Annotated in this window: 54 protein-coding genes (1 of these 54 cut by a window edge); 27 read left to right on the forward strand and 27 right to left on the reverse strand. The window is 68.6% G+C overall.

Annotation, left to right across the window (positions count from 1 at the left end):
• From GA0116996_RS18155 to xth, 4 genes are all read left to right on the forward strand, one after another.
• Positions 1-806, forward strand: partial view of a hypothetical protein gene (locus tag GA0116996_RS18155; protein ID WP_092314408.1) — the 3' portion only. It extends 577 nt beyond the left edge of the window; the window shows 806 of its 1,383 coding nt (coding positions 578-1,383); its start codon lies off the left edge, out of view; it ends in the stop codon at positions 804-806.
• Positions 807-1,025: 219 nt separating this feature from the next.
• Positions 1,026-1,538 carry an OB-fold putative lipoprotein gene (locus tag GA0116996_RS18160; RefSeq protein WP_244159911.1) on the forward strand — a complete coding sequence of 171 codons (513 nt, stop codon included), beginning with the start codon at positions 1,026-1,028 and terminating at the stop codon, positions 1,536-1,538.
• 295 nt (positions 1,539-1,833) lie between these two features.
• Positions 1,834-2,913: a BON domain-containing protein gene (locus GA0116996_RS18165; protein ID WP_092314412.1), complete on the forward strand. Its 1,080-nt coding sequence runs from the start codon at positions 1,834-1,836 to the stop codon at positions 2,911-2,913.
• Between the two features lie 81 nt (positions 2,914-2,994).
• Positions 2,995-3,807 carry an exodeoxyribonuclease III gene (gene xth, locus GA0116996_RS18170; protein WP_092314414.1) on the forward strand — a complete coding sequence of 271 codons (813 nt, stop codon included), beginning with the start codon at positions 2,995-2,997 and terminating at the stop codon, positions 3,805-3,807.
• On the opposite strand, the gene GA0116996_RS18175 is transcribed toward xth, so the two are convergent.
• Complete coding sequence (locus GA0116996_RS18175) at positions 3,804-4,721, reverse strand: LysR family transcriptional regulator (protein WP_092314416.1); 918 nt, start codon at positions 4,719-4,721, stop codon at positions 3,804-3,806. The two genes, xth and GA0116996_RS18175, sit on opposite strands and share 4 nt — an antisense overlap.
• Positions 4,722-4,838: 117 nt before the next feature.
• Here GA0116996_RS18175 and GA0116996_RS18180 point away from each other — a divergent pair, with 117 nt between their 5' ends.
• Both GA0116996_RS18180 and GA0116996_RS18185 read left to right on the forward strand, forming a co-directional pair.
• Positions 4,839-6,329 carry an amidase gene (locus tag GA0116996_RS18180; RefSeq protein WP_208601255.1) on the forward strand — a complete coding sequence of 497 codons (1,491 nt, stop codon included), beginning with the start codon at positions 4,839-4,841 and terminating at the stop codon, positions 6,327-6,329.
• A gap of 61 nt (positions 6,330-6,390) precedes the next feature.
• A complete protein-coding gene (locus GA0116996_RS18185) occupies positions 6,391-7,377 on the forward strand; it encodes a Bug family tripartite tricarboxylate transporter substrate binding protein (protein ID WP_092314418.1) in 987 nt (328 codons plus the stop codon).
• Positions 7,378-7,393: 16 nt separating this feature from the next.
• Here the strand turns inward: GA0116996_RS18185 and GA0116996_RS18190 are convergent, their stop codons facing one another.
• On the reverse strand, positions 7,394-8,182 hold the full coding sequence (locus GA0116996_RS18190; RefSeq protein ID WP_092314420.1) for an NAD(P)H-dependent oxidoreductase: 789 nt from the start codon (positions 8,180-8,182) through the stop codon (positions 7,394-7,396).
• A gap of 88 nt (positions 8,183-8,270) precedes the next feature.
• Between GA0116996_RS18190 and GA0116996_RS18195 the strand changes: the two genes are divergently transcribed.
• Entirely contained in the window at positions 8,271-9,176 is a 906-nt protein-coding gene (locus GA0116996_RS18195) for a LysR family transcriptional regulator (RefSeq protein ID WP_092314422.1), read from the forward strand.
• A 102-nt stretch (positions 9,177-9,278) separates the two neighbouring features.
• The gene (locus GA0116996_RS18200; protein WP_012356871.1) at positions 9,279-9,665 is read left to right on the forward strand and encodes a nuclear transport factor 2 family protein; all 387 of its coding nucleotides are present in this window, start codon (positions 9,279-9,281) and stop codon (positions 9,663-9,665) included.
• A 31-nt stretch (positions 9,666-9,696) separates the two neighbouring features.
• Here the strand turns inward: GA0116996_RS18200 and GA0116996_RS18205 are convergent, their stop codons facing one another.
• Positions 9,697-10,149: a RidA family protein gene (locus GA0116996_RS18205; protein WP_181487034.1), complete on the reverse strand. Its 453-nt coding sequence runs from the start codon at positions 10,147-10,149 to the stop codon at positions 9,697-9,699.
• Positions 10,150-10,319: 170 nt separating this feature from the next.
• Between GA0116996_RS18205 and soxR the strand changes: the two genes are divergently transcribed.
• A complete protein-coding gene (soxR, locus tag GA0116996_RS18210) occupies positions 10,320-10,802 on the forward strand; it encodes a redox-sensitive transcriptional activator SoxR (RefSeq protein WP_092314648.1) in 483 nt (160 codons plus the stop codon).
• 26 nt (positions 10,803-10,828) lie between these two features.
• On the opposite strand, the gene GA0116996_RS18215 is transcribed toward soxR, so the two are convergent.
• Entirely contained in the window at positions 10,829-11,206 is a 378-nt protein-coding gene (locus GA0116996_RS18215; RefSeq protein ID WP_092314426.1) for a c-type cytochrome, read from the reverse strand.
• A gap of 185 nt (positions 11,207-11,391) precedes the next feature.
• Here GA0116996_RS18215 and GA0116996_RS18220 point away from each other — a divergent pair, with 185 nt between their 5' ends.
• Both GA0116996_RS18220 and GA0116996_RS18225 read left to right on the forward strand, forming a co-directional pair.
• Positions 11,392-11,829 carry a hypothetical protein gene (locus tag GA0116996_RS18220; protein WP_244159912.1) on the forward strand — a complete coding sequence of 146 codons (438 nt, stop codon included), beginning with the start codon at positions 11,392-11,394 and terminating at the stop codon, positions 11,827-11,829.
• Between the two features lie 143 nt (positions 11,830-11,972).
• Positions 11,973-12,629, forward strand: coding sequence for a DsbA family oxidoreductase (locus GA0116996_RS18225; RefSeq protein ID WP_092314430.1), 657 nt, complete (start codon positions 11,973-11,975; stop codon positions 12,627-12,629).
• Between the two features lie 77 nt (positions 12,630-12,706).
• On the opposite strand, the gene GA0116996_RS18230 is transcribed toward GA0116996_RS18225, so the two are convergent.
• A complete protein-coding gene (locus tag GA0116996_RS18230) occupies positions 12,707-14,995 on the reverse strand; it encodes a nitric-oxide reductase large subunit (RefSeq protein ID WP_092314432.1) in 2,289 nt (762 codons plus the stop codon).
• Positions 14,996-15,029: 34 nt separating this feature from the next.
• The gene (gene ytfE, locus GA0116996_RS18235) at positions 15,030-15,764 is read right to left on the reverse strand and encodes an iron-sulfur cluster repair protein YtfE (RefSeq protein WP_092314434.1); all 735 of its coding nucleotides are present in this window, start codon (positions 15,762-15,764) and stop codon (positions 15,030-15,032) included.
• A gap of 152 nt (positions 15,765-15,916) precedes the next feature.
• Here ytfE and norR point away from each other — a divergent pair, with 152 nt between their 5' ends.
• The 3 genes from norR to GA0116996_RS18250 all read left to right on the forward strand — a co-directional run bounded on the left by norR (position 15,917) and on the right by GA0116996_RS18250 (position 19,834).
• Positions 15,917-17,479, forward strand: a complete 1,563-nt coding sequence (norR, locus tag GA0116996_RS18240) for a nitric oxide reductase transcriptional regulator NorR (RefSeq protein ID WP_244159913.1) — start codon at positions 15,917-15,919, stop codon at positions 17,477-17,479.
• Between the two features lie 149 nt (positions 17,480-17,628).
• Complete coding sequence (locus GA0116996_RS18245; protein WP_092314438.1) at positions 17,629-18,057, forward strand: polyhydroxyalkanoate granule-associated phasin; 429 nt, start codon at positions 17,629-17,631, stop codon at positions 18,055-18,057.
• 199 nt (positions 18,058-18,256) lie between these two features.
• Positions 18,257-19,834 (forward strand): histidine kinase N-terminal 7TM domain-containing protein, encoded by a 1,578-nt coding sequence (locus tag GA0116996_RS18250; protein ID WP_092314440.1) that lies wholly within the window; start codon positions 18,257-18,259, stop codon positions 19,832-19,834.
• 7 nt (positions 19,835-19,841) lie between these two features.
• Here the strand turns inward: GA0116996_RS18250 and ubiT are convergent, their stop codons facing one another.
• From ubiT to ubiU, 3 genes are all read right to left on the reverse strand, one after another.
• Positions 19,842-20,306: a ubiquinone anaerobic biosynthesis accessory factor UbiT gene (ubiT, locus tag GA0116996_RS18255; protein WP_092314442.1), complete on the reverse strand. Its 465-nt coding sequence runs from the start codon at positions 20,304-20,306 to the stop codon at positions 19,842-19,844.
• Positions 20,303-21,232, reverse strand: coding sequence for a U32 family peptidase (locus GA0116996_RS18260; RefSeq protein ID WP_244159915.1), 930 nt, complete (start codon positions 21,230-21,232; stop codon positions 20,303-20,305). The genes ubiT and GA0116996_RS18260 overlap by 4 nt, the downstream gene beginning before the upstream one ends.
• Positions 21,233-21,296: 64 nt before the next feature.
• A complete protein-coding gene (gene ubiU, locus GA0116996_RS18265; RefSeq protein WP_243419700.1) occupies positions 21,297-22,355 on the reverse strand; it encodes a ubiquinone anaerobic biosynthesis protein UbiU in 1,059 nt (352 codons plus the stop codon).
• A gap of 272 nt (positions 22,356-22,627) precedes the next feature.
• On the opposite strand from ubiU, the gene GA0116996_RS18270 reads away from it, so the two are divergent.
• On the forward strand, positions 22,628-23,815 hold the full coding sequence (locus GA0116996_RS18270) for an NAD(P)H-dependent flavin oxidoreductase (RefSeq protein WP_092314444.1): 1,188 nt from the start codon (positions 22,628-22,630) through the stop codon (positions 23,813-23,815).
• A 78-nt stretch (positions 23,816-23,893) separates the two neighbouring features.
• On the opposite strand, the gene GA0116996_RS18275 is transcribed toward GA0116996_RS18270, so the two are convergent.
• The 6 genes from GA0116996_RS18275 to GA0116996_RS18300 all read right to left on the reverse strand — a co-directional run bounded on the left by GA0116996_RS18275 (position 23,894) and on the right by GA0116996_RS18300 (position 31,214).
• On the reverse strand, positions 23,894-25,123 hold the full coding sequence (locus GA0116996_RS18275) for an adenylate/guanylate cyclase domain-containing protein (RefSeq protein ID WP_092314446.1): 1,230 nt from the start codon (positions 25,121-25,123) through the stop codon (positions 23,894-23,896).
• 334 nt (positions 25,124-25,457) lie between these two features.
• Positions 25,458-26,429: a PDR/VanB family oxidoreductase gene (locus GA0116996_RS18280; RefSeq protein WP_092314654.1), complete on the reverse strand. Its 972-nt coding sequence runs from the start codon at positions 26,427-26,429 to the stop codon at positions 25,458-25,460.
• Between the two features lie 132 nt (positions 26,430-26,561).
• Positions 26,562-27,866, reverse strand: a complete 1,305-nt coding sequence (locus GA0116996_RS18285; protein ID WP_092314448.1) for a cytochrome P450 — start codon at positions 27,864-27,866, stop codon at positions 26,562-26,564.
• Between the two features lie 129 nt (positions 27,867-27,995).
• Positions 27,996-29,633, reverse strand: coding sequence for an FAD-dependent monooxygenase (locus GA0116996_RS18290; RefSeq protein ID WP_208601256.1), 1,638 nt, complete (start codon positions 29,631-29,633; stop codon positions 27,996-27,998).
• 23 nt (positions 29,634-29,656) lie between these two features.
• Complete coding sequence (locus tag GA0116996_RS18295) at positions 29,657-30,232, reverse strand: VOC family protein (RefSeq protein WP_208601257.1); 576 nt, start codon at positions 30,230-30,232, stop codon at positions 29,657-29,659.
• Between the two features lie 280 nt (positions 30,233-30,512).
• Positions 30,513-31,214: a TetR/AcrR family transcriptional regulator gene (locus GA0116996_RS18300; protein WP_167355523.1), complete on the reverse strand. Its 702-nt coding sequence runs from the start codon at positions 31,212-31,214 to the stop codon at positions 30,513-30,515.
• Between the two features lie 195 nt (positions 31,215-31,409).
• On the opposite strand from GA0116996_RS18300, the gene GA0116996_RS18305 reads away from it, so the two are divergent.
• Positions 31,410-32,342 (forward strand): helix-turn-helix transcriptional regulator, encoded by a 933-nt coding sequence (locus GA0116996_RS18305; RefSeq protein WP_092314454.1) that lies wholly within the window; start codon positions 31,410-31,412, stop codon positions 32,340-32,342.
• 106 nt (positions 32,343-32,448) lie between these two features.
• On the opposite strand, the gene GA0116996_RS18310 is transcribed toward GA0116996_RS18305, so the two are convergent.
• Positions 32,449-32,880, reverse strand: coding sequence for a nuclear transport factor 2 family protein (locus tag GA0116996_RS18310; protein ID WP_167355524.1), 432 nt, complete (start codon positions 32,878-32,880; stop codon positions 32,449-32,451).
• Between the two features lie 350 nt (positions 32,881-33,230).
• Between GA0116996_RS18310 and mdeB the strand changes: the two genes are divergently transcribed.
• The 3 genes from mdeB to GA0116996_RS18325 all read left to right on the forward strand — a co-directional run bounded on the left by mdeB (position 33,231) and on the right by GA0116996_RS18325 (position 38,206).
• On the forward strand, positions 33,231-35,945 hold the full coding sequence (gene mdeB / locus GA0116996_RS18315; protein WP_092314458.1) for an alpha-ketoglutarate dehydrogenase: 2,715 nt from the start codon (positions 33,231-33,233) through the stop codon (positions 35,943-35,945).
• Positions 35,946-36,003: 58 nt separating this feature from the next.
• Entirely contained in the window at positions 36,004-36,888 is an 885-nt protein-coding gene (locus GA0116996_RS18320; RefSeq protein WP_092314460.1) for a fumarylacetoacetate hydrolase family protein, read from the forward strand.
• 142 nt (positions 36,889-37,030) lie between these two features.
• Positions 37,031-38,206 (forward strand): OmpP1/FadL family transporter, encoded by a 1,176-nt coding sequence (locus GA0116996_RS18325; protein WP_244159917.1) that lies wholly within the window; start codon positions 37,031-37,033, stop codon positions 38,204-38,206.
• 31 nt (positions 38,207-38,237) lie between these two features.
• Here the strand turns inward: GA0116996_RS18325 and GA0116996_RS18330 are convergent, their stop codons facing one another.
• The gene (locus GA0116996_RS18330) at positions 38,238-39,572 is read right to left on the reverse strand and encodes a hypothetical protein (protein WP_092314462.1); all 1,335 of its coding nucleotides are present in this window, start codon (positions 39,570-39,572) and stop codon (positions 38,238-38,240) included.
• Positions 39,573-39,963: 391 nt separating this feature from the next.
• Between GA0116996_RS18330 and GA0116996_RS18335 the strand changes: the two genes are divergently transcribed.
• The 4 genes from GA0116996_RS18335 to GA0116996_RS18350 all read left to right on the forward strand — a co-directional run bounded on the left by GA0116996_RS18335 (position 39,964) and on the right by GA0116996_RS18350 (position 43,396).
• The gene (locus GA0116996_RS18335; protein ID WP_092314464.1) at positions 39,964-41,976 is read left to right on the forward strand and encodes a type IV pili methyl-accepting chemotaxis transducer N-terminal domain-containing protein; all 2,013 of its coding nucleotides are present in this window, start codon (positions 39,964-39,966) and stop codon (positions 41,974-41,976) included.
• The gene (locus GA0116996_RS18340; RefSeq protein WP_092314466.1) at positions 41,973-42,626 is read left to right on the forward strand and encodes a response regulator; all 654 of its coding nucleotides are present in this window, start codon (positions 41,973-41,975) and stop codon (positions 42,624-42,626) included. The genes GA0116996_RS18335 and GA0116996_RS18340 overlap by 4 nt, the downstream gene beginning before the upstream one ends.
• Before the next feature lie 262 nt (positions 42,627-42,888).
• Positions 42,889-43,047: a DUF3309 family protein gene (locus tag GA0116996_RS18345; RefSeq protein WP_012356889.1), complete on the forward strand. Its 159-nt coding sequence runs from the start codon at positions 42,889-42,891 to the stop codon at positions 43,045-43,047.
• Positions 43,048-43,207: 160 nt separating this feature from the next.
• Positions 43,208-43,396 carry a DUF3008 family protein gene (locus GA0116996_RS18350; protein ID WP_012356890.1) on the forward strand — a complete coding sequence of 63 codons (189 nt, stop codon included), beginning with the start codon at positions 43,208-43,210 and terminating at the stop codon, positions 43,394-43,396.
• A 90-nt stretch (positions 43,397-43,486) separates the two neighbouring features.
• Here GA0116996_RS18350 and GA0116996_RS18355 read toward each other — a convergent pair whose 3' ends face one another.
• From GA0116996_RS18355 to GA0116996_RS18365, 3 genes are all read right to left on the reverse strand, one after another.
• Entirely contained in the window at positions 43,487-44,260 is a 774-nt protein-coding gene (locus tag GA0116996_RS18355) for a ParB-like protein (protein ID WP_092314468.1), read from the reverse strand.
• Positions 44,244-44,693: a hypothetical protein gene (locus GA0116996_RS18360; RefSeq protein WP_092314470.1), complete on the reverse strand. Its 450-nt coding sequence runs from the start codon at positions 44,691-44,693 to the stop codon at positions 44,244-44,246. The genes GA0116996_RS18355 and GA0116996_RS18360 overlap by 17 nt, the downstream gene beginning before the upstream one ends.
• Before the next feature lie 166 nt (positions 44,694-44,859).
• On the reverse strand, positions 44,860-45,717 hold the full coding sequence (locus tag GA0116996_RS18365) for an SDR family oxidoreductase (protein WP_092314471.1): 858 nt from the start codon (positions 45,715-45,717) through the stop codon (positions 44,860-44,862).
• A 347-nt stretch (positions 45,718-46,064) separates the two neighbouring features.
• On the opposite strand from GA0116996_RS18365, the gene GA0116996_RS18370 reads away from it, so the two are divergent.
• Both GA0116996_RS18370 and GA0116996_RS18375 read left to right on the forward strand, forming a co-directional pair.
• The gene (locus tag GA0116996_RS18370) at positions 46,065-47,282 is read left to right on the forward strand and encodes a BON domain-containing protein (RefSeq protein ID WP_092314473.1); all 1,218 of its coding nucleotides are present in this window, start codon (positions 46,065-46,067) and stop codon (positions 47,280-47,282) included.
• A 3-nt stretch (positions 47,283-47,285) separates the two neighbouring features.
• Entirely contained in the window at positions 47,286-47,960 is a 675-nt protein-coding gene (locus tag GA0116996_RS18375; RefSeq protein WP_092314475.1) for a ParB-like protein, read from the forward strand.
• Between the two features lie 18 nt (positions 47,961-47,978).
• On the opposite strand, the gene GA0116996_RS18380 is transcribed toward GA0116996_RS18375, so the two are convergent.
• From GA0116996_RS18380 to GA0116996_RS18395, 4 genes are all read right to left on the reverse strand, one after another.
• Positions 47,979-49,061 (reverse strand): DNA topoisomerase IB, encoded by a 1,083-nt coding sequence (locus GA0116996_RS18380; protein ID WP_092314477.1) that lies wholly within the window; start codon positions 49,059-49,061, stop codon positions 47,979-47,981.
• A gap of 11 nt (positions 49,062-49,072) precedes the next feature.
• A complete protein-coding gene (locus GA0116996_RS18385; RefSeq protein WP_092314479.1) occupies positions 49,073-49,939 on the reverse strand; it encodes an alpha/beta hydrolase family protein in 867 nt (288 codons plus the stop codon).
• Entirely contained in the window at positions 49,926-51,131 is a 1,206-nt protein-coding gene (locus GA0116996_RS18390; RefSeq protein ID WP_092314481.1) for a DUF3182 family protein, read from the reverse strand. The genes GA0116996_RS18385 and GA0116996_RS18390 overlap by 14 nt, the downstream gene beginning before the upstream one ends.
• Before the next feature lie 62 nt (positions 51,132-51,193).
• Positions 51,194-51,772, reverse strand: a complete 579-nt coding sequence (locus GA0116996_RS18395; protein WP_092314483.1) for a low affinity iron permease family protein — start codon at positions 51,770-51,772, stop codon at positions 51,194-51,196.
• 352 nt (positions 51,773-52,124) lie between these two features.
• Here GA0116996_RS18395 and GA0116996_RS18400 point away from each other — a divergent pair, with 352 nt between their 5' ends.
• Together GA0116996_RS18400 and GA0116996_RS18405 are read left to right on the forward strand one after the other, a co-directional pair.
• On the forward strand, positions 52,125-52,592 hold the full coding sequence (locus GA0116996_RS18400) for a CBS domain-containing protein (RefSeq protein ID WP_092314485.1): 468 nt from the start codon (positions 52,125-52,127) through the stop codon (positions 52,590-52,592).
• A gap of 23 nt (positions 52,593-52,615) precedes the next feature.
• Entirely contained in the window at positions 52,616-52,951 is a 336-nt protein-coding gene (locus GA0116996_RS18405) for a BON domain-containing protein (RefSeq protein ID WP_092314487.1), read from the forward strand.
• A gap of 83 nt (positions 52,952-53,034) precedes the next feature.
• Here GA0116996_RS18405 and GA0116996_RS18410 read toward each other — a convergent pair whose 3' ends face one another.
• The 3 genes from GA0116996_RS18410 to GA0116996_RS18420 all read right to left on the reverse strand — a co-directional run bounded on the left by GA0116996_RS18410 (position 53,035) and on the right by GA0116996_RS18420 (position 54,994).
• On the reverse strand, positions 53,035-53,496 hold the full coding sequence (locus GA0116996_RS18410; RefSeq protein WP_018005539.1) for a PRC-barrel domain-containing protein: 462 nt from the start codon (positions 53,494-53,496) through the stop codon (positions 53,035-53,037).
• A 59-nt stretch (positions 53,497-53,555) separates the two neighbouring features.
• Positions 53,556-54,146 (reverse strand): DUF6861 domain-containing protein, encoded by a 591-nt coding sequence (locus tag GA0116996_RS18415; RefSeq protein WP_092314489.1) that lies wholly within the window; start codon positions 54,144-54,146, stop codon positions 53,556-53,558.
• Between the two features lie 107 nt (positions 54,147-54,253).
• Positions 54,254-54,994, reverse strand: coding sequence for a hypothetical protein (locus tag GA0116996_RS18420; protein WP_092314491.1), 741 nt, complete (start codon positions 54,992-54,994; stop codon positions 54,254-54,256).
• Positions 54,995-55,096 lie beyond the last annotated feature (102 nt).

The following is a 55,096-nucleotide window of genomic DNA, read 5'->3' on the forward strand; positions in this document are numbered from 1 at the left end:
CCGGCGATTCCGCGCGCGCGGCCGAGCTGGCGGCCCGTGCGGCCGGCGCGGCCGAGCCGTTCTACGCGCAAACCCGGGGCGTGCTGCCGCGGCACCTGAGCCTGTTCGAGGCCGGCCTCGGGCCGGAGAAGGTCACGCTGGGCGATACCAGAAGCCTGCTCGGCTTCCTGCCGCAAGGCCCGGCCGCGGGCGCGCCACGGATCGGCTACGCCGCGCAGGTAAAGCCGCTGGCCGCGGGCGCCGCCGCCGACCTGGACCGGGTCGCGCTGACCCGTGGCGGACGGCCGATCCAGGGCATCCTGGACGGCAAGGCGGTGTTCAAGGAAAACACCGCCACGCTGGCGGACACCGCCGGGGCGCTGTCGTCAGGGCTTGCGCAGGCGGCGCTGTCGGGAGTGGGGGGCGGTAACGCGGGCCTGGCCCAGGGCCTGGGTGCCGCCGGCGCGGCCGGCTCGCTGCTCAGCCTCGCCGCCGGGGCGCTCTCCAGCGCCGCCAATGCCGAGGCCGATACCCGCTACTGGGCGTCCCTGCCCAAAATCATCTACATCGAGGCGCTGGCCGCCCCGCTGGCCCAGCCGGCGGTGCAATTCAGCCCCGCCGCCGCCGGCAAGCCGCGCGCCGCGCTGCTGCAAGGTCGCCAGGGCGACTGCTCGCTGGCCTGGGGCCGCGAGCATTCCGCCTTCGATGGCGAGCACGGCGGCGTGGCCAATCCGTCGCCCTGGCCGGCCGAACCGGTCGAATCCGGGCGCGAACGCGCCAACGCGGTCCTGCGCAGCGAGCTGCTGGCGCTGCCGTTCGGACCCTAGCCGCCAAGCCCCGTTCGGGGGATAACCGCCCGCTCTTTTCGACCGTTGCAGCGCTTTTGGCAGTTCTGTTGGATTTTGCAAGATGTACGCATACAATGCCCCGGCGTCAGCCGATAGAGCTGGCGGACCTGGAGAAGAAGCAAAATGCAGACGGGAAAACTGATGGCAGGGCTGGTCCTGGCCGGGTTGCTGGCCGGTTGTGAATCCATGGATGGCGCAATGTCTTCCATCAGCGGCGTGCTCGACGGCACCGGCGACGTGCTCAGCGGCGACTTCCGCATGCTGGCCGACCCCAAGCCGGCTTCGCTGGGCGACATCTGGGCCGACTGGAAGAAGAACGAAATCACGGCGAAGAAGAAGTGGGACGCGCAGGCCATCCTGGTGTCGGGCACGGTCTCGCGCATCACCAAGGTCGACGGCCTGAGCATCACGGACGACACCATCGCGGTCTACTTCAAGGATTCGGTCAATCCGCAGTGCACCGGCAAGGCGCTGATGCGCGATGCGATGCTGGTCAACCAGAAGAAGATCAGCAACCTGCAGACCGGGGACAAGATCAACGTGACCGGCGTGCTGGCGACCAGCGATTCCGAGTCGTACAACAGCAGCAACAAGGAATGCTATTTCGCCTTCGCCAAGTCGAAGATCGAAGCGGCGCCGCCAAGCGCGGCAGCGCCGTCGAAAGCCGCCACCAGCACCAAGTCGAAATCGACCAAGACCAGCAAGAAGTAAGCAGGCCCGCGCGTAATGCGCGCCGGCGGCCGGCATAAGCCGGCCGCAGCCACTGCCCCTGTGCCTGCTACGCCGCGTGCGGGCCACGCCACACGCGGCCGCCAAGGCTGCATCCCTTACACGCTCTGAAACCGTTGCACGGACGCCCAGCCGCCCGGCTCCCGTCTGCCGGGGCCCTGGGGGCCATCCGCCGCACGGTACGAATCTTGCCCCTGGGCTGTTATCCGCCCGCGGTGCCGGCCGCGACTTTGCGCCGGTTTCCGCACATGGCGTTTTACCTAGTCAGGAAATCAGCATGGGCTACTACTACGATGAGCGTGAAGCGCGCGACCAGCGCCAACGCCGCCAGGCATGGGACGACGATGACTGGCAGCCGGAATCGGAACGCGACCGCTGGCAGGCACAACGCAGACGCCAGCAAATGACCCCTGGCCAGACCAGCTACGGCGGCCCTGCCCGCCCGGCCCGGGAATTCAATGAGCAGTATGGCGCCGGACGCTACCCCGACTATCCGCGCGAAGGGCGCTATGGCAGCGACCTGCGCTATGGTCTGAACGGCGGCTACGGCTGGGAGCGCGCCAGCGAATGGCGTGATCCGCAGGCGTGGGAACGCGACGATGAATACGCGGAACGGCAGTGGCGCCAGAGTACCGAGCGCGCGCGCGAACCGCGCGAGCGGTATGAAGGGCGCGAGCGCTATGAAACCCGCGGCTCGTCGCGCGATGAAGGCCGCGAGCGCTACTTCAGCGACCTGCGCAGCGACACCCGCTACTGGACCGAAGCGGACGACGACGAAGACGAAGCGCGCCGCTACGCGGCACAGCACAGTCCTGGTTACCGCCAATACGCTGAGCGGCGCGGCTGGGAGACTGACCAGGCGCGCGATGACGAGCGCGACGACGACCGCGACCACGGCGTGCTTTATAACCTTGGCCGCCGCATCGGCGAGGTGGTGGGCGACTGGTTCGGTACGCCCGACGAGCGCGAACAGCGCTCTGGCCCGCGCGGCTACCAGCGCAGCGACGAGCGCATCCGCGACCAGATCTGCGAGCGGCTCAGCTACGCGCGCGGCGTCGACGTGAGCGATGTCAGCGTCGATGTCAGCGACGGCGTGGTGTCGCTGACCGGCACCGTGCGCGACCGCGGCCAGAAGTACTACATCGAAGACATGGCCGACGGCACCTACGGCGTCAAGGAAGTCAACAACGACATCCGCGTGCGCCGCGACAGCGACCGCCCTGGCGAGTCGTCCAGCAGCGCGCGCAGTGCGGGCAGCGCAAGCAGCTCGGCAAGCACGGGCAGCGCGGGCAGCGCGAGCGCCACCACGGGCGGCAGTGCCGCCGGCACCACGACGGGCAGCACCTGGCGCGCATAACACTCAGTAGCCGGCGGAAGCTTCCGCCGGCTTTTTTGTCGATCCCGCCACCGCCCACACCGCCCACACCGCCCGCCTCGCATGCCCGCGTCCAGGCTGAAGATTGCAACCTTCAACATCAACGGCATTCGCAGCCGCGTGGGCGCGCTGTGCCACTGGCTCGCGCGCGAAGCGCCGGACATCGTCTGCCTGCAGGAACTGAAGACCGCCGACGAGAGCTTTCCGGCGCGGGAGATCCGCGACGCCGGCTATGGCGCGATCTGGCACGGCCAGAAGTCCTGGAACGGCGTGGCCATCCTGGCGCGCGGGGCGGAGCCCGTGGAAGTGCGCCGCGGCCTGCCCGGCGATCCCGACGACAGCCACAGCCGCTATCTGGAAGCGGCGGTTTCCGGCATGGTGATCGGCTGCCTCTACCTGCCGAACGGCAACCCGCAGCCCGGCCCCAAGTTCGACTACAAGCTGGCCTGGTTCGAACGGCTGATCGCGCATGCGCAGGAACTGTTCGACAGTGGCCACCCGGTGGTGCTGGCCGGCGACTACAACGTGGTGCCGACCGACCAGGACATCTACAACCCGCGCTCGTGGCGCAAGGACGCCCTGCTGCAGCCGGAAAGCCGCGAGGCATACGCGCGCCTGCTGGCGCAGGGCTGGACCGATGCGCTGCGCCAGCAGCACCCCGATGCGCCCATCTACACCTTCTGGGATTACTTCCGCCGGCACTGGCAGACCAACTCCGGCCTGCGCATCGACCACCTGCTGCTGAGCGCCGAGCTGGCGCCGCGGCTGCGCGACGCCGGCGTCGACCGCTGGGTGCGAGGCGAAGACCACCCCAGCGACCATGCACCGGCGTGGGTGTTGCTGGGCCCGGCGGCGCGGCGCAAGCGGGCGGGCTAGCCCGCGGCCTCCGCCACCAGCTTGTCGCGGATAAAGCCCAGGAAAGCGCGCACGCCCTCGGGCAGCGTGCGGCCCGCCAGCGTCTGCAGTTCGATCGCCCGGCTGCGCATGCCGCGTTCGCGGATGGTCGCGGCATGCAGCTCGCCGCGGCGCAAGCGGTCGCCCACGGTCACGCTGCCCGAGATCGACAGGCCGCCGCCGTGCAGCACGAAGCTGGTCAGGGTCTCGAAGTGGTTGGTCACCAGCACCGGCTCGAACACCATGCCGCGCTCGCCGCAGGCCAGGTCGAACAGCTGGCGCACGGTGTTGTCGCCCTCGGGGAGCGCCAGCGGGTACGGCTGCATCTGCGCCAGCGTGACGCTGCGAAAGCGTGCCAGCGGATGGTCGGGACGCATGATGGCGATCACCGGCGCCGCCTGCCGGTGCGCGATGCGGATGCCCTGCTCGGCGGCGCGGCTGTAAGTGATGCCGATATCCGCGTCGCCATGCAGCACGATGCCGGTCACATCCGCCGGCGGCGCCACGCGCACGTGGAACTGCAGGCCCGGATAGCGCTGGCGGAACTCGGCGATGATGCGCGGCAGGAAGTCGATCGCAAACCCGGCGGAACTGGCCACGCGCACCCGGCCGCGGCGCAGGCCCTGCAGCGCGGCGATCTCGGACACCACGCGGTCGGCTTCCAGCGCGCCGCGCAGTGCGTAGGCCGCCAGCAGCTCGCCGGCCGCACTGGCCACCATGCCGCGCGGGCGGCGATCGAACAACGGCACGCCGAGCAGGGCCTCGAGCGCGGCGACCTGCCGGCTCACCGCCGACACGGTGACGTTGAGCCGTTGCGCCGCCTCGGTGAGCGAGCCGCTGCGGACCACTTCCAGGAAATAGCGCAGCGAGGTGTCCTGCAGGCGATGCGACAACATGGGGGCGGGCTCCGGCCGGTTTGCGTTTTACGCAAGGATATTTGAAAAAATCGTCGATTGCGGGAAAGCACGCGTCGCCCGTATGCTGTTTCACGACAACACCGGAGACCCCGCGCCATGGCGACTGCCCAGACCCCCGCTGCTCCCACCGACACGATCACCAATCCGATCACCAATCCGATCACCGACCTCGATGCGGTCGCGCTGTCCGGCGCCATCCATGCTCGCGAGGTCTCCTGCGTGGAAGTGCTCGATGCCTTCCTCGGCCAGATCGACCGCCACAACCCCCGCGTCAACGCCATCGTCGCCCCGGTGGACCGCGATACGCTGCGCCGGCAGGCGCGCGGACTCGACGACGAACTCGCGCGCGGCGCCAGCCGCGGCCCGCTGCACGGGTTCCCGCAGGCGCCCAAGGACATCAGCCCGGCCGCTGGCATGGTCACCACCAAGGGCTCGCCGATCTTCGCCGGCCAGGTCAGCGACGCCGATGCCGTCATCTTCGAGCGCATGCGCGCCGGCGGCGCCCTCTTCATCGGGCGCACCAACTCGCCCGAATTCGGCCTCGGCGGCCATACCTACAACCCCGTCTACGGCACCACCCGCAACGCCTTCGATCCCGGCCGCTCCGCCGGCGGCAGCAGCGGCGGCGCCGCGGTGGCGGTGGCGCTGCACATGCTGCCGGTGGCCGACGGCTCGGACATGATGGGGTCGCTGCGCACGCCCGCGGCGTTCAACCATGTCTATGGGCTGCGCACCTCGGTCGGCTGCGTGCCGCACGGCCCGGGCGACGAAGTGTTCTTCCAGCAGTTCAGCGTGGCCGGGCCGATGGCACGCAACGTGCCGGACCTGGCGCTGCTGCTGTCGGTGCAGGCCGGCTTCGATGCGCGCCTGCCGCTGACGCGCCGCAACGAGGCGCCCGGCACCTTTGCGCTGCCGCCAGAACGCGACTGGACCGGCGTGCGCATCGGCTGGCTCGGCGACCTGGGCGGGCACCTGCCCACCGAAGCGGGCCTGCTCGACACCTGCGTGCAGGCCCTGGCGCACCTGCGTACGCTCGGCTGCAGCATCGACGCGGCGCTGCCCGACTTCGACCTGGAACGGCTGTGGCGTGCCTGGATCGACCTGCGCAGCTTCTCGGTGGCGGGCGCCAACGCGGCGCTGTACCGCGACCCGGCCAAGCGCGCGCTGCTCAAGCCCGAGGCGGTCTGGGAGATCGAACGCGGCCTGGCGCTGCCGGGCACGCGCGTGTACGAGGCCATGGCCGAACGCAGCGCGTGGTACCAGGCGCTGCGTGCGCTGTTCGAGCGCTTCGACTACCTGGTGCTGCCGGCCGCGCAGGTGTTCCCGTTCGATGCCGGCTGGGACTGGCCGCATGCCATCGACGGCCGCGACATGGACACCTACCACCGCTGGATGCAGGCAGTGGTGCCAGCCACCATGGCCGGGCTGCCGGCACTGGCCGCGCCCGCCGGCTTCGGCCCGCAGGGCCTGCCCGCCGGCCTGCAGATCATCGGCCCGGCGCAGGCCGACGCCGCGGTGCTGCAACTGGGCCATGCCTACGACCAGGCCGGCGGCTTCTCGCACGTGCGCAGCCCCTGGCTCGGCTGATCCCCGCTGCTGGTCGATTCCGATTGCCTCACATTCCTATAACTGCCGCAGGAGTGCCACGATGACTGCAATGCCCCCGAAGCTGTTTCTCGCCTGCGCCACCGCCCTGGCCGCGGCGCTGTCCGCCGCGCCCGCCGCCCAGGCGCAAACGTGGCCGGAGCGCCCGCTGCGGCTGGTGGTGCCGTTCGCCGCGGGCGGCGCCACCGACGTCCTGGGTCGCCTGCTGGCGGTCGGCCTGGGCGAAAAGCTCGGCCAGTCGGTGGTGGTCGAGAACAAGCCCGGCGCCAGCACTGTGATCGGCGCCACCCAGGTGGCCAAGGCCGCGCCCGACGGCTACACGCTGCTGCTGGCGGCCAGCACCACGCTGACGCTGAACCCCGCGATCCGCCAGCAGCTAGGCTACGACCCCATTAAGAGCTTCACCCCGCTAGGCCTGGTGGCCGATATGAGCCTGGTGCTGGTCGCCAATCCCGACACGCAGATCGCGTCGCTGAAGGACCTGGTGACGCAGGCGAAGGCCAACCCTGACAAGTTCTCCTACGGCTCGTTCGGCGCAGGTTCCTCGGTCCACTTCGGCGCGGAGATGCTCAAGACCGCCACCGGCATCCGCATGGTGCACGTGCCGTTCAACGGCAGCGCCCCCAGCCTGACCGCGCTCGCGGGCGGGCAGGTGCAGGTGGCCGTCGATACCGTGGTGGCGACCCTGCCGCTGATCAAGGGCGGCAAGATCCGGCCGCTGGCGGTGCTGTCGCCGCAGCGCCTGCCGGCCCTGCCGCAAGTGCCGACCGTTGCCGAAAGCGGCTATCCCGGCTTCCAGATGGGCACCTGGTTCGCGCTGTTGGCGCCCGCGGGCCTGCCCGCGCCGGTGCAGCAGAAGCTGGAAAAGGCGCTGGCCGACGTCGCCAACGCCCCGGCCACGAAGGCGCGCATGGTCGAGCTGGCGTTGACGCCAGCTTATGGCAATGGGGCCGCGGTGAAGGCACGGGTGGAAAAGGAGCTGCCGGAGATGCGGGCGGTGGCGGCGCGGGCGGATATCCGCGCGGAATAGGCCCCGCCGCGCGCGCTCAGAGCCGCACGCCGTCCACGTGCGCCGTGAAGCCCACGGCTTGCGGCGCCACTTCCTCGCGCAGCGTGAGCTGCGGAATCAGGTAGTCCCCGCCGTTCTGCCGCCGGAACGGAATCGGCGGGGTCGTCCCCAGCGCATCCAGCCGCTCCCCCAGCTCCTCGCGAATCTGCGCAAAGCGCGCCGCATCGACCTTGCCGGTGCGGTACACCAGGTACGGCGGCAGCACGTCGAAGCCGGGGTAGTGCAGGATGCCGTGGTGGATCGGGAACAGGATGTCGTCGATCGGGCCGTTGATGCCGCGCGCGCTGTAGTGCGACTCCCAGCCCCCGGCGGTGACGATCAGCATTGCGCGCTTGCCGGCGAGCGTGCCTTCGCCATAGCGGTCGCCCCAGCGCTGGTCCGAGTGCTCGCCGACGCCGTAGGCAAAGCCGTAGGCATAGACGCGCTCGACCCAGCCCTTCAGGATGGCGGGCATCGAAAACCACCACAGCGGAAACTGCAGGATCACGGCGTCGGCCCAGCGCAGCTTGTCCTGCTCGCGTGCGATGTCATCGCTCTGCAGCCCGTTGTCGAAGGCATGCTTCGAATCCAGCGACGGGTGGAATGGCGCGTCGGCCTTGGGAACCTTCGAATCCGAGGCGTCGAGCTGCGGCTTCCATTGCATCGCATACAGGTCCGAAAGCTGGACTTCGTGGCCGGCGTCGCGCAAGCGCTGCACGGCAAAGTCGCGGATGGCGCCGTTGAGCGAGCGCGGTTCGGGGTGGGCATAGACCAGCAGTACTTTCATGTCGGTGGCTTCACAAGTTCTGGGTGAAGCCAGCATAGGCCCTGGTCCGGTATATTAGAAATGAATATCCTATATTCCAGGTATTGTCATGACTAATTCCGCGACCAGCCTGAGGCGGCTCGACCTGAACCTGCTGCTAACGCTCGACGTGCTGCTGTCCGAGCACAACGTGACCCGCGCGGCCGAGCGGCTGCATCTGTCGCAGCCTTCGGTCAGCGTCCACCTGGCCCGGCTGCGCGACCACTTCGGCGATCCGCTGCTGCTGCCGGGGCCGCGCGGCATGCGCCCTACCGCCAGGGCGGAAGCGCTGCGCGAACCATTGCGCGAAGCGCTGGCCGCACTGGCGCAGGCGGTTTCCGCCGACACACCGTTCAACCCCGCCACGTCGACCCATACCTGGCGCGTGGCGGCGACCGACTATGGCGAATCGACCATCGTGCTGCCCGCGCTGCAGGGGCTACGCAAGGCCGCGCCCGGCGCGCGGCTGGCCGTGGTCGAGATGGTGCCGACGCGCATCGCCCGGCAGGCCGAGCGCGCCGAGCTGGACCTGGCCTTCCACACCACCGACGGCTCGCCGCCGGCGCTGCACCGGCGCGCGCTGTTCACCGAACGCTATGTGCTGGTGGGCCGCGCCGGCCATCCGCGGCTGAAGCGGCGGCCCACGCTGGCGCAGTTCTGCGCGCTCGAGCACGTGATCGTGTCGCCGGACGGCGGCGGCTTCCACGGCGTCACTGACGAGGCACTGGCCCGGTCCGGGATGCAGCGGCGCGTGGTGCTGTCGGTGCCGCACTTCCTGTTTGTCACGGCGGCGCTGGCCAGCACCGACCTGGTGGCAATGCTGCCCGAACGGCTGGTGCGTGGCGCCCCGGCATTGCGCGCGGTGGCGCCGCCGGTCGAGGTGCCCGGCTACGAGATGTCGATGCTGTGGCCCGAGCGCGTGCATCGCGATCCGGCGCACCGATGGCTGCGTGAACACATCGCCACATCGGTGTAAGGGCCGCCGTCATCTCGTTTTGCATACAAAACTGGAATACAATCAACGCTTTCAACGTTGCGGCCTGGCCAAGCCCCAGCCGCCCCAGTTTTGGAGGAGATCATGACGTTTTCGGAAACCGGCCTGACGTCCCGCCACGTGGCCGCGCTCGCGCCGATCGAGGACTACCTGCAGGGCCATATCACCGGCAAGGCCGAATTCATGTACAAGGCTTTCGCCGCTGACGCGCGCATCGTCTCGTTCCGCGACGGCAAGCTGCACTCGCTGACGGTGGAGGAATTCGCCACGGCGCGCTGCCCCGGCCATCCGGCCGCGGACGAAGCGCAGCGCAAGCGCTTCATCACGCAGTTCGACGTGGTGGGCAATGCCGGCGTGGCCAAGGTGGTGCTGGAATACCCGGGCGTGACCTTCACCGACTATATGACGCTGCTCGAGATCGACGGGGTCTGGAAGATCGTCAACAAGACCTTCAGCGCCGCGGCGCGCTGAGTCCGGACGACATCCCCGGGGCTGCCGCGGCTCAGGCGGGCAACACCGCTGTCGCTTCGATCTCGAACAGCATGTTGTCCAGCGCCAGCCGCGGCACCGGGATCAGTGTGCACGCCGGCGTCGGCCGGTCGCCCCACATCTCGCGCAGCGCCGCGCCGAAGGTGCGCAGGCGGTCGTGCGAATGGTCCACCACCAGCACCGTAAGCTTGGCCACGTCGCCGACGTCGGCACCGGCCGCCTGCAGCGCAATGCGCAGGTTGTGCATGGCGCGCGCCACCTGGCGCGGAAAATCGAGCGGCAGGCAGCCCGCCGCGTCCTCGCCGCCCTGCCCCGAGACATAGACGATGCGGACCGGGCCTTCGACCAGGGCCACGTGCGAATAGCCGTTGGGCCGCGGGTCATACAGGCCGTCGGGATTGAGCAGGCTCAGCGAGTCATTGGGACGGGCGAAGGGCACGGCCGGCGCCACCGGCAAGGCGGGCATGGCAGGCGAGCGCAGGGACGAGGGCGAGAACGGAAACATGGTCATCGGCTTGTGGAAGGCATCTCGGACAGAGGAGCCGCCAGTATCAAACCTCAAGTTAGGTTAAGGTCAAGCGCGGCCTTGGTGGTAGCATGGGCATTCCTGCGTTCCAGCACTGCCTGCCTTTCGCCATGGCTTCCAAGCAACCGCCCGCCACGCCGCGCCGGCGCCGCCCCGCGCCCGCGGAAGAACTGCTCTCCGTCGGTGAAGTCTCGGCGCGCACCGGCATTGCGGTGTCCGCCCTGCATTTCTATGAAGCCCGCGGCCTGATCGCCAGCACCCGCAGCGGCGGCAACCAGCGCCGCTATGCGCGTGCCGTGCTGCGGCGCCTGGCGGTGATTCGCGTGGCGCAGCGCATGGGTCTGCCGCTGGCGGTGATCGCCGACGCCATGCGCAAGCTGCCCGATGGCCGCGCGCCGACCGTGGCGGACTGGCGCAAGCTGTCCGCCAGCTGGCGCGACGACCTCGACCAACGGATCCGCACGCTGACGCAATTGCGCGACCAGCTGGACGGGTGCATCGGCTGCGGCTGCCTGTCGCTGAAGGCGTGTCCGTTACGCAATCCGCATGACGCGCTGGCGGGCGAAGGGCCGGGGCCGCATTTTGCGGACTGAGGCCGCTCGGCCGCAGCCGTGCCGGCTTACTTGAAGGTCTCGAGGTACGCCAGCAGATCGGTGATCTGCTGATCGTCGCCCAGTCCCCAGAACCGCATCTTCGTGCCCGGCACGACCTTGCCGGGCGAACGGACGAAGGCGCGCAGCGTGTCATGCGACCACACCACCTTCGAGGCGCGCATCGCGTCCGAATACTGGAAATCCGTCGTGCTGCCGGCCGTGCGGCCGAAGATCCCGTTCAGCTGCGGACCAAAGCCCGCGCGCGCATTGCGCCCGACGTGGTGGCACGAGGCGCAGCGCGTCGCAAACAAGGCCTTGCCGGCCTGGAGATCGGCGGCGGCGGCAGCGGAGGGAATGGCGGTGGAAGCGATCAGTGCCAGCAGGATGGCGGCGTTACGGCGCATGTGCAGCTTGGATGGGAAATACCTTGGGGCAGGGTTGGCATGATACAGGCCGCGCCGGTACGCGCCGGCACGCGGCAGCCCGACCAGGGGTTACACCACGTCACACTTGCAACACTTCGCGCGCCCCATATTACAGCCCGCCCCCCTACAGTGAGCCCATGTCCAACGCCCCTTGGGAGGCAGCCATGAAACGAATCATCGCAATGGCGGTAGCAGGTGGTGCAATGCTGGTGGCCAGCGCTGGTGCTTACGCCGGTGTGAATATCGATATCGGCATCGGCGTGCCTGGCGTGGTGGTGGCGCAGCCGGCGCCGGTCTACCATCCGGCCCCGGTCTATGCGCCGGCGCCGGTGTATGCGCCCGCACCCGTGGCCTACGCGCCGCGCCCGGTCGTGGTGGCGCCGCGCCCCGTGGTGGTGGCGCCGGTACGCTACGACTATGACCGCGGCTATCGTCGCGCCTATTATCGCGGCGACTATCGGGGCGCCTATCGGGGCGACTATCGCCAAGGCTACCGCGACGGCTACCACGACAACCGCCGCGAATGGCGCGGGCGCGAGTGGGCACACCGCCATGGCGACCACGATGACCACGGCCGCGGCCACGGGCGCCGCTGGGACTGAGCCCCGCCATGGCGCGGCGGGCGGACGCGCGGCCACCGGCTGAAGCGTCCGCCTGCAAGGTTTCGCCAGTCAGGCTACCCTGTCGGCAATTTCCAATCCGGGCCGGGGCCATGGCTTCGCCCCGTCCATGCCCAGGAGCAGCCATGCCACAACCCCTCAAGATCGACTTTGTCTCCGACATCGCCTGCCCCTGGTGCGCCATCGGCCTGTCTTCGCTGCAGCTGGCGCTGCAGCGCGTGGGCGATGCGGTCGACGCCGAGATCGTCGTGCATCCCTTCGAGCTGAACCCCGGCATGCGCCCGGAAGGCGAGGCCATCGTCGACTATCTCGGCCGCAAATACGGCCGCACGCCGGCGCAGATCGCCGAAACCCAGGCAATGATCCGCGAACGCGGCGCCGCCGTGGGCTTTGCCTTTGGCCCGCGCACCCATGTCTACAACACCTTCGACGCCCACCGCCTGCTGCACTGGGCCGGGCTTGAAGGCAAGCAGCTGCCGCTGAAGCAGGCGCTGCTGCGCGCCTACCATGCGGACGGCAAGGACCCGAGCAACCATGACGTGCTGGTCGACGCGGCCCAATCCGTCGGCCTCGATGCGGCCACGGCGCGCAAGGTGCTGGCGGGCGACGACTATGCCGACGCGGTGCGCGCGGAAATCGAGGCATACCAGCGCATGGGCATCCAGTCGGTGCCGTCGATCATCTTCAACGACCGCTACCTCGTGACCGGGGGCCAGCCGGTCGAGGCCTTCGAGCAGGCCATCCGCGATATCGCTGCCGAAGCCCGGAAGGCGCAAGGCTAGCTGCGTTGCCCGCCCGCCAAGGCAAGTGGCCCGCCCGGGATCCCGGGCGGGCCACTGTGCTGTGGCGCGGCAACCGGTCAGCGCGCCACGGGCTTCATCCCGATAGTCACGGCATCGGCCGCGCGCGGCGCGCGCGTGGCCAGCCCCAGCACTACCTGCCAGGCGAACGACACCGCGCCGACGATAAACACCACGTCGCCGAAGGTGCGCACCCAGCGCAGCGTCTGCAGGATGGGCTGCTGCATGAAGGCCTCGCTGCGCGCGTACCAGGTGCCATGCTCGACGCTGGCCAGGAACTGGATGATGCCGATCGGCAACAGACTGGTGCCGATCATCAGCACCAGGCCGACGTTCAGGCCCCAGAACGCGGTCTTCATCAGCGTCGGGCTGAGACGGTAGGCCGGACGCACGTAGCGCAGCACCAGCAACGTGAAGCCCAGCGCCAGGAAGCCGTAGACGCCGAACAGCGCGGCATGGGCATGGACCGGCGTGGTGTTCTGGCCCTGGATGTAGTACAGCGCGATCGGCGGGTTGATCATGAAGCCGAACACGCCCGCGCCCAGCATGTTCCAGAACGCCACCGCGACAAAGCACATCAGCGGCCACTTCAGGTCGGCCATCCACGGCGCGCGCCGCTTCAGGCTCCAGTTCTCCCAGGCTTCATGGCCCAGCACGATCAGCGGCACCACTTCAAGCGCGCTGAAGGCGGCGCCCACCGCCATCACCGGCGTGGTGGTGCCGGCAAAATACAGGTGGTGGAAGGTGCCGGGAATCCCGCCCAGCATGAACAGCGAGGCCGACGCCAGGCTGGCCGCGGTGGCCATCGGGCGCGACACCAGGCCGAGCGTGGAGAAGATGAAGGCCAGCGCCGTGGTGGCGAAGACCTCGAAGAAGCCCTCCACCCACAGGTGCACCACCCACCAGCGCCAGTACTCCATCACCGTCAGGCTGGTGCGCTCGCCATAGGCCAGGCCGGCGCCATAGAACAGGCCGATCGCCACCACCGACGAGGTCAGCAGCGCCAGCAGGTTGCGGTCGGTGCCGCGCGCGCGCAGCGCCGGCAGGATGCCGCGCATCATCAGCACCAGCCAGATCACGATGCCGGCGAACTTGCCGATCTGCCACAGCCGGCCCAGGTCGACATACTCGTAGCCCTGGTGTCCGAGCCAGAAGTTCAGATGAGCCGGCAGCTTCTGCGCGATGGCCAGGTAGTTGCCGGTAAACGAGCCCACCACCACGACCACCAGCGCCCAGAACAGGATGTCGACACCCAGCCGCTGGAACTTCGGATCCTTGCCGCCGTTGATCAGCGGCGCCAGGAATAGCCCCGCGGCGAGGAAGCCGGTGGCGATCCAGAACAGCGCGCTCTGGATATGCCAGGTGCGCACCAGCGCGTACGGGAACCACTGCGACACATCGATGCCGTAGAACTTCTGGCCTTCGACGGTGTAGTGCGCGGTGAAGCCGCCCAGGAACACCTGGAACACGAACAGCGCCACCACCAGGAACAGGTATTTGCCCAGCGCGCGTTGCGACGGCGTCAGCGCCACCGACAGCAGCGGGTCGCGCGCCGGCGCCTGCGGCGGCGTTTCTTCCTTGCCGCGCAGGAAGGCCCACGCCCACACCAGGAAGCCGACGCCGGCCAGCAGCACCACCACGCTGATCACCGACCACACCACGTTTTCGCTGGTGGGCTGGTTGCCGATCAGCGGCTCGTGCGGCCAGTTGTTGGTGTAGGTGGCCTCATGGCCCGGGCGCGCGGTCGATGCGGCCCACGCGGTCCAGAAGAAGAAGTGCGTCAGCTGCTGGCGGCGCTCGGCGCTCGGCAGCGTGTTCTCCTTCATTGCGTAGTGCTCGCGCGTGGTGTGCAGCGCCGGCGCGTCGGAGAAGAGCTGGTCGTAGTAGGCGGCGGTATCGGCGATGGCCTGCGCGCGGCGCTTCGACACGGTCAGCACGTTGCTGTCCGGATCGGCGGCATTGCCGCGGTACTCGGTGCGCAATTGCTCGCGCAAGGCGGCCTGCGCCGGTGCCTCGAGCTGTGCGAAGGCGCGGCCGTGGCCATCCTGCGCGGCCAGCTCCAGCCACGCGGTCAGTTCGCGGTGCAGCCAGTCGGCGGTCCAGTCCGGCGCCTGGTAGGCGCCATGGCCCCAGATCGAGCCGAGCTGCATGCCGCCGACGGACTGCCATGCGGTCTGGCCGTCGAGGATGTCGTCGCCGCTGAACAGCATGCGGCCCTCGGCCGTGACCACCTTGGCCGGAATGGGCGGGGCCTGCCGGTACACCTCGACGCCGTAGTAGCCGAGCAGGGAGAACGTGACCGCCAGCACGGCGATCAGCAGGAACCAGAGTTTGCGGTAGGGACCCATGATGCGAAGTCGTTAGGGGTGGTGTCGGGCGGGCTCAGGCGTGCGCCGAGCAGCCGCAGCCGTTGGCCTGCGCCGGTGTCGGCGCGGTCGCGGAAGCGGTGGCCGCCGCGCCTTCGAACAGCACGTTGTTTTCCAGGTGGATGTGTTCCATCAGGTCTTGGCGCAGCGTGCGCAGGCCCAGGTAGAGCGCGCGCCAGGTATTGCAGGCCGCGCGCGGCAGCGTGATGTCATCGGTCAGATCGGCCAGCCGCTGCAGGGCCACGCCATGGTCGTCGTGCTCGGCGCGCATCACCGCGATCGGGCGGCTCGCGGCGGCGTGCAGGCCGCGCAGCAGCATCGGGAACAGCACCTGCTCCTCCTTCTGCATGTGCGATTCCAGCTCGCCCAGCATCTCGCTCAGGTGGTCGGCCAGGCCCAGCGGGCACTCCGACCGTTCGCCGTGGACCTGCTCGACCCGCCGTGCCAGCCGGATCAGCTCGGGCAACTGCTCGCGATGGCGGGCGTGGAAGCGCACCAGGATATGCTCGATCAGCGCCGCGGGCGCGGCCGTGTTCCAGTCTTGCGCCGACGGATCGGCCTCGTCCTGCAGCACGTGCAGCTGTGCGGCGATGGCGGCCACGGCAGCGGCATCGAGCCCCTTCTGCTGCGCGGCGTCGCGCAGGGTCTGCTTGCCCCCGCAGCAGAAGTCCAGCCCGTGGTCGTGGAAGATGCGGGTGGCACCGGGAATCTGGCGGGCCAGCTGGCCCAGCGAGTGGTCTTGCAACGTCATGGCGGTTTCTCCGTGTGGAAGTGATGACCCCCTGACATACGCGAGCAACGTGCCAGAAAAAAACCTCCTTTAATCAAGGACTTGTAATATTGCGGGTATTAATTACCCTATACTTGTCACGGTACCAATTACCCTGAACGGTGTTTTCCACCATGCTCCCCGCCGCCATGTACCCCGACCTCCTGGCCGACCTCGTCATCGATTTGCCGCACGCGGTGCGCCTGCAGCGGCTGGTCAGCGCGTTGCGCATGCATTTCCGTTGCGGCGCGGTGGCGCTGCTGCGGCTGGAGGAAGACCACCTGCGCCCGGTGGCGGTCGACGGCCTGGTGCGCGATGCGCTGGGCCGGCGCTTCGCGGTGGGCCTGCATCCGCGCCTGGCCGCGATCCTGGCGCGCCGCGGCGTGACCTGCTTCCATCACGACAGCATGCTGCCGGACCCGTACGACGGCCTGATCGACGAGCATGTGGGCGAGCCGCTGCCGGTGCATGACTGCATGGGCACCCGGCTTGAAGTAGACGGTCAGCCGTGGGGCGCGCTGACGCTGGATGCGCTGACGGTGGGCACCTTCGACGGCGCGGCCCAGGCCGAATTGCAGCGGCTGACGGTAATCGTGGAGGCCGCCATCCGCACCACCCGGCTGGAGGGCGAGATCCGCGCGCTGCAGCTCGCGCGCGGCACGCCGGAGTCCGAGGAAGGAACGGCCCCGCACGACATCGGCGCCGAGATCATCGGCCAGAGCGAGGCCATCTCCAACCTGCTGCATGAACTGGAAGTGGTGGCCGACACCGACCTGCCGGTGCTGCTGCTGGGCGAGACCGGGGTCGGCAAGGAGCTGTTCGCGCACCGCCTGCACCGCCAGTCGCGACGGCGCGCGCAGCCGCTGGTGCATGTCAACTGTGCCGCGCTGCCGGAATCGCTGGCCGAGAGCGAGCTGTTCGGCCACGCGCGCGGCGCCTTCTCCGGCGCCACCGGCGAGCGCCCGGGGCGCTTCGAGGCCGCCGACGGCGGCACCCTGTTTCTCGACGAGGTGGGCGAGCTGCCGCTGGCGATCCAGGCCAAGCTGCTGCGCACGCTGCAGAACGGCGAGATCCAGCGGCTGGGCTCGGACCGCCCGCGCCGCGTCAATGTGCGCGTGATCGCCGCCACCAACCGCAACCTGCGCGAGCATGTGCGCGACGGCTCGTTCCGCGCCGACCTGTACCACCGCCTGTCGGTCTACCCGATCCCGATCCCGCCGCTGCGCGAGCGCGGCAACGACGTGCTGCTGCTGGCCGGGCGCTTCCTCGAGCTGAACCGTGCCCGCCTGGGCCTGCGCAGCCTGCGGCTGTCGGGCGGCGCGCAGGACGCGCTGCGCCACTACCGCTGGCCCGGCAACGTGCGCGAGCTGGAACACGTGATCAGCCGCGCCGCGCTGCGTGCGGTCAGCCGCGGCGCGGGCCGCAATGACATCGTGACGCTGGAGCCGGAGCTGCTCGACCTCGACGGCCTGGAGCTGCCGCCGGCCGCGCAGACCGGCTCCGGCGCGGCCAGCGCGCCCGCCACGCCGGCGCCGGCCGCGGGCATCACGCTGCGCGATGCCGTCGAGCACACCCAGCGCGCCTGCATCGCGCAGGCCCTGCGCGACCACGGCGGCAACTGGGCGCAGGCGGCGCGCCAGCTCGGCATCGACGCCAGCAACCTGCACAAGCTGGCCAGGCGGCTGGGATGCAAGTGAAGTGCACCGGAACGGGGTCCGGGTGCTGCGGCATGGCAAGTCGCGCCATTACCGCATAAGCTGATCCGGATGCCCACGCCGGGCGCCATCGTCGTGTGCAGCAACTGCCGCTCACTGCGCGCACGGCCCGCCACTGGAGAATCCCCGTGATGATGACCGCAACGCAAATCTTCTGGCCGCCGGTGTTCTGGCCCTTTCCCGCCGTCTACGCCGGCGCGCCACAGCTGGATTCCATGCAGTCCGACCTGGCCGGGATCTGGCACCGCATGGCCGAACTCAACCTGGACTTCACCCGCACCCTGTTCGAGAACATCCAGTTCGACGCCATGGGCACGATGATGGAGCCTGACCCCGAAGCCCGCTACGCGCGCGAAATCGCCAGCGAGGTGCCGCTGCTCGGCGCTTCGCTGCATTACGCCTCGTCCATGCTGGAGCTGTATGCGCGCGCGCAGCAGAAATGGATCGACGGCTGGGGCCACCTGCTGACGCGCGGCATGGGGTTCGAGTGGCCGGGCCTGCAGCAGGACGTTGTCGACATCCCGTTCTGGCTGGTGCGGGAAACCTCCGGACGGGCCTGACCGGCTCCTGCTACGGTTGCGGCGCGACTGACCCGGCGGCGGCCGCGCGGCCGCTGTTGCATCGGCGCACCCGCTGACAAGCCGGCGATGCCGCCCGGTATCATGCTGGCTGACGAGATCGCGGAGCGCACGCAACCGGCGTGCGCCTGGCCGGGCGGCGGCACCAATGCCCGGGTCTCGAAGACGCGCGCCGCCTTCAATGCCCTCATATTCGCTGGTTCTCCTGCTTACCGTCGCCGTGGTTGCCTGCATCGGCATGGCCATCGCCACCTGGCCGCGGCGCGACGATCCGACCGTGCAGGCCTTCCTGGTGCTGGCCGCCGGTGCGGCCACCTGGAGCGGCGGCCGCCTGCTCGAGATCAGCTCGACCGACCTCGAGGGGCGCATCCTGTGGGCCAAGATCCAGTACCTCGGCATCGTCGCCGTGCCGATCGGCTGGCTGGTGGCGATGGTGCACCTGAGCCGCCCGCGCTACGTGGTGCCGTGGTCCCGGCTGTGGCTGCCGGTGCTGGCGGCGGTGGTCACGGTGGTGATGGTCTTTACCAACGAGCGCCACGGCCTGGTGTGGCCGCGCATCACGCTGATGCCGCCCGGCGTGCTGCCCGGCGCGGTGTTCGACCATGGCATCGGCTATGCCGTGGTGGCGGCGTGGTCGTACCTGCTGCTGGCGCTGAGCCTGTATTTCCTGGTCACGGCCGAGGTGCCCAACGGCACCTTGTCGCGCCGCGGGCGCGCGATCCTGGGCGCGGGCCTGGCCCTGCCGCTGGTGGCCAATGTCGCCTATCTCAACCGCTGGACCGGGCCGCTGGGCGGTGACCTGACCCCGGCGACGTTTTCGCTGATGGCGGCGCTGGTGTGGTTCTGCGGGCTGCGCACGCACCTGGACGATATCGGCCACTACGCGCGGCTGCGCGTGTTCGATGCGCTCAGCGAGGGCTGCGTCATCGTCGACGGCCATGGCACCATCGTCGAATTCAATCCCGCCGCGGCGCAGCTGTGGCCGGCGCTGCGTCGCGGCGATCCGCTGCCCGCAGGCTGGGACACAGCGCTGCGGCGTTCTCCTGGCGAGCCACCGGCCGACGGCGCGGCCGTGCCCTTCGTCCCGCCGGGCGCGCCGTTCGAGCTGACCGGCGAACGCGTCGCGCGCCTGGACGGCAGGCAGATGGGCAGCCTGCTGTTCCTGCGCGACATCAGCCGCTTCCAGTCGCGCGAGCTGGCGCTGAGCGCGCGGCTGGGCCAGACCGAAGAGCAGCTGTGGCAGGTGCAGGCGGACCTGGACATCGACGCCCTGACCGGCATCCGTAACCGGCGCTACTTCCAGCGCGAATCGATCGCCGCCGTGACGCGCGCGTGCGAGCGCGGCCAGCCGCTCGGGCTGCTGATCCTGGACGTGGACCAGTTCAAGCAATACAACGACCTGCACGGCCACATGGCCGGCGACGATTGCCTGCGGCAGATCGCCGGCGCCCTCAGCGGCGTGCTGCACGGCGAGCAGTTCTGCGCGCGGCTGGGCGGCGAGGAGTTCGCCGCGGTGCTGCCCGGCGCGAGCCGTGACGAGACCCGCGAGATCGGGCGCCGCATGGTGGCGGCGGTGCGCGAGCTGGGCATCGCGCACCAGGGCACGCCGGTGCAGCCGGTGGTGACCATCAGCGTGGGCGCGGTCTGGGCCGTGCCCGAAGCACCGCGGCTGGAGCCGCTGCTGCACCGCGCCGACAGCGCGATGTACCGCGCCAAGCGCGCCGGCCGCAACCGCTTCATGCTGGACGGCGACGCCTGAGCCGTGCTCAGGATGCGGCGCCGGCCCGTCCCACGGTGGCACCGTGCAGCGCCACCAGCCGTGCCGCGGCCTGGCTGACCCACGCGGGCCGCGGCGCGGCATCGAGCCAGTACTTGACCTCCAGCCCCAGCGCGGTATCGCCGCTGATGACCAGCCGGCGCTGGAAGAAGAGCGTGTCGGTGTCGGCCTCGCCGCCCAGCAGGCGCAGGTAGTCCACCGCGCACGCACGCAGCGTCAGCGCAGGCTCGGCGTCGGTGCTGCCGGCACGGAAGCGCCCGCCTTCGCAGCGGAACGGCACGGCCAGTTCCAGGTCCTGCACCGTCAGCAGGAAGTCATGCCCGTCCAGTGCCGCGGGCGGCTCCAGCCAGCCGGCGCGGCGCGCCAGCTCCAGCGCGGCGACCAGCGGCAGCGCCCGCGCGCGTGCCGGCAGGCGCCGGTGCACGCCGGCCATCAGCTTGCGCAGCGCGCTCATGCCGGGGCCTCCCAAGCGATGCCGGCCCGGCCGTGCCAGTAGCCATTGCATGGCTCGGCACCCGCCGGCGTGATGCCGCTGGCGGCGGGCGCGCGTTGCCCGGCGCGGATCGCCGCCAGCTGCTGCACTACCGCGAGGGTGCCTGACGAATGCGGGCTGACGCGCAGCATTCCCACGCCCATCCGGGCCATTTCCAGCGCCTCGGCGCACAGGTCCAGGCAGGTGGCGCTCTGCGTCTGCACCCCGTTCAGCGTGAAAAACGCTTGCCCTTCGCCGGTCGCGGCGACCAGGCCATCGGGATAGTCCATGCAGCGGAATTCGCAGCTGTCCTTGCGCAGGCGATGGTGGCGCGCGGTAAAGCAGCGCGCCGAGAATGCCAGCGGCAGGCGGCCCCAGACAAAGGCTTCCAGCTGCGTGCCGGCGGGCCGCGCCGCCGCCAGCGCGGCCAGCGTGGCGCCGTCCATCTCCACCGGCGCGACGCAGCCCACCGCGCCCAGTCCGGCGAGCCATGCCAGCGTATCGGCATGGTAGGCGTTCAAATGCGGGCCGCCGACGAAGGGCCGCCCGCCCATGCAACGCACCGCGCCGGGATCGTTGGCCTCGACCAGGTAATCGTCCTGCGCGCACACGCGCCGCATCCACGCGATATCGGTATCGGACTCGACCAGCACCGGCGTGGACAGCACCACCTCCTTGCCGGCAGCGCGCAGCATCTGCGCAATCTCCAGCCATTGCGCATGGCGGATTTCATGGCGGCGCGTGCAGACGGTTTCGCCCAGGTAGACGCGGTCGACCGGCGCGTCGGCGACCGACGCATAGAACTGCAGCACGGCCTCGCGCGGCCAGTAGTACAGCAGCGGACCGAGGGCGATGCCGAAGCCGGGCATCGCGGCGTGCGGCATCGCGGCCGCGGCGGTGTAAGGCATGGAAAGCTCCATCGTGGCCGGCATGTCCCGCATGTCCGGATACAGGCAGGTGGATGTCATGGTGTCAGCGCCAGGGGCGGTCGTAGGCGCCCTGCGTGACCTGGTCGCCTTCGGCATGGCGCCCCAGCGTGCCCTGCCACTCCTGGCGCGGCGCGAAGCGGGCCGGATCGGCGCAGGCGGCGTCGATGGCCGCGCGCAGCACGCCGACCACATCGCCCACGTAGCGCGGGCTGCGCTGGCGCCCTTCGATCTTGATCGCGGCGATGCCCATGTCGATCAGCGCCGGCAGCAGCGACAGCGCATTCAGGCTGGTCGGCTCCTCCAGCACGTAGCCGCGCTCGCCCTCGACCTCGAAGCGGCCCTTGCACAGCGTCGGATAGCCGGCCGGCTCGCCGGGCGCATAGCTGTCGATCAGGATGCCCGACAGCCGCGCCTGCATGGTGCCGTCCTGCTCCGTCCAGCGCACCGCATGCGCGGGCGAGCACACCCCCTTGTTGTTGGGCGAATCGCCGGTGGCATACGACGACAGCAGGCAGCGCCCCTCTGCCATCACGCACAGGCTGCCGAAGCCGAACACCTCCAGCTCGACGCTGGTCTGGCGCGACAGCTTGCCGATCTGCGCCAGCGACAGCACGCGCGGCAGCACCACGCGGCGGATATTGAAGCGTTCGCGCATCAGTTCGATGGCGTCGGCGTGCGTGGCCGAGCCCTGCACCGACAGGTGCAGTCTTAATCCGGGATGACGCGCGCAGGCATAGCCCATCAGGCCCGCGTCGGCCATGATCACGGCATCGGCGCCAAGGTCCGCGGCCGCATCGACGGCGCGGTGCCACTGCGCCACCGCGCCCATCTGGGCGAAGGTGTTGATCGCAAACAGCACCTCGGCGCCGCGCGCATGGGCTTCGGCCACGCCGGTGCGGATATCGGCCTCGGTGAAATTCAGCCCGCCGAAGTTGCGCGCGTTGGTGGCATCGCGCAGGCCCAGGTAGACCGCGTCGGCGCCGTGCTGCAAGGCCATGCGCAGCGCCGCCAGCGAGCCGGCGGGCGCGACCAGCTGCGGGCGGCGCGGCGCGCACGCGGCGGCCGACGGGGCGTCGGATCGGGCGGGGGTGGAACTGGTCATCGGTAATGGCGCCGGCAGCGGCGCGGGGGAAGGAAGACAGCGGCCGATGCTAGCCAAGCGCCAGCGCCCGGGGCTTGACCGTGCGCAAACCCACGCCAACGGCACCCCGGCCGCGACGGGCTATGCCGGTCGGCGTAGGCCGATGGCAGGCCACCCGGCCAGGCTTGACCTGCGGCAAACGCGGGCCCGTGCCGCTGTGCCACGCTTGCGCGTCATCCCTGCGCCGGGGCCGCCGTGCGGCCCGGCGTCCATCCTCTTCCGGAGACCCGTTTATGAATCACCCCTGGCTCAAGCTGGGCGGCCGCCGCCTGCTGCCGATCGTGCAGGGCGGCATGGGCATCGGCATCTCGGCCCACCGGCTGGCCGGCGCCGTTGCGCGCGAGAACGGCGTCGGCACCATCGCCAGCATCGACCTGCGCCACCACCACCCCGACCTGATGGCGCGCATCCGCGGCAGCCGCGACAAGCCCGCCATCGAAGCCGCCAACCTCGAGGCGCTGGACCGCGAGATCCGCGCCGCGCGCACCGCGTCCGAGGGCCGCGGCCTGATCGCCGTCAACGTGATGAAGGCCGTCGGCTCGCACGCGGCGCTGGTGCGGCAAGCCTGCGAAAGCGGCGCCGATGCCATCGTCATGGGCGCCGGCCTGCCGCTGGACCTGCCGGAACTGACCGCCGGCCACCCCAAGGTGGCGCTGATCCCGATCCTGTCCGAGGCGCGCGGCATCGGCCTGGTGCTGCGCCGCTGGATGAAGAAGGGCCGGCTGCCCGACGCCATCGTGGTCGAACACCCGGCGCACGCCGGCGGCCACCTGGGTGCGGCAACCATCCAGGACCTGTCCGAGCCACGCTTCTCGTTCTCGCGCGTGCTGAGCGAATGCCGCGAGCTGTTCGCGCAGCTGGGCCTGGCCTGGGACAGCATCCCGCTGATCCTGGCCGGCGGCGTCGACAGCCACGCCAAGGTGCGCCACTGGCTGGGCGAAGGCGCCGCCGCGGTGCAGCTGGGCACGGCCTTCGCCGTGACCGAGGAATGCGATGCGCACCCGGCCTTCAAGCAAGTGCTGGCCACCGCGCGGCCCGAAACCCTGCGCGAATTCACCAGCGTGGCCGGCCTGCCCGCGCGCGCGGTGCTGACGCCATGGCTGCAGCGCTACCTGTCGAGCGAAGCGCGCCTGCAGCGCCGCGCGCGCGTGCGCGAATGCCTGGAAGGATTCGATTGCCTGCAGGCCTGCGGGCTGCGCGACGGCATCTCGCGCATCGGCCAGTTCTGCATCGACCTGAAGCTGGCGCAGGCCGTGCGCGGCGACGTGGAACGCGGCCTGTTTTTCCGCGGCCGCGGCGCGCTGCCGTTTGGCGAGGCCATCCGGCCGGTGGCCGAGCTGATGCACTATCTGCTGACGGGGGAAAAGCCGGCGGGGCTGGCGGCGGCACGGGCGCCGGGCGTGGCGGCGGACGCAGTCTGAACGCCGCGGGCAGGCCGCGACACTGGCCGGAACGGAACCCGCGCAGTGCTGGCCCCCGATCCGCCCGCAATCAAATGGTCACAGCCGGGCTCTGCCGACAAGAAGCCAGGTGCGCAACGTTCCGATCCCCTTTGCCGTGATCCTGCCACGTTCTTCGAGCATGAAAGACGGCCCGAGCCGTCGCCAGGTCGCTTCCGCGACCTGGACGCGCCCGGCGACGCCTTCGGACTCCATGCGACTGGCCACATTGACCACGTCTCCCCACAAATCGTAGATGAACTTGCGCTTGCCAATGACGCCGGCCACCACTGGGCCGCTGTTGATGCCAATGCGCATTCGCAGGCCATAGCCGTTGCGATGATTGAGCCGATCGAGTGCGTCAATCATGTCCAGTGCCATATGCGCGGCGCGCACTGCGTGGTCCGGGGCCGGCTCTGGCAGCCCCGCCGCAGCCATGTATGAATCGCCGATCGTCTTGATCTTTTCGAGCCCCCGCCTGTCGGCAATGCTGTCGAACTCGGTGAAGATTTCATTCAGCAGGCCGACCAGCCGTTCGGGGTCCATGCCCGAAGCAAGCCGGCTGAACGCCACCAGGTCCGCGAACAGCACGGTGACTTCCGGGAAGCGGTCAGCAATGACTTCCGGAATACTGTTCGCCATCAACTCTGGGCGCACTTTCAGCCGCTCGGCGATCGTATGGGGGAGCAGATTGAGAAGTAGTCGATCCGAGAGTTCCTGTTCCGCGATGACCTTGTCGTACAGGGACTGGAGTTCGTCCCGCTGGCGACGAATCAAGTCCCGGCTCGCCCGCAATTCCGCGTTCTTCCGTGCGATCTCGGCCTCAGCCCGTTTCTTCTCGGTGATATTGCGGCCTTCCGGCAGCAGGAACACGACCTCGCCGTTCTGATTTCTGATGGGACGTACCGAGAAGTCGACAATGATGGTCTCTTCCCCCTTGGCCTGGCCGAATATTTCGATGTCGCATCGCACAAACTCTCCCGCGCTGGCGCGCCGGATCAGTTCCCGCAAGGTGGCCTGAGTCTTGGGCGAAACATTCCACCAACGCGTCTCCCAGAACGGCTTTCCTATGACGTCGTCGGCCTGAAGCCCCACGGCCTCCAGGGACTCCCGGTTGCTTTCGACGATATTGCCGTTTACATCCAGCAAGCCCACGAACTGGTACATCTCATCCAGGATGATGCGTGCGAGCTTGTAGCGACGGGACTGGGGATCGTCAGTCGGCGACAGCAAGACATTGCCCACGCAATGCCGCGTCGAGTCCGAATCCGGCGAATGGACGGTCGACATACGTCACCTCGCGCGCGTAGAGACATCGAGACGTGCGTGCACAGCCGGGCACCGGCGATTCGACCCGGGCAGGAGACCTATCCAGTGTCAGGTTGCGCCTCTCTCCAGCATAAGGCAAAGCAGGCCCGCCGCCAGCAGCGCCATCCAGCCGGCCTGATCATTGATGCGTGATGCATTGAATACAAGGCCGCCCGAGCGCGCTGGCATCACGCGCTCCGGGACTGTCATCGCGAGCCGCCCGGAACGGGACCCCCGCGCCCCACCACTACTGATCTTGATGGCAGGAAAGGCAGGCAGGCATGCGTCGCTGCGGCCGCGGTCACCGGGTCCGGCATTACAGATCGACCACAAGGCGCGGCGACTTTGAGCGGGAGCAGCATGGCGTCATCTGGTCGTTCGCCTCGCGCTCCTCGGTCGTCAGGAAGGCGTCCCGGTGGTCGGGCAGGCCAGATAGCACCCTGGTCACGCAGGTGCCACAAACACCCTGTTCGCACGACATGGACACGTTGAATCCATGCTCGTTCAGCACCATGGCGATACTCTTGTCGGCCGGAACCATCACCACCGTCCCGGTGCTGGCAATCTCTACTTCGAAGGCACCATCGCTCTCCTTGTGAACCGGCTCGGCCTTGAAATACTCGTAATGCAGACGGTCCGCCGACCAGCCCCCGGCGCGCGCTTGCCCGAGAACGGTATCCATATAGCCCCGTGGACCACAGACATAGAGATGCGTATCCGCACAGGCTGTGTCGAGAGCCAGCTGCAGGTCCAGCTTTTGTCCCGGTGCGCCATCATCAAAATGGAGTTGCACATGGCCGGCCCAGTCGCTGCCCGAGATGGCGTCATGAAATGCCATCCGGCCCCAGCTGCGCGCACAGTAGTGCAACGTAAACGGCCGGCCTTCCCGGTGCAGTTGCTCGGCCATGCACAACATCGGCGTCACGCCGATGCCGCCGGCAAAAAGCAGGCTGTGGTTGGCGCCGGGGTGCAGCCGGAAATGATTGCGCGGCACGGAGATGCGCAAGGCGTCACCCTCCACGACGCAGTCGTGCAACGCTGCCGAACCGCCACGCGACTGCGCATCGCGCAGTACCGCAATCACATACCGTCTGGTTTCGTTGGCAGGGTTGCACAGTGAATACTGCCGAACGTACCCGCCGGGGATATGAACATCGATATGTGCGCCCGGCTGAAATGGCGGCAGGTCTGCACCGCACGCATGCGCGAGTTCGAAGCTGACGATGCCCTCGGCCTCTTCAGTCCGGCGCGCTACGCGCACTTCCATTACATCGTTTGGATCAATCATGGCTTGCTCACTAGACAAAGGCGTGGCTGACACGAGCCGCGTCATGGCGGCACGGCAGCTGCAACAGCGCAATCCGCGCGGCACCTGGCTGCTGCGAAGCGCCGCACCGGCCGGCGCCCCCGCGCTGGCCCCTCACCGTTCCGGCCTGTCAGCCGGCAACGGGTTCGTCGCCGGATCCCACTGGACAAGCACACGGCCCGGTCCGCGCATGGTGGTGTTGATGGGGGCGTAGCTGAAACGCTGGTCGGGCTTGAGCCGGATGCCAGGCAGACGCCTGGTCATTTCCTCCAGCATGAGCTTCAGTTCGAGGCGGGCCAGCGGCGCGCCGTAGCAGGCATGCCAGCCAAAGCCGAAGGTGACATGCCGGTTCGGCCCGTCGCGGTGGATATCGAAACGCTCCCCATCCCGGAAAGTGGACTCATCCCGGTTGGCTGCCGCGAAGTAGATCAGCACCTTGTCGTCCGGCTCGATCTCGGCGCCACCCACTATTACCTTGTTCACCGCGCGACGCCGGTGAGAGATCACGGACGGGGAATAGCGGATGCATTCCTCCACGGCGTTCGGGATCAATAACGGGTCACGACACAGTGCCTCCCAGGCCTGCGGGTGTTGCATCAGCGTCAGAAACATATTGGCAGCCGCGTTGATCGTGGTGTCATGGCCGGCAAAGGCGAAGTTCAGCACCATCCGGGTCAGTTCTTCGTCAGTCCACAGCTTCTTTTCCTGTTGCCCGCGGATGGCCTCGCTGACGACGTCATTGCCCGGGTTGGCACGCAGCCTGGCGATATGCGCCTTGCAGTAGTGCCAGAATTCGCCGAGCCTGTCGGCCATGCGGTTCTGGTCCGCCTCCGTGGGGCGGCCCCAGCTGAACAGGATGGTGGGTTCCGCCCAGGATTTGACGCGCTCGATGTCTTCCTGCGGAATGGCAAGGAAGTGCAACAGGACCACCGCCGGCACCTGGTTGCCAAGCTGCTGTGCCAGATCCGCTTCCCCATCCCGGACGAAACTGTCGATGCATCGGGCCACGGCCTCGCGCACAAACGGTTCGAGTTCTTTCACCCGTTGCGGTGTCAGGCTCTTGGCCAGCCATTTGCGGCGTTCGTCGTGCTCCGGATTCACGTCGTTGACCAGCGAGCCACCGCCGCCACTGAAACCCGAGCGCATGAAGTTCTCGATGGTCGACGCATAGAGCGGGACGATCGGGTCGAGCACGATGTCGGCCGAGAAGTCCTTGGCATTGCGCAGGATGGCCTTGGCATCGTCGATGCGCGACACCACCCAGTAGCCAAGCTTTTCGTCGAAGAAGATGGGTTCGGCCTCGCGCAGTTCTTTCAGCGTCGGGAACGGCTGCTGCAGGAACTCAGGATCGAAGGGGTCGAAGTTCTTTGCCGCGGCCGAAAACGGACAGCGCGAAACAGGGCTTTTCGGTTCATTCATCTTTGTCTCCAGCTTTGTAGTGATCCGCCACGCTTGCGGCGGCGGTTGCGCTGCGTCCGCGCGCTGCCGCCAGCGGATTGGAGGCCCGGGCCGCGCCGCACTGGCTCCGTTCCGGGTTCCTTCCCCGCTTCAGGCGGTGGCCGGCACTTTCTCCACGACCTGGCCCGCTACCCGTGACAACAGCGCCGCGCTGTCGGCAGGCAGGGTCTTTCCACGCCACGCGACATGCTGGTCTGGCCGGACCAGCAACAGCGGCGATCCATAGATGCGCGACGCGGTGTCATCGGCAATGGACAGCACCTGGACCGGCACACCTGCCTGGCTGGCCGCCCGCTGGAATTGCGTGACATCCATACCGTTCAGCACCAGCAGCGTGAACCAGGCGCCCAGCCGGTCATACACCGCCGTGCCGTCCGCCAGGAAAACATGTGGCAGGCGGCTGCCCGGCCAGGTCGACGGCGTATAGCTCAGCGGATCGAACGCGGGCGGCTCGCCGGGCTCGCGGGCGTTGATCGCCGAGTCATAGCGGTAGCCGTGCTCAGCACCCCAGCCCTCGTTCTCGGCGTTGCCAAGCTCCAGGATCCTGCGTCCCAGTCCGGCGCGGCGGGCGGCGGCTTGCGGGCTGTCGCCGGACAGATCGCCGGCACTCGCATAAGCCTGCGCAAGCTGCCCGCGCACGTCGAGGTGGCGCCGGGAAGTCTGCAGTGACATCTGCGCGACCGGACGGCGTTCCTGCTCATAGGAATCGAGCAGCGCTTCGCCGCCCCACCTTTGCACGGCAGCCGCCAGCTTCCATCCGAGGTTCGCGGCATCGGCAACGCCGCAGTTCATGCCGTAGCCACCGGTAGGCATCCACTGATGGCAGGCATCGCCCGCGATAAAGACCCGATCCTTGCGGTAGCTATCTGCGACCAGGAAGTGCGCCCGCCACGGATTGGCCTGCAAGATTTCGTAGTCGAAATCCGTGCCGATCCAGTCTCGCAACACGGTGTGCGGATCCAGGTCTTCACCCGTTACACCGGGGAGCAAGAAGGCCTGCAAGGTCCAGATGTCCTTGTCGTTCTGCGCAATCAGGGTGCCGCCGCCGGTCTGGATATGCCAGGCAACCCCGAAGCGCTGCAACAGCTCGCGGGCATCGGAGCGGAAATGCACCATGAAGGCATTGGCTGCGTTGCTGGCTCCTTGCAGTTCAATCCCGAGCTGGCGGCGGACCGTGCTGTTGCCGCCATCGCACCCCACCAGGTACTGGGAACGGACCTCGCGCGTCTCGCCGGTTGCGCCATGGCGTAGCTGCGTGGTCACGCCGTAGGGGTCCTGGCTGAAGGCTTCCACGTTCCAGCCAAACCAGGTTTCGGCCAGCGGACTTTCGTCGGCCGCGGCCTTGAGGGCCGGCTCAATGACGATCTGGCTGACCCGCATGGGCGCCTCCAGCGTCAGCGTGCCATCGTTCCGCTGTTGTCGGATCTGCTTCGCTTGCGCGCTGGAGGGATAGGGGAAGCGGCACAGTTCGTGGCTGGCCAGGCGGTCTACCCATACGATGTCGAACGGGCTTTGCTCCGGCACGCCCACCTTGCGCAGCCGGTCGGCCATGCCGATGCGGCGGTACAACTCCATGCTCCGTCCATTGGTCAGGTCCATCTTGGGATGGCGCGTCGTGGTGGGATTACGCTCCGCCACGATGCTGCGGATGCCTTGATGGGCCAACTCCAGCGAGAGCGTCAGGCCGACTGGGCCACCACCGGCGATAAGTACGGGAACATTGATCATGGATGAATCACCTCTGCTAGGCATCAGACAAGTCTCACCGTGGCGTCGAGACTCCGCGGGCCGGAATCCGGGCGTCTCTTCAGTTCGGCTTCGGGCTCACCAGCGTGGAAGCGGCGAGCCAGCTCCGCGGGATCGAAATCCACGCCGATCGGGTTCTCGGCAAACGCAGGCGAGAAGAAGAACTGCGTGGATTCCTCGATGGTGTCGAAGTTCTCCACCTGGAGTTCGAGCTGGTTGCCGTCCGGATCGCGGTAGTAGAGCGATGTGGTGGGACCGTGGTTGGTGCACCAGACCGGCTCGATGCCTTTGCGCTTGGCGTGCTCGTAGTTCGCGACCAGGTCGGCCAGCGAGCCATATGTAAACGCGACGTGATGGACGCCGGCCACGCCTGCCTGCTGTGCCCCCAGTGCCGGGACGTTAAGCACGGCAATGCGGTGGTGTTCCTCGTCGTAGGTAAGGAACGTCAGCACCTCGTTGGCAAAGGACGGACGCGCGCACAGCAGCGTCTGGTAGTAGTCCACCACTTCCCGGTAGCGCGACGTACGCAAGACAAAGTGCGCGAGCTTGGTCGGCGGCGTTTGCTTCTCCATTATTTGCATGGTTGTCTCCTGGCTTGGGTTGCTGATGCGCGCGGCTCAGCTTGTTTCCTTGTTGGAGACAGTATTGGCGGCGTCCGCGCCCGGCACTTTGCGAACCTTGCTGTTTTGCGGATCGATTGTGGGATTAATGCGCTTCCCCGGGGGCAGGGAGCGCGCGCCGCAGGCTGTGGATTGGCGACAGGAGGCCGCGGCGGGCCCCGTCAACGGGCCCGGACCCTCAGGATGGTTGCCGCGTCAGGGTGTTGGGGCTGGCGGAGTGCGCGTAACCGCGAAGCCGCGGCTACTCGTGCAACGGCCTGACGGCCATGCCATCGAACAGCACGCCGATCACGACGTCCGCATGCCGCTCCGCCAGTCGCCGGTGTTCCTCAGTGAACGCATCAGAGAAACGAAAGGAGGCGGATTGCCCGAAAAGAATGATCGTCGAGCCAATCATGATTTCAAGCAGGTTCAGCACGGGCACCTGCCTGATTTGCCGCTTTTTCTGTGCGGCAACGAGCAGGGTTTCGATGGCCTGGTTCAGGGGATTGATATACCGCTCCATCAGATACTGCAGACGGTCGGTTTCTTCCCGACCCTCGACAATCGCAAGCATGAAGAACTCAGGCCGCCTGGCCACGAAGTCTACGTGACGCCGCAGGGTGACCTTGAGCGCGTCCACGGGCTCTAGGTCTTTCAGCGACGCGCTATGGATTGCCAGCGCCGTGGTCCATTCCTCGAACAGGAAGTCGACCACGGCCAGCCACAGCTTGCGCTTGTTCCCGAAGTGGTAGTTGATCAGCGGCTGCGGGACACCGGCATCCGACGCAATCAGGGTCACGGATGCGCCATCGAAGCCGCGCCTTGCGAACCAGCGCATGGCAGACGTCAGGATCTGCATCCGCGTGGTGGTATCCACACGTTCGCTGGCGGGCTGGTTGCCTGCCGCTGTCAACGCTGTGCGCGGCGCTTTGCGCCGCACCTCGCCCGTGGTCTTCTTCACGCTGCTTCCCCTTGTTTCGAGTCGCGACGGATTCCGGCGGCCACCCGACATGCATGATCCGCCACAACCGCCCACACGGGGCTGCCGCTTCCAGCCCTGGACTCGGGTTTTCACTCGTTTCAACTATTTTTATTAATGTATAAATTTACAGGAAACGAGAGCCGACTCCAAGTCGCCCGCCCACTGGAGACATAGATGGCACCGATAGCGCCGCAGGCGACTCACCAAGCGCTGGGCGAAGACCTTCAATGGTCCTGGCATACCGGTTCCGAGACGGCGGATGCCCTGCAGGTTCCCATTGCCACGTTGTTTGATGGCCCGTCGTACGCGGTCCACCGGGTATCCGGCAGAGAAACTCCGCACTCGGCACGCTTTCGCCGCCGATGCCATACCCTGATGGTCTTCGACCGCGGCAGCTTTGTCGATGGCGAAAGACGAATTGCCGGTCTTCAGCCGGCCCCCTCGGGTCCGCTTGACCAGGGGATCGACGTCGTCCCCGCGGACCAGGATTTCCACGGGCTTGCCGGACCAGGCAGCAACGTGGAGTGCATCCTGATATCAGTGGGCGAGCGCCCGTGCGCTGCGATCGACGACAGCAACGGTTCCCGCCCCGCTCTCCACCCCGCCGTCAACCTGGGCGGGGGCCTTCTGCTTCCGCTCGCGGACAAGCTGCGCGAGCTGTGCCGGGATGACGCCCGCTACCTGGATCGCCTCCACCTCGAGGCGCTGATCGACCTGCTCGTGCTCGAAATCAGGCAAGTGCAGCATGACGTGGCGCATCGGCCGGGGCGCTGTGCCGGCGGACTCTCCGCGCGCGCGCGTCGGATCACGCGCGATTTTCTGGCGCAGAACCTGGACCAGAAGATTGACCTGGAAACCTTGGCCGCGCAGGTAGGCCTTAGCCGGTTCCATTTCACGCGCGCATTCAAGACCTCCTTTGGCATGCCACCCTACCGATACTTGCTGAACCTGAGGATCCGCAAAGCAGCGGACTTGCTAAGGTCCAGCCAGATGCCTGTTACTACGATCGCGCTGGAAGTCGGGTTCTCATGCCCAAGCGAGTTCGCGAGGGCGTTCCGGCAAGTCATGAATTGCACGCCGCGTGATTTCAGGCTGGTGAACCGGTAAGCGCCGGGAACGCCTGCAAGGCGCAGCGCCGCTGCAATGCCTCACCCGAGGCCATCGAAAGCATCTCCCGGCGCTCTCCCGGCTCTCTCACGGCCACTTCGCGGGACTACTTCGCGCTTGCCTTGAACACCGGCGCCACGATACGTTCGCCGATACGCCAGATGCCATCGGCCTCCAGCACGTAGCGTTCGGTCACGTCGGCGATTAGCGCTGCGTTCGTCCCGGTCTCACCCGCTCCGGCCCGGAACAGCATCACGCAGGACGTCACCCGGATGCTGCCATCGTCCTCGCACATCATCCGGATATTCGACACCACATGGCGGCTGGCGATGTCGCGCATTGCCGCCCTGGCCTGCAGGAAGGCGTCCACTGCCTGCCGTCCTTCGTAAACAGCTGGCACCGGCGAGCCCTGCGCAAACTCAAGCCGCGGATTCTCCGCGAACAGATCGATCGCCCGATCGGCCAGCTTGTTGTCAATCAACCAGACGTGGTCTGCAATCGCCTGGGAGATTGCAACCCAGGCCTTCGGATCAATCATTGTTTGGCTCATGTCGACGCTCTCTCTCTCTACGGGGGGAGAAACCAGTATGTCGACGGCGGGCGGGCACATTGATGGAACCATGCGGAATTGCGGATCGATTGCCATCGATTACGGGCCGCGCCCTCGTCCGGCCGGGCACGCAGTCCGGTAACGCCAGGCCTGCCTGACTTCCAGCGCAAGAATCCTCAAGTACCGCACGATTCGGCGAGCTGCCACTGCCCGCAGCGGGCATGCTTCAGCAAGACAGGTAGCTGTCCGCCCGACGTCGCCGCGCGCGCCGCCGCCAAACCACGCGCTGTTCGCCGGCACGCTCCACGAACGCAGCCAGAACCCCATGAACGACTCCTATGAACGACCGAAACTTTCAGTTCATCGCGCTTGAGCCGGACCCCCAAGGACCGATCGATAGCGATCCGGAAGAAACCGCGGAATGGCGCGACGCGCTGCTGTCGCTCGTCAAAGCCGTCGGTCGCGATCGCGCCCGCTTTATCCTCGACATGCTCGCCACCGTGGGCAGGCATCCCTCCATTGGCTGGGAGCCTGTGCGCGGCACCCCCTATATCAACACCATTTCCGTCGATCGGCAGCCGCCCTTCCCCGGCGACCTGGCGCTGGAGGAGCGCATCGCTTCCATGGTGCGCTGGAACGCCCTGGCAATGGTGGTACGCGCCAACCAGGCATACGGCGAGTTGGGTGGGCATATCGCCAGCTACGCTAGCGCCGCCGACCTCTTCGAAGTGGGCTTCAACCACTTCTTCCGCGCCCGCACCGATGCGTCCGGCGGTGACCTGGTCTTCTACCAGGCCCACTCGGCGCCAGGGGTCTATGCTCGAGCGTTCCTGGAGGGACGCCTTGCGGAACAGGACCTGGCACATTACCGGCAGGAAATCACAGCCCCCAGGAACGGCGCACAAGGCCTGTGCAGCTATCCCCACCCCTGGCTGATGCCGGACTTCTGGCAGTTTCCCACGGGTTCCATGGGAATTGGCCCGATCAGTTCCATCTATCAGGCCCGCTTCATGCGCTATCTGCAGCATCGTGGCTTGCTGAACACCGAGCATCGCACTGTCTGGGGCGTGTTCGGCGATGGCGAGATGGATGAACCGGAGAGCATGTCCGCGCTCACGCTCGCGGCTCGCGAAGGCCTGGACAACCTGGTATGGGTGGTCAACTGCAACCTGCAGCGCCTTGACGGCCCGGTGCGAGGCAACGGCCGCATCATCGATGAACTGGAACAACTGTTCAGCGGCGCCGGATGGCATGTAATCAAGCTGGTCTGGGGCTCTGACTGGGACGGCCTGTTCGCACGGGACCAGGAAGGCGCACTGATCCAGGCCTTCTCACAAACCGTCGACGGGCAATTCCAGACCTTTGCCGCCAAAGACGGCCGCTACAACCGCGACCACTTCTTCGGCCAGAACGCCGCGCTCTCCCAGCTTGCACAGGGCCTGACGGACGAGCAGATCGATCGCCTGAAGCGCGGCGGCCATGACCTGGTCAAGATCTACGCGGCCTACCATGCGGCGCTTCGGCACCGCGGGCGTCCGACTGTCATCCTGGCGCAGACGAAGAAGGGCTTCGGCATGGGCGAAGCCGGCCAGGGCAAGATGACCACGCACCAGCAGAAGAAGCTCGATCGCGACGCCCTGCTCGGTTTTCGCAACCGCTTCCAGCTGCCGCTGACGGATGCGCAAACCGAATCCCTCCAGTTCTACAAGCCGGCCGACGACAGCGACGAAATGCGCTACCTGCACGCACGCCGGCAGGCGCTTGGCGGCTATGTGCCGTCTCGCGGCACGCAGGCTGCCCCAGTGGAAGTGCCGCCCCTTGACGGCTATGCCAGCTTTGCGACCCAGGCCGACGAAAAGGAAATGTCGACGACGATGGCTTTCGTGCGCATGCTGGGCAACCTGCTGAAGGACAAGTCATTCGGCCGCAGGCTCGTACCCATCGTCGCCGATGAAGCGCGCACCTTCGGCATGGCAAACCTGTTCCGGCAGATCGGCATCTATTCCAGCGTGGGCCAGCGCTACGAGCCGGAAGACATTGGCTCGATCCTGAGCTACCGCGAAGCCAGCGACGGGCAGATCCTCGAAGAAGGCATCAGTGAAGCGGGCGCAATCAGTTCGTGGGTAGCGGCGGCGACCAGCTACAGCGTGCACGGCCTGGCCATGCTGCCGTTCTATATCTACTACTCGATGTTCGGCTTCCAGCGCATCGGCGACCTGATCTGGGCAGCGGCCGACCAGCGGGCACGCGGATTTCTGCTTGGCGCCACGGCGGGCCGCACCACCCTGGGCGGCGAGGGCCTGCAGCACCAGGACGGCAGCAGCCTGGTCACGGCATCGATGGTCCCCAACTGCCGCGCCTACGACCCGGCCTTCGCCGGCGAGTTCGCCGTCATTCTCGATCACGGCATGCGCCAGATGCTCGAGCACCAGCAAGACGTGTTCTTCTACGTCACGCTGATGAACGAGAACTATGCACAACCGTCGCTGCCGGAAGGTGCCGCGGCCGGGATCATCCGCGGCCTCTACCAGTATGGCGAGCAGCGGGCCAGCCAGTCGCGCGGGCGGGTACGCCTGGTCGGCTCGGGCGCCATCCTGAGGGAGGTGATCGCCGCCGCGGATTTGCTGTCCCGGGACTGGCAGATCGACGCCGAAATCTGGAGCGCAACGAGCTTCAGTGAACTGGCACGCGAAGCGCGTGAGGTGGAGCGATGGAACCGGCTGCATCCCCAAGCCGAGCCGCGCAAGAGCCATGTGCAGGAGTCGCTCGATGGCGCCGTGCCGGTGATCGCAGCTACCGACTATGTCCGCGCCTGGCCGCAACTGATTGCGCCTTATCTCGATGCGCGCTTCATGGCGCTTGGCACCGATGGCTTTGGGCGCAGCGATACGCGCAGCGCCTTGCGCAGCTTCTTCGAAGTAGACCGGCACCACATCGTGCTGGCAGCCCTGCAAGCGCTGGCCGAGGAAGGCCGCATTGACCCGGCCTTGCGCACCGAAGCGATTGAGCGCTACGGCATCGCCGTGCAAGCCAGCGCACCGTGGCAATGCTGAGCGCAAGCCACGCATAACGGCAGCACTACGCCCCGCCCATGTCCAACGGACCAAGACCATGAAGCTTGCCACCTTTGAAACCAGCCCGGGACACCCTCGCATCGGGCTGATTGCCGCGGGCGGGATCATCGACATCGCCCGCCACCTCCCCGGCACGCCAGCCGACAACCTCTCGCTGATCGCCACCTGGACCGATTGGCAGGAAGCGCTCGCCGGGCTTGCCAGCCGCAACCAGGCGGACCTGCAGCTGGCATCGGTGACCCTGCTGGCACCGGTGCCGCGTCCAGGCAAGATCCTGGGGATCGGCCTGAACTATGCGGACCATGTGGCCGAATCTGGTATGGCGCCGCCGCCAGCGCAACTCTGGTTCGCCAAGATGCCAACCGCCGCCAACGGGCCGTTTGCCGCCATCGACCTGCCGCTGGTCTCGGACGCGCTGGACTATGAGGCGGAGCTCGCCTTTGTCATCGGCCGCCGTTGCCGTCATGTATCGCGCGAGGATGCGCACAGATACATCTTTGGCTACTGCGCGGCAAACGATGTCACGGTGCGCGACTGGCAGTTTCATACTTCCCAGTTCTTGCTGGGCAAGTCCTTCGATACGCATGCACCGTTCGGACCGTGGATCGTCACCGCGGACGAGATCCCGGATCCGCATCGCCTTCCGATCCGGTGCTTCGTCAATGGCGAACTGCGTCAGAACTCCAATACGCGCCACCTGGTATTCGACTGCTTCGCGCAGCTCGAGCACCTCTCCAAAGTCATGACACTGGAGCCGGGTGACCTGGTTCTGACCGGCACGCCAGGCGGCGTCGGCTGGGCAGACAAGCCGACGCGCGCGCTGCACAGCGGTGACCGCGTGCGCGTCGAGATCGATGGCATCGGCGCCATCGAAAACGTTGTACAGCGCGAGGAAGGGGCCAGCGCTGGCAAGAAACGATAAGGCCTGACGCTACGCACGCCACACACCATGTGCATGCCGTCGCAACCTGCTTCGCGTCGGCATCAACGACGTTAGCGTCGGCGCCAACCCACGCGCTCGCCACCTGCGTGGGGACGCACAAGAACCACCTGGAGACACACAGATGGGCCATCGTTTTGGCAGCCAGGCAATGGCTGCATTGCTGTTCCTCGGCGCCGGCCTCGCGCCTTCCGCTGCATGGGCCAACAATGGTTCGGAGCTCTCGGCAAATGGTGCCATGGCTGCCGGCATGGGTGGCGTTGGGATTGCCGTCCCCCAGGGCGCCACCGCTGCCGCCGACAATCCCGCCGGCATGGCAGAGGTCGGTACCCGCCTCGACTTGTATGGCGTAGTGGTGGCGGCGGCGGTGGACGCCTCATTTGGCTCCCCGTCCAACCAGCACGACTCCAGGATCATTCAGCCCGTACCCGGCGTAGGGTTCAATGTCCAGATCGATCCGAAGTGGACCTTCGGCGTGTCGATAACCGGAGCGGGGCTCGGTTCCAAATACAGTTCCCCTGCACTCCCACTGCCTGGCGCGGCCGATGCCAGATCCAGCCTGATGGTGATACGGGCCAGCCCCACGGTGACATACAAGCCGTTGTCGAACCTTGCCGTCGGCGCATCGTTGGTGCTTGGCGCCCAGCAATTCCGCGCCAATGGTGTGGTCGCTCCCGGGCCAGACGGTGTAGTGGTCCTGCCTACGCACGGAAATGCCTACGCCGCCGGCATCGGCGCCGGGGTTGGCGTGCTGTGGAGCCCGCTCCCGATGGTAAGCGTTGGCGCGTCGTATTTCACCAAAACCTGGTTCAGCAGGCTTGGCGGATACCACGAGGATGTATTGGCATCGAGCGACGGCCGTCTGAACAGCCCCTCCAGATATGGCGCAGGCATTGCCATCAGGCCTATTGGCGGCCTGACGCTGGGCGCCGACTATCTGCGCATCTTGTGGAGTGGGGCCGACGGCTATAACTCGCCCTCGTTCAACTGGCACGACCAGGACGTTTTCCGCATCGGTGCCGCTTACGTCATCAATCCGCAATGGACGATCCGGCTGGGCTACAGCGTCGCCAACTCGTTCATCGACTCGGACCATACCGCGGCCAATTTCTATGCGAACGGGATCACCAGGGCGTCGGTGACGGCTGGCCTGACCTACAACTTCGACAGAAAGAACGCGGTGACGATGGCCATCGAGTATGACCTTCCGAGGACTGTCATCGGTACGGGACCGAGCACGGGAACAAATATCTCAGCGCGCTCGCAGTGGTACACGATCGGCTATACGCACAAGTTCTGAGCGCGGATGGCCGCGCGCAATGATCCGGAGGCTATCCAGGCCGGTCTGCACCGGTTCCGCCACCGGGCCAGGGGCGCCCGCGCGGCGGCAACCCTCCACACTTCCTCATCTGCCGCATGCACCGCAGCGCCGCGAGCAATTGCCATCCCAGCCACGCATTGGCCCCCGCCAGCAGCAGCCCGCCGATGCGGGCCAGCAGCGCCGGCGCCAGCGGCAGCGCCAACAGCACCGCGTAGGCCGCCAGCAGCAGCCACGCCTGCCCGCGCTGACGGCCCGGCGCGACGATGGCCTGCATTGCCGGCACGCGCGCCCTGCGCGGCAGCAGCCGGCGCAGGTGCAGCCAGACCAGGAACGGCACGATCTTGCCCAGCATCGCCGTCACCGGCAGCACGCCCACGCCGACCAGCGCCATCGTGCCGGCCCACCACGCCAGCGGCAGCGCCACCCCGGGCAGCACCACGGCCGCCGTCCCCAGCACCGCCGCGCCGAGCATGCTGGCGCTCGCGACCGGCCACAACACCCACAGCGGATCGTGGCGCCGCCGCGCACGCAGCGTGCCGGCCAGCCCGCATGCGCCCATCACCGCGACGAACGACAGCCACACCACCAGCGCGGCCCGTGCCAGCACTGGTTCCCCGGGCCACAGCACCAGCGCGGCGCTGAACACCGCCAGCGGCCCCCAATGCCCCAACGGCAGCCAGCGGGCCAGCGCCGCCGGCGCGCGCGGCGTCTGCCAGAACATCGGCAGCACCGTGGCCGCGACCCCGCTGACCAGCGCCGCCATCCAGCCGCCCAGGGCCCACGCCATATGCAGGCCAAGCGCCTGCGCCACCGGCACGCGCCACAGCCCGCCGAAGGTGCCCGCCAGCGCGATGCCGGCGATCATCGCTACCATCAGCGGCGCGCCGATGCCGGCCAGCGTGCGCGTGGTGGCGTCCACCGCGGCCACGCGCCGGCCCGCGGCGAGCAGCACCGCGCCCGCCAGCAGCAGCACCGCGCCAAGGGCAGCGGCAACCCGCATCGCCACCGGCTCACCGCCCAGCAAGCCGAAACCGAGCGCGGCCGCCACCGCCGCGCCGGTCGCGGCCATGAACGGCGCCAGCCGCCCTGCACCGGGAACGTCCACGCGCGCCACCACCGGCATCATCTGGAACAGCGCGCCGACCATCACCGGCAGCAGCATGCCCAGCGCGAGCGCATGCACCGCCGCCAGCGCCAGCGGCGCGAAGCGGTCAGGCAGACCCGCCGCCGGCCCCGCAGCCAGCAACAGCCCCGCGGCCGCGCCCAGCCATGGCGCCGGCAGCAGGCACCCGAACACCAGCGCCGGCCGCGGCGCGCGCGCGTAGTCGAGATCCGCGCCTTTCATGCGCGCCCCGCGGCGTGACGGCGGTGACGCATTCGTGCGCCGGTTGAAGTGGATACGGCCATCGCTCCTTCTCACCAGTCCTGACAAAAGGCCCGATGCTAGGCCGCCGCGCCGCGCAAGGACTTGACCAGGGCCAAGTCCGGGCCGCCATGAAAGATCCCTGCGTGACGGAACCGGCCCTGGCGCCACACGCCATGCCCGCGATGCGCCGCTGCCCGCACATACGCGCGCCAAAGCCGGGTTTCCTTGATCTGACGCAGATAGCACTGCCGGTCGCGCGGGGAAAATCGCTTCCGACCCCTGCGTGACCCTGTTGCCATGGCCGTCGGGCCGTTGCCCGGCCCCTGCGACAAGCCCGCGACAGGTCCCACTGGTAGCCCCCGATACCGCCATGCCTGATACCGATCCTCCTGCCGCCACGGCTGCGTCCGCCTTGCCGGCGCTGCGCCATCGCCTTTCCACGCGCATCATCTCGCTGTCGCTGGCCGTGCTGCTGGTGGTGCTGGGCATGATCTCCGGCACGCTGTGGCTGTCCTGGAAGCTGGAAGGCGCCGGCGCCGCCATCAACGATGCCGGCAGCCTGCGCATGCGCGCCAACCGCGTGGCGATCGAGCTGGCGCTGGCGCACGCGGGCCGCGCCAATGACCTGGCCGCGCAGATGCAGGCGCTGGACACCACGCTGGCGCTGCTGAAAAAGGGCGACGCGGCGCGGCCGCTGTTTCTGCCGGACGAGCCCGCCATCCATACGCAACTGGCGCGCGTCACCCATGACTGGCAACAGCGGCTGCGGCCGCTGGCCGGCGCCGGCCCGGCGCCGGCCGCATACATTGCCGCGCTGCCGGGTTTCGTCGCCCAGGCCGACCGCCTGGTCGGCATGATCGAACACGACAGCGCACGCAAGACCGACCTGCTGCGCCTGTCGCAGACAGCGCTGGCGCTGATGGCCTGCATCGGCACGGTCGCGGTGATCTACCTGCTCTACCTATGGATCATCCTGCCGGTGCTGCGCCTGCAGGACGGCCTGCGGCGCATGGCCGCGCGCGAATTCTCGCTGCGCCTGCCGGTGGAAAGCCGCGACGAGTTCGGCACGCTCAGCGAAGGCTTCAACCGCATGGCGGACGAGCTGCAGGGCCTGTACCACGACCTCGAGGCCCGCGTGGCGCAGAAGACCGCCGAGCTGGAGCGCCACAACCGCGACCTGGAAACGCTGTACGAGATGGCCGCCTTCCTCAACCAGGCCGCCGACGCCGAGGCCATGGCGCAGGGCTTCCTGGCGCGGGTGATGCGCCAGTTCGATGCCGATGGCGGCAGCGTGCGCGCGCTCGACAGCCGCCACGGCCGCATGCACCTGCTGGCCGCCGCGGGCCTGCCGGCGGCGCTGGCCGAGGCCGATTCCTGCGCGTCGGCCAACGGCTGCCATTGCGGCGATGCCACGCGCGAGGCCGTGATCGCCATCGTCGACCTGCGCGGGGCGGCGCGTGCCGGCGCGGCCGACGAGACACCGTGCGGCCGCGACGGCTTCCAGTCGCTGGCGGCGTTCCGCATCGAAAGCCAGCGCGGCGCCACCGGCATGTTCGCGCTGCACTTCCGCACGCCGCGCAAGCTGCCGCCGTCGGACCGGCAACTGCTGCAGACGCTGGCGCAGCACCTGGGCACCGCGCTGGAACACCTGCGCCTGTCCGCCACCGCGCGCCAGCTCGCGGTGGTCGAAGAGCGCAACCTGGTGGCGCAAGGGCTGCACGACAGCATCGCCCAGGGGCTGAACTACCTGAACCTGCAGGTGCAGCTGCTCGACGACGCAGTCGCGCGCGACGACCTGGCCGAGACCCGCGAGCTGGTGCCGATGCTGCGACATGGCGTGGAAGAGAGCTACCAGGACGTGCGCGAGCTGCTCAACAACTTCCGCTCGCGGCTGGGCACCGGCGAGCTGCGCCCAGCGGCGGAAGAGACCGTTGAGCGCTTTCGCCGGCAATGCCGCACCGAGGCCACGCTGGCCATCGACGAACGCGGCGGCGCCTGGCCGCTGTCGCCCGAGCAGCAGCTGCAGGTGCTGTTCATCCTGCAGGAGGCGCTTTCCAACGTGCGCAAGCACGCCATGGCGGCGCACGTGGCGGTGGGGCTCAGCCATGGCCCCGACTTCCGCCTGGTGGTGCAGGACGACGGCGAAGGCTTCGATCCCGACGAGCTGGCCACCCGCGCCGACGCCCATATCGGCCTGAGCATCATGCGCGAGCGCGCCGCGCGGCTGGGGGCCCGGCTGCAGGTGCAGGCCAGCCCCGGCAGCGGCGTGCGCATCGAACTGGTGCTGCCCGCCGGCAGCCAGGGCGCCGCCCGGCGCGATCGCAGCACCAACCCCATCACCAGCCTTAGCAGCCTGATCCTCCCGAGCGAGACCCAGCCATGACCATCCGCATCCTGCTGATCGACGACCACACCCTGTTCCGCTCGGGCATCCGCGCGCTGTTGCAGCGCCAGGCCGACTTCGAGATCGTCGACGAAGCCGCCGACGGGGTGGAAGGCATCAAGCGCGCCAAGCAGCACCGCCCCGACGTGATCCTGCTGGACCTGAACATGCCGGGGCTATCCGGACTCGAGGCCCTGCAACTGCTGGTCGAAGACCTGCCGCAGACCGCGGTGATCGTGCTGACGGTGTCCGAGGAGGCCGAGGAGCTGGCCGCCGCGCTGCGCGGCGGCGCGCGCGGCTACCTGATCAAGAACATCGAGACCGAGGCGCTGATCGCCGGCATCCGCCGCGCCGCCGCCGGCGAGCCGGTGATCTCCGACAGCATGACCGCCAAGCTGGTGGCCCAGTTCCGCGCGCCCGCGCCCGTGGCTGCGCCGCGCCAGGGAGAAACGCCGCGGCTGACCGCGCGCGAGCGCGAGATCGTGCAGGGCCTGGCCCGCGGCGAAAGCAACAAGGAGATCGCGCGCGACCTGGGCGTGGCCGAAAGCACGGTGAAGATCCACGTGCAGAACATCCTGAAGAAGCTGAACCTGGCCAGCCGCGTGCAGGTTGCGGTCTATGCGGTGGAACACGGTCTGAACACCGCCTGAGCGGCGCGCACGGCTGCCTGTGCAGCGCTTTTGCACAGGGGCTTTTTTTGCACCGCACCGGCGCGGCGCCGCCAGCGCTGGCCGCGCGCGGGTCGCCTTGCCCGCACTTGGGCGTCGTCCGATTCCTACACCGATATCAGTCCCTGCCCGGAGGGATGCCCGCACCCCTTGTTCTACGCTGAACGGTAAGCGGATGGCTCTGCGGAGCCGCCTCGGAGCGGAAGCCGCGCGGCTTCCCCGATCCACGAACAAGGAGCACGCCATGGGCATCGGCACCATCCTTCTGATCATCCTCGTCCTGCTGCTGATCGGCGCCCTGCCGGCCTGGCCTTACAGTTCCGGCTGGGGCTACTGGCCGAGCGGCGGCCTGGGACTGATCGTCCTGATCGTGGTGCTGCTGGTGGTGCTGGGCCGGATCTAGCGTCCGGCGGGCAGCGAACCGCGGCACAGCGCGCGCAAGCAGCATTGCGCGCCGGCCGCGCTTGTCGCGGCCGCGCCTGGCACCTATAACGAAGCGCGGGCCCGCGCGTCAGCGCGCGCCCGGTCCTTTCAACCTTTTCACCTTTCGCAAGGAGACTCAGATGCCAGCAAAATCCAAGGCGCAACAACAGGCCGCCGGAGCGGCGCTCTCCGCAAAGCGCGGCGAAAAGAAGGCCGGTTCGCTCAAGGGACCTTCGCGCTCGATGTACAAGTCGATGAGCGAGAAGGAACTCGACAAGATGGCTTCGACCAAGACCAAGGGCATGCCGAAGCACAAGTCGGAACGCTGACCGGTACGCAACGGCCTTGCACATGAGGCCTGGCCGCGCTGCCAGCGCGGCGGCATACCAGCACAGGGCAGGCGCGCGCCTGCCCTGTTGCTATCCGGCCCTGCCGTTTTTTCCCTTGCCCGTCTTCGATGGCTTAGCGGGCCGGCCCGTCTTGCCCTCGAGCGGGCCGCCGCAATAGCCGGGCAGCCGCCTGGCCCGCGGGCTGCGGGCGAGCTTGATCGATTCCGCCAGCGCCAGGCCGAACCCGGCAATGCTGTCAAGGTCCTGCTCCACCCGCTTGCGCAGGAACCCGGCCCAGCAGAAGTCGCCGTAGGCGCTGTCCGGCTTGCGGTACGCCCCCGCTTCGCGGGCAAAGGCCGCCAGGCTGCGGTACGGGTCGTCGCGCATGCTGCGCACGGTCGAGGGCAAGGCCCTGGGCCCCTGACGCTTGCCGTGTTCATCGTAGGGATGGACGTGGCCCAGCTGGCGCATGCGCTTCCAGAACGCGGCGCCGTCCAGATGGCTGAAGTCTTCCAGCACCTGCACCGGCGCGAGCTGGTAGCCGAGATCCAGCCATGCGCGCGCCCAGTGGTGGTGGTCGACGATATAGAGTTCGCCACCCGGCCCCGCGACGGTCTTGATGCGATGCCGGCGCATAAAGCGCCGCAGCACCTCGCGGTCTTCCGGATCGGCGTGGCGCTGCGTGACTTCCATCTTGTGGTGGACATGGATGTAGCCCAGCGTCAGTTGCGTCGGGCGCAGCCGTGCCAGTTCGGCGACGGCCTTGCCGCGCGGGCAGCGCGGCGCCACCACCGGCGCCACCACCGGCTCGGCGCCGGAGCCCGGCTCGGCCGGCTCGGCGGGGCGTTCAGTCGTGCTCGACACGTTTCTGGTTGACGAAGTGCTCTAGCTCGCTGCCGGGGTCTTCGTTGCCGGTGCTCTCCTCGGCGGTGGCGTCGCTGGCCAGCGGCCGCGGCCAGTATTCGCCCTCGCCCTCGCGCACCGGCTCGCCGTGCCGGGCCGGATCGAAATCGGTCCACTGCCCGCATTCCCAGGTGCCCTGCGCGCGCTCGAGCTGGCTGGCGCCGGTTTCGCGCAGTACGTCGATGACCACCGAACCCAGCCCGTTGTTGACGCACGCGGCCAGCATGACGTTGTCGGCCGGCTGCTGCGCGGCGGCGTCGTCCTGCTGACTGGCAGGGCCCCGCACTGACACGATGGATACATCCCACACCGAGAACCCGCGCGCGAACAGCGTGCGCGCGGCATCCTCGGCGCTGGCAATCGAATCGAAACGTCCCGCGATGATCGATGACATGATGCCTCCCAGAGATTGGCGATGGCGGTCGGCTGATCTCACCCGTATTGCAAGAGCCACGCCCGCGCAGGATCTGCACGGCACGCCAGCCGGCGGGACCGCTGCATGCAATATTTGCAAACGCGGCTCCGAACTACATGCGCGTGCATGGCGCAAGCCCGGTCGATCAGCCGTTCACGACCTCCCCGCCATTGATGTGCAGGATCTGCCCGGTGATATAGCTGGCCGCATCCGAGGCCAGGAACACATAGCCCCCGGCGACCTCGAACGGTTGCCCGGGGCGGCCCATGGGCGTCTTCTTGCCGAACTGCGCCACTTCCTCGGGGCTGAAGGTGGATGGAATCAGCGGCGTCCAGATCGGGCCCGGGGCCACGCCGTTGACACGGATGCCGCGCTCCACCACCTGCAGCGCGAGCGAGCGCGTGAACGACACGATCGCGCCCTTGGTCGCGGAATAGTCCAGCAGGTGCTTGCTGCCGCGATAGGCGGTGACCGAAGTGGTGTTCAGGATCGATGCGCCTGCCTTCAGGTGCGGCAGCACCGCGCGCGTCAGGTGGAACATCGCAAACACGTTGGTGCGGAAGGTGGCCTCGACCTGGCTGGCCTCGACTTCCTCGAGCGATTCCTTGGGATGCTGCTCGGCGGCATTGTTGACCAGGATGTCGAGCCTGCCGTACTGCTGCAGCGTCTGCCGCGCGACCGCCTCGGCGTGGTCGCAGTCGGCGAGGTCGCCGGCGATGGCCAGGCATTTGCGCCCGGCCTGCTCGACCAGGTTGACGGTCTCGCGCGCGTCGGCATGTTCGTTCAGGTAGGCGATGGCGACATCGGCGCCTTCACGCGCAAACGCCACCGCAATGGCTCGGCCGATGCCGCTGTCGCCGCCGGTGACCAGCGCGACGCGTCCGCTGAGCCGGCCGCTGCCGACGTAATCGTCCGCGCCGCTGTCCGGCTGCGGGCGCATCGGGGCTTCCAGGCCGGGCTGGCGCGACTGGTGCTGGGGCGGGACGCTCTTGGGTGTGGACATGGCAGTCTCCTGTCGTGGTGGCCGCGCCATGCGACGCCGGCGTGACGGCGCGCCGCGGCCATGCAAGATGCCAGGGTGGCGCGCAAGTTCCATGCCGCAAAGCGCAAGGCGCGAGCCCGCATGCTGCCACGCGCGGGGGCATCGGCCCGGCGGTGCTGCCCGTAACCCTTACATCGCACGGCAATCCTTACAGCGCGCGCGTATGCGGCACTGCGCCGCTTCGTCTACGCGCCGGGGCACGGATTTTGCGGCTTTCTCCATATCCGAAACGTCAACGGCTTCCGGCGCCTGCCGCACATGCCTGCGGGCAGTGCCGGCGCGCGGAGCCTCACCGCCAGGAGGCAGATATGTTCAACTTCCGCAATGACCGCGGCAGCCGCGGCCGGCCCGAAGCGCAACGCCGCGACCGCGGCCCCGAGCAAAGGATGCGCGATGAGAGCGAGGGCCGCGGCTCGGAGGACTGGGGGCAGGAATGGGGCGAGGACTGGCGCGGCGAGAGCAGCCAGCGCCGGGGCGAGTATGGCGGCCATGGCTATGAAAGCCGCCAGCGCTGGGAAGAAAACCGCCGCGACGAAGATCGCGACGAGCGTCGCCAGGAACAGCGCAACGAAAGTCGCGGCCAGGGCCGCGGCATGGGCAGCGAGCGCGAATCCTCGCGCCACGGCGGCCCGTGGTATCAGCAGGACACGCCCGCCGGCCAGCGCCGCGGCAGCTGGGGCGAGAGCGGCTACGGCGCCGCCGATGTCGGGGGCAGCGGCCATCCGTACAGCAGCGCCTATGGCGGCTACCGGCCATCGCAGCAGGACAGCGGCTATCGCAGCGGGGAACGCGAATCGGGCTATGGCTATCGCGACGAAGACCGCTTCGGTCCGCGCGGGCGCCGCAGCGAAGCGAGCGGGCGCGGGGAACGCAGCGAGCGCGAGGAACGCGACCAACGCAGCCGGCGCAGCCAGGGCGGCTGGGGCACCGAACAGGGCCGCAGTGAAGGCGGCCGCGCCATGCATTGGCAGGAAGGCAGCGAGCGCGACCGCGCCCAGCGCGGCGGACAGCCCAGCTATGGCGGCGGCTACTTCGGCGATGCGGGCCGTGGCGGCCAGTCGTTCAGCGGCGGACAGCGCGTCTACCCTGACGATCCGGGCTACCGGCGCCGCACCCCCTACGCCGGCCAGGCCAGCGCCTCCGGTGCGCAGGGCGGGCAGCATGCCGGCCGCCGCGCCACCGGTCCCAAGGGTTATCGCCGCTCTGACGAGCGCGTGCGCGAGGATGTGTGCGAACGCCTGGCGATGAACCCGTACATCGACGTCGGCGAGGTCAGCGTCGAGGTCGCGAATGGTGTCGTGACGCTGGACGGCACCGTCAGCGAGCGCCGCGAGAAATACGTGGTCGAGGAGATCGCCGACGCGGTGTTCGGCGTCACCGAGGTCGACAACCGCCTGCGCGTGCAGCGCCAGCAAGGCAGCTCGTGGGCGGCAGGCTCCGAGGTGGGCGGCGACACCTCCAGCGGCAGCAGCGACACGGCGTCGGCCGGCGGCACTTCGCCGGATCGCACGCTCAACAAGAGCTGAGCCTTGCGCTCCGGCCAGGCCCCCGCGCGCACGGCGCCCGCCCCGCGGCGGGCGCCGCGCAAGCTGGCGCCTGACAGCAAGCTGCTGGTGCCGCTGGACGCGCTGCATCCCACGCAGATCACCGTGGGCGGCTACCACGTGGCGCAGAAGGTGCACACCACGCGGCGCGTAGCGCCTGAAGCGCGCGCGGCGTTTCTGGACCGGCACCGCGTGCACCTGGTGATCGGGCCGGAGCAGGTGCTCTATGTGGTCGACCATCACCATTGGGTGCGCGCCTGGCATGACCTGGGGCTTACGCATGTGCCCGGCATCGTCCGCGCCGACCTGAGCGACCTGGACGTGCCCGCGTTCTGGCGCTACATGGTCGCCAATCACCTGGTGCACCCCTATGACGAGCATGGCCGCCGGCGGCCGCTGACCGAACTGCCCGACGCCATCCACGATATGCGCGACGACCCGTACCGCAGCCTGGAGGCCTTTGTGCAGCTGGCGGGCGGCTATCGCAAGGTCAAGACCGCCTACCCGGACTTCCGCTGGGCGGACTTTTTCCGGCGCCACGTGCCCGGGCCGTTCGACACGCCGCATCACTTTGCCTTCGCGGTGGCGAGCGCGTTCAGGCTGGCGCACTCGCGCGAGGCCAAGGACCTGCCCGGCTATATCGGCGCGCTGGGGTGCTGAGCGACGCGCCGGGCATGATCATCCGCCCTTGCCTTTCTTGCCATTCGCTGGCGGGGACTGCCCCGCCAGCAATTGCAGCAGCCGCGCCTCGTCCGCGCGCAGCCGCGTCATGGCGGGCGCGCGGCCGCCCGCCCGCAGCACGCCGGCCAGGTAGGCATCGATGACGTCGGGGTGCACATAGCATTTGCGGCACACCGCGACGGTGTTGCGCAACTGGTTCGCGACTTCGCGGATGGCATCGGTCACGGCCTTGCGGCGCGCGGTCTCGCTGGACGCTTCCGGCAGCTTGCGCAGGATCGCCAGCGCATGCACGCTGCCGGCCCAGGTGCGGAAGTCCTTGGCGGTAAAGTCGCCGCCGGTCACTTCCTGCAGGTAGGCGTTGACATCGGCCGAGCCGATCTCGCGGATCTCGCCATCGCTGTCGCGGTACTTGAACAGGCACTGGCCCGGCAGGTCGGCGCAGTTGCGCACGATGCGCGCGAGGCGCGGGTCGTTGACCGAGACGTCGTGCGTGATGCCGCTCTTGCCGGTGAACTGGAAGCGCAGCCGGCTGCCGCGCACGGTCACATGGCGGCGGCGCAGCGTGGTCAGGCCGTAGGTGCGGTTCTGGCGCGCGTAGCGCGGCGAGCCGACGCGCACCAGCGTGGCGTCGAGCAGCAGCACCACCGCACCCACCACCTTCTCGCGCGGCATGCCGTTGCGGCGCAGGTCGCGCGCCACGCGCGCGCGCAGGCGCGGCAGCGCGGCCCCGAACGCCGCCAGCCGCGCATATTTGTCGGTATCGCGCAGCGTGGCCCATTGCGGGTGGTAGACATACTGCTTGCGCCCGCGCGCATCGCGCCCGGTGGCCTGCAGGTGCCCGCGCGGGTCCGGGCAGATCCACACCGACTCGTAGGCCGGCGGGATGGCCAGCGTCGAGATGCGCGCCAGCGTGGCGGCATCGGTCACGCGCTTGCCGTCCGGGCCGGTATAGCTGAAGCCGCTGCCATGGCGCCGGCGCGTGATGCCCGGGCTGCCGTCGTCGACATAGCGCAGCCCCGCGTCGCGCAACACCGTGTCGAGCGCGGCGGGGGCTTCGGTGCCGGGCAGCGTGCTGTCCATGGGCCGCGGGTTCAGCCGGCGCCCGGCGCGCCGGCGGACTCGGGCTGCGGGGTTTCGAGCCCGGCGTCGGGCGCCGGCGGTGCGGGCTTTGGCGCAGGCTTCGGCGCGGGCGCCACCGCGCGTTCGGCGGTGACCGGGCCGGCGCGGGCCACGGTGACCATTTCGCGCAGCCAGTTGACCAGCATGCTGCTGTAGGTGCGCTGGAATTCTTCGTCGCTCAGGCCATGGTCGGCGCCCTTGATCACGCGGTAGGTCAGCGAGTTGGCATGGATGCAGGAGTCGACATAGCTCATCACGACGGCATGGGGCACGATCTGGTCGTGCTCGGATTCGATCACCAGCACGTCGCCGGTAAACGCCGTGCACGCGCGCAGCGCGCGATTGCTGGCGGGCGGCACCATGCTGCGCCGGTAGGTCACCAGGTCCTGCTCGCGGTGCAGCTGGCGCTTGGGCAGGTCCCAGCCTGAATCCATGTACAGCGCCGGGGCCCGGAACGCCAGCCAGCGCACCTGGCGCAGGCCGCTGAGCAGCGCGGCCAGGTATCCGCCATAGCTGCTGCCCACCACCGCGATCGCGTTGCGGTCGACCTCGGGCTGGCGCACCAGCACATCGTAGGCCGCCACCACGTCGGCGAGATTGCGCGTGCGGCTGACGGTCTCGTACTGCGCGCGCGTGCCGGCATGGCCGGTCAGGTCGAAGGTCAGGCAGACGCAGCCCAGCCCCGTCACCTTGCGCGCGCGCGCCAGGTATTGCTGCTGGCTGCCGCCCCAGCCATGCACGAACAACACCCCCGGCAATTTGGTTTCCGGGCTGATCAGGGTACCGGCGATGGTGCCGCCTTCGCTTTCGATCTGCAGCAGTTCTTCATGCGTTGCCATCGGATTCAGGCTCCAGTCGTGCGTACTTGGTCAGGGGACCGACATGGCGATCTTCGCCCTGGTAGTAGATCTCGGCGTCTTCCGGCACGCGCACGTCGTTGCCGTAGACTTCGCGCGTGGACGCGACCACGCGCGTGCGCTCCGGATCGTCGCGCAGCGCCGTCAGCGCCACCAGTTCGGCACCGGTCGCGCCGCCCACGCGCCAGGACTGCTCCAGCACGCCGCAGAACATCTGCCCGCCATCGGCGCTGCCGGCCGGCGCGCCGAAGGCGACGTCGTAGTTGCAGCGCGACAGCACCATGCCGCCGCCCTCGCCATAGCAGGCCAGCGCGGCTTCGTGGTACACCATCGCCGCGCGCACCGCGGCAAGGATGCGGGCGTCGAACGGATGCTGCAGCAGCGCGTCAAAGCCGCCACGCACCACGGTCAGCGTCGAGCCGCCGTAGACCTTCTGGCCCCGGTTGTTCTCGGTCAGCCCCTGCGTGCCGCAATAGCTCGCTTCCAGTCCCGCCAGCACGACCTTGCCGACGCTGTAGGTCTGCGGCGCGCGCAGGTCGCGCTCCACCACCAGGCCGTCGCGCTCGACTTCCTCCGGGGCAAGCGCGGCCAGCGCTTCTTCCAGCGCGGCTTCGCCGTCGACCACGCGCTGGCCCAGCCCGCCGACACCGCCGGTATCCTTGAGCCGCACCGGCCCCAGCGTCAGCAGCCGCAGCGCCGCAGTACGCGCATCGCCAAGGCTGAACGCGGTAAAGCCCGGCAGCGTGGCGCCCACCACGCGCCGCACGAAGGCCTCGGACCAGCCCCGCGGCGCCGCGGCACCGGGCTCGACCAGCCCGTGCGTGATCGCCTTGGTGGCGACGAACGCATACGGCACCACGCCGCCGAAGAGATCGTCCTCGCCCTGCACGCCCAGGGTCGCCGCCAGTTCGCGGCCGACCAGGGTCTGTGCCGGCACCAGGTACGGCGCGGGCCGTCCCGCCGCGGGCGCGGCGTACCCGCCGGCGAACGGCAGGCCGGCAATCCAGGCAACCTTGCGCGCAATATTGGCAAGGGTCATGCCATGGTGGCTGTCGCCCTCGTCCAGGGTCTCGCAGCCGTAGGCCACCACCGGGCGGCTGCCCTGCTGCGCGGCTGCCGGACCTGCGCCCGGCAGCGCCGGTTTTCGCTTGCTTGCGTTGCTGGATGCGGTCACGGCCGGCTCCTGTCTCGGTTTTGTCGCATGGGTCCTGCGCAAGGGGGCCGCGGGCCGGCAAGCTACGAGGCTGCCGAGGCGGAGGTGGCGGGCGCGCTGCCGGCATCGGCGGCGTTCGCTTCGGGCTGGCGTCCCCGCGCGGCCCGCGCGTGGCGCTTGGCGGCGTGGTTTTCGCGCGCTTCGTCGAGCGAATGGCTGGTCTTGATGCCGTCCTCCTGGTCGGCCAGCTCGGCCAGCTGGCGGTAGAAGGTGACCAGCTGACGCAGCTCTTCTTCATCGAGGTCCTCGATCGACACCAGCATGTTGCTGGCCTCGCGGTGGGAGGCCAGCAGCTCGTTGAGCTTCAGGTGGACCGCGACCGCATCCTTGTTCTGGCTCTGCTGGATCAGGAACACCATCAGGAAGGTGACGATGGTGGTGCCGGTGTTGATGACCAGCTGCCAGGTCTCGGAGTACCCGAACATCGGGCCGGTGAGGGCCCACGCCACCACCACGCCGACGGCCAGCACGAAGGCGGTCGGCGACCCGGCATGGCGCGTGGCGCCGCCGGCAAAGCGGTCGAACAGGTGCAGTACGGTGGCACGTTTGCCGGCGCCGGAGCGATGGCCAACGCCGGGCAGGATTGGGCTGGATTTGCGCATCGTTGCACTCCCACGGATAAATCGCCGGATTGGCCGCCGAGAATGGTGCTGGCCTGGGCGGCATGCTGATTTCATTGTATGGAGCGCATGGCCAATGTGCAGCGGGCGCAGTCCTACAACGGGCGCAGCACTTGCCGCGTCCTGCACGTTTCGTTTCTACATCGGGAGATAAATCTTGCCGGCGGCGTGGCCGCATTCCTGCGCGCCACGCGCGCGCGGGCCACGGGAACGCTTCTTGCGCCGCATTCCATGACGAAGCGGCGACTCCCGGTGCGCCGGTGGCCAGTCGCCGCCCTGATGACCAGGGCCCGATGCGCACGCGATATCGGTCCCACCGCAAACGGAGCCAGCCATGTTCCAGTCCCCTGCCACGCAACCCCGCGCGCCGCGGCGCGTCGTCGACATCATGACGCGCCAGCCGGCCTATATCACCCCCGATGAAACCATCCAGCATGCCGCGCAGCTGATGGCGGACCTGCACGTCGGCTCGCTGCCGGTATGCGACGGCCGGCGCCTGGTCGGCATGCTGACCGACCGCGACATCACCGTGCGCGCCACCGCTGGCGGACACGCGCCGCAGGCCACGCGCGTGGCCGATGCCATGTCGCCGCAAGTGGAATGGTGCCTCGAAGACGAATCGCTCGAGGACGCGCAGCACAAGATGGAAGCCGCGCAGGTGCGGCGCCTGCCGGTGCTCGACCACGACCACACCCTGGTGGGCATCGTGTCGCTGGGCGACTTCGCCAGCAAGGGTGGCGATACGCGCGAGTCCGGCGAGACGCTGGCATCGATCTCCACGCCTTCGGCGCCCGCGCGCTGAAGCCGCATCGACCAGGAGCCGCGATGAGCGCAATCTCTTCCGCCGATGACGAAGCCCTGCGCGTGGCCGTACGCGCCGAAATTGCCGCGGCCTTCGATGGCCGCTTTCCCGACGGCGTGACGCTCGAGGTGAGCGACCGGCGCGTGACCGTGCGCGGCTGCGTGGAAGACGTCGACACCGCGCAGCGCGTGGAGAAGGCCGCCGCGGTCAGTCCCGGCGTGCTGGGCGTGCATAACGCGCTGTCGACGCGGCAACCGCCTGCGCCGCCTGCGCCCGAGCCGCAGGGCCAGCCCGAAGGCAGCGGCAGGCACGCCGACCCGGCCGACAAGCCCGCCGGGCAGGTAAACCACAAAGTCTGAGCGGCACGCTGAACGACAAGGCGCCGGAGGTTATCTCCGGCGCCTTCGCGTATGCGACGTGCTAATGGCCGGACGAGCCGCGCTCAGCCCCAGGGGTCATAACGGTCGGCTTCCCAGTACGGCGAGATGCCGTAGTACTGGTGGATGCTGGTGGCCCATTGCGAGTCGGCCATGGTCGGCCAGTGGTCCTTGTCGAACCCCGGCGCGGCCTTGAGCCGGTCCTTCTCGACGCCGAGCACGAAGCACTTGCGCCGCGTGTCCAGCGTCAGCGCGGACCACGGCAGCGCGAACAGCTTTTCGCCGATGCCAAGGAAGCCGCCCATGGCCAGCACGGCATAGGCGACGCGGCCGCCGAGCACGTCGATCATGATGTGGTCGATGGTGCCGATGTCGTCGCCGGCCGGATCAACCACCTTGTTGCCCTCGAGCGTGTCGGCCGCCATCACGAACGGGCCGGGTCCCGGGGAATTGCGGTCGATGCCGCCTACGATCGAGGCGCCGTGCGGATGCTCGGCGCCGGGCGTTTCAGGTTGGACTGGATTCATGGATGCCTCCTTTTGGCTGCTGGGGTAGCGGATTGGAGCGAAATGCGAAGCGTGGCGCGCTAGCGGCGTTCGCGCGTGTCGGCCGGCACCGGCGGCACCAGCGGATCGAAGTCGGCCCAGCGGCCATCGACCCACTGGCCGTCGGCGCGCTCGACATCCTTGGCGCCGCCCTGGCGCAGCACGCTGGCGACCGTGTCCGCCGTGGCGGTGTCGGTGCTGGTCAGGTGCGCCGCCAGCACGACGCCGGCATTGCGCACCGCGGGCTGGCCGGTGCGCGGATTGCGCCCGGCATGACGTGCCAGCGCCAGCGCGCCCGCAAGCGAGCCCAGGTAGGCACCGAGCCCGACCGCGAATACCAGCACCAGGATCGACAGCGGTGGCGTTGCCCCCAGCGCGGCCACCAGCGCCGCGCCCACCGCGGCGCCGACGGCAGCGCCGATCAGCACCCCGCTGATGGCACCCACGCCAGACTTGCGCGCGCCGGCATCTGCGGCGTGGTCGCCGCCGATGGCATAGGCGGCATGCTGCCCGGGCGGGTTCACGTAGAACAGGTTCAGGTCCTGGTCGGCAAACCCCTGCGCGCGCAAGCGGCTCGCCGCGGTTTCGGCGGTGGAGAAGCTGTCGAAACGGCCAGCGATGATGGCGGACATGGTGGCTCCTTTTCGTTCATCGATGTGTTCGGAACCGCGGCGGGGCTGCTCGCAGCCACGCCGCGGCGCTTGGACTCAAGGTGGACTAAAGGGGGCGGGCACGCTCCTCAGCGCTTGGCCGACTTGCCCGGCTTGGCGGACCTGGACGCCGTCCTGGCCCCGGCCTTGCCCCCGGCCGCTGCGCCGGTCTTTGCGGCAGGCCTGGCTGTGCGCTTGGCAGCGGGCTTTGCAGCGGGCTTGGTAGCGGACTTGGCAGCAGGCTTGGCCGTCGCGGAGCTGCCCATGGACTTGGCAGCAGTCCTGGTCGCCGTCTTCCCGGCCGTCTTCCCAGCCATCTTCGCAGCGGGCTTGGCGGCTGGCTTGGCGCCCGCCTTCGCGCCCGTCTCCTTCGCGCCCATCTTCGCTGCTGGCTTGGCCGAGCGCCCCGGCTCCGCGGCTGCGCCCTTGCGCTGGCCGGCCGGCTTCGCGCCTACCGGCTGCTCCTGGCTGCCCTCTCTCAGCTTCCAGTCGACGTCGTCGCGCGCGGTCTGCATCTTCCTCTCGGCGTGCATGGCAGCGCTGGGCGAGATCGGATCGCTGGCCGGGAAGGTCATCTCCAGCGAATCGTCGACGGCGCCCTGGTAGGTCTTGGTTTCCTTGGCGCGTGGCCGGGTGCCCGCGGCCGGCTTGCCGGCTGCGCCCTTGCCCGCGGACGGGCCGCTGCTGCGGGTGGCCGGCGCGGTGCCGGCACGCGCCGATGGCGTGGCCCTGGTGGACTGCGCGGACCGCGTAGCGGTCGCGGACTTCGCCCGGGACGGCTTCTGTGCAACCTGCTCGGCCTGGGCGGACTTGCGGCTGGCGTTGGGCATGGTTGTTCCCTCCTTGGTTTAGGGTTGTCTGATCCATGCAAGGGGCGGGCCAGAAGCTTGTCAGCAGCCCTGCATGCAGGCAGGCGCTGCAGCGCGGGTGTG

The organism is Cupriavidus alkaliphilus (assembly GCF_900094595.1).
Taxonomy (GTDB): Bacteria; Pseudomonadota; Gammaproteobacteria; order Burkholderiales; family Burkholderiaceae; genus Cupriavidus; species Cupriavidus alkaliphilus.

Excerpts from the sequence above, each read along its gene's own strand:
- GA0116996_RS18160 (WP_244159911.1), top strand. The coding sequence starts at position 1,026 with ATGTCTTCCATCAGCGGCGTGCTCGACGGCACCGGCGACGTGCTCAGC.
- GA0116996_RS18165 (WP_092314412.1), top strand. The coding sequence starts at position 1,834 with ATGGGCTACTACTACGATGAGCGTGAAGCGCGCGACCAGCGCCAACGC.
- xth (WP_092314414.1), top strand. The coding sequence starts at position 2,995 with ATGCCCGCGTCCAGGCTGAAGATTGCAACCTTCAACATCAACGGCATT.
- GA0116996_RS18175 (WP_092314416.1), bottom strand. The coding sequence starts at position 4,721 with ATGTTGTCGCATCGCCTGCAGGACACCTCGCTGCGCTATTTCCTGGAA.
- GA0116996_RS18180 (WP_208601255.1), top strand. The coding sequence starts at position 4,839 with ATGGCGACTGCCCAGACCCCCGCTGCTCCCACCGACACGATCACCAAT.
- GA0116996_RS18185 (WP_092314418.1), top strand. The coding sequence starts at position 6,391 with ATGACTGCAATGCCCCCGAAGCTGTTTCTCGCCTGCGCCACCGCCCTG.
- GA0116996_RS18190 (WP_092314420.1), bottom strand. The coding sequence starts at position 8,182 with ATGAAAGTACTGCTGGTCTATGCCCACCCCGAACCGCGCTCGCTCAAC.
- GA0116996_RS18195 (WP_092314422.1), top strand. The coding sequence starts at position 8,271 with ATGACTAATTCCGCGACCAGCCTGAGGCGGCTCGACCTGAACCTGCTG.
- GA0116996_RS18200 (WP_012356871.1), top strand. The coding sequence starts at position 9,279 with ATGACGTTTTCGGAAACCGGCCTGACGTCCCGCCACGTGGCCGCGCTC.
- GA0116996_RS18205 (WP_181487034.1), bottom strand. The coding sequence starts at position 10,149 with ATGCCCGCCTTGCCGGTGGCGCCGGCCGTGCCCTTCGCCCGTCCCAAT.
- soxR (WP_092314648.1), top strand. The coding sequence starts at position 10,320 with ATGGCTTCCAAGCAACCGCCCGCCACGCCGCGCCGGCGCCGCCCCGCG.
- GA0116996_RS18215 (WP_092314426.1), bottom strand. The coding sequence starts at position 11,206 with ATGCGCCGTAACGCCGCCATCCTGCTGGCACTGATCGCTTCCACCGCC.
- GA0116996_RS18220 (WP_244159912.1), top strand. The coding sequence starts at position 11,392 with ATGAAACGAATCATCGCAATGGCGGTAGCAGGTGGTGCAATGCTGGTG.
- GA0116996_RS18225 (WP_092314430.1), top strand. The coding sequence starts at position 11,973 with ATGCCACAACCCCTCAAGATCGACTTTGTCTCCGACATCGCCTGCCCC.
- GA0116996_RS18230 (WP_092314432.1), bottom strand. The coding sequence starts at position 14,995 with ATGGGTCCCTACCGCAAACTCTGGTTCCTGCTGATCGCCGTGCTGGCG.
- ytfE (WP_092314434.1), bottom strand. The coding sequence starts at position 15,764 with ATGACGTTGCAAGACCACTCGCTGGGCCAGCTGGCCCGCCAGATTCCC.
- norR (WP_244159913.1), top strand. The coding sequence starts at position 15,917 with ATGCTCCCCGCCGCCATGTACCCCGACCTCCTGGCCGACCTCGTCATC.
- GA0116996_RS18245 (WP_092314438.1), top strand. The coding sequence starts at position 17,629 with ATGATGACCGCAACGCAAATCTTCTGGCCGCCGGTGTTCTGGCCCTTT.
- GA0116996_RS18250 (WP_092314440.1), top strand. The coding sequence starts at position 18,257 with ATGCCCTCATATTCGCTGGTTCTCCTGCTTACCGTCGCCGTGGTTGCC.
- ubiT (WP_092314442.1), bottom strand. The coding sequence starts at position 20,306 with ATGAGCGCGCTGCGCAAGCTGATGGCCGGCGTGCACCGGCGCCTGCCG.
- GA0116996_RS18260 (WP_244159915.1), bottom strand. The coding sequence starts at position 21,232 with ATGCCTTACACCGCCGCGGCCGCGATGCCGCACGCCGCGATGCCCGGC.
- ubiU (WP_243419700.1), bottom strand. The coding sequence starts at position 22,355 with ATGACCAGTTCCACCCCCGCCCGATCCGACGCCCCGTCGGCCGCCGCG.
- GA0116996_RS18270 (WP_092314444.1), top strand. The coding sequence starts at position 22,628 with ATGAATCACCCCTGGCTCAAGCTGGGCGGCCGCCGCCTGCTGCCGATC.
- GA0116996_RS18275 (WP_092314446.1), bottom strand. The coding sequence starts at position 25,123 with ATGTCGACCGTCCATTCGCCGGATTCGGACTCGACGCGGCATTGCGTG.
- GA0116996_RS18280 (WP_092314654.1), bottom strand. The coding sequence starts at position 26,429 with ATGATTGATCCAAACGATGTAATGGAAGTGCGCGTAGCGCGCCGGACT.
- GA0116996_RS18285 (WP_092314448.1), bottom strand. The coding sequence starts at position 27,866 with ATGAATGAACCGAAAAGCCCTGTTTCGCGCTGTCCGTTTTCGGCCGCG.
- GA0116996_RS18290 (WP_208601256.1), bottom strand. The coding sequence starts at position 29,633 with ATGATCAATGTTCCCGTACTTATCGCCGGTGGTGGCCCAGTCGGCCTG.
- GA0116996_RS18295 (WP_208601257.1), bottom strand. The coding sequence starts at position 30,232 with ATGCAAATAATGGAGAAGCAAACGCCGCCGACCAAGCTCGCGCACTTT.
- GA0116996_RS18305 (WP_092314454.1), top strand. The coding sequence starts at position 31,410 with ATGGCACCGATAGCGCCGCAGGCGACTCACCAAGCGCTGGGCGAAGAC.
- GA0116996_RS18310 (WP_167355524.1), bottom strand. The coding sequence starts at position 32,880 with ATGATTGATCCGAAGGCCTGGGTTGCAATCTCCCAGGCGATTGCAGAC.
- mdeB (WP_092314458.1), top strand. The coding sequence starts at position 33,231 with ATGAACGACCGAAACTTTCAGTTCATCGCGCTTGAGCCGGACCCCCAA.
- GA0116996_RS18320 (WP_092314460.1), top strand. The coding sequence starts at position 36,004 with ATGAAGCTTGCCACCTTTGAAACCAGCCCGGGACACCCTCGCATCGGG.
- GA0116996_RS18325 (WP_244159917.1), top strand. The coding sequence starts at position 37,031 with ATGGGCCATCGTTTTGGCAGCCAGGCAATGGCTGCATTGCTGTTCCTC.
- GA0116996_RS18330 (WP_092314462.1), bottom strand. The coding sequence starts at position 39,572 with ATGAAAGGCGCGGATCTCGACTACGCGCGCGCGCCGCGGCCGGCGCTG.
- GA0116996_RS18335 (WP_092314464.1), top strand. The coding sequence starts at position 39,964 with ATGCCTGATACCGATCCTCCTGCCGCCACGGCTGCGTCCGCCTTGCCG.
- GA0116996_RS18340 (WP_092314466.1), top strand. The coding sequence starts at position 41,973 with ATGACCATCCGCATCCTGCTGATCGACGACCACACCCTGTTCCGCTCG.
- GA0116996_RS18345 (WP_012356889.1), top strand. The coding sequence starts at position 42,889 with ATGGGCATCGGCACCATCCTTCTGATCATCCTCGTCCTGCTGCTGATC.
- GA0116996_RS18350 (WP_012356890.1), top strand. The coding sequence starts at position 43,208 with ATGCCAGCAAAATCCAAGGCGCAACAACAGGCCGCCGGAGCGGCGCTC.
- GA0116996_RS18360 (WP_092314470.1), bottom strand. The coding sequence starts at position 44,693 with ATGTCATCGATCATCGCGGGACGTTTCGATTCGATTGCCAGCGCCGAG.
- GA0116996_RS18365 (WP_092314471.1), bottom strand. The coding sequence starts at position 45,717 with ATGTCCACACCCAAGAGCGTCCCGCCCCAGCACCAGTCGCGCCAGCCC.
- GA0116996_RS18370 (WP_092314473.1), top strand. The coding sequence starts at position 46,065 with ATGTTCAACTTCCGCAATGACCGCGGCAGCCGCGGCCGGCCCGAAGCG.
- GA0116996_RS18380 (WP_092314477.1), bottom strand. The coding sequence starts at position 49,061 with ATGGACAGCACGCTGCCCGGCACCGAAGCCCCCGCCGCGCTCGACACG.
- GA0116996_RS18385 (WP_092314479.1), bottom strand. The coding sequence starts at position 49,939 with ATGGCAACGCATGAAGAACTGCTGCAGATCGAAAGCGAAGGCGGCACC.
- GA0116996_RS18395 (WP_092314483.1), bottom strand. The coding sequence starts at position 51,772 with ATGCGCAAATCCAGCCCAATCCTGCCCGGCGTTGGCCATCGCTCCGGC.
- GA0116996_RS18400 (WP_092314485.1), top strand. The coding sequence starts at position 52,125 with ATGTTCCAGTCCCCTGCCACGCAACCCCGCGCGCCGCGGCGCGTCGTC.
- GA0116996_RS18405 (WP_092314487.1), top strand. The coding sequence starts at position 52,616 with ATGAGCGCAATCTCTTCCGCCGATGACGAAGCCCTGCGCGTGGCCGTA.
- GA0116996_RS18410 (WP_018005539.1), bottom strand. The coding sequence starts at position 53,496 with ATGAATCCAGTCCAACCTGAAACGCCCGGCGCCGAGCATCCGCACGGC.
- GA0116996_RS18415 (WP_092314489.1), bottom strand. The coding sequence starts at position 54,146 with ATGTCCGCCATCATCGCTGGCCGTTTCGACAGCTTCTCCACCGCCGAA.
- GA0116996_RS18420 (WP_092314491.1), bottom strand. The coding sequence starts at position 54,994 with ATGCCCAACGCCAGCCGCAAGTCCGCCCAGGCCGAGCAGGTTGCACAG.